The sequence below is a fragment of the Rufibacter glacialis genome, from assembly GCF_008271745.1.
In the GTDB taxonomy this organism is placed as follows: Bacteria; Bacteroidota; Bacteroidia; order Cytophagales; family Hymenobacteraceae; genus Nibribacter; species Nibribacter glacialis.
This window is the reverse complement of the sequence record NZ_VKKZ01000010.1, coordinates 690,034-747,704: the sequence shown is the minus strand read 5'-3', so window position 1 is coordinate 747,704 and position 57,671 is coordinate 690,034. Positions and strand designations below refer to the sequence as shown.

The window sequence follows — 57,671 nt, the reverse complement described above, 5'->3', positions numbered from 1 at the left end:
GAACATGGACGTGCTCAACCCCTTCGGTGCCACCAAAGACATTGTGCTCATTGGCATGGGACAGTCTGACCTGGAGGAGATGTTAGCTGAGGAAGCCCAGAAAGCCGGCCGCTACATTGCCCGTGAACCAAAACCCGAATCCGGCTTATACTACCGCTCAGACCACTTTAACTTCGCCAAAACGGGTATTCCGGCATTGTTCACCGGTATGGGCACCGACCATATCCAACTCGGCAAAGCCGAAGGCAAGAAATTACGGGAAAATTACTCCGCCAAAATTTACCACACACCCAATGACCAGGTGAACGAGGCGTTCAAGATGGACGGCGCCGTGGCAGATTTACAGCTCTTGTACCAATTGGGCAGACGCCTGGCCTTCTCCAATGAATGGCCGCAGTGGAAAGCCGGTTCTGAGTTCAAGGCGGTTCGGGACCAATCCATGCCGAAGCCATAATTTCCATTTGTTTTCGGCCTCTTTTGCCGGAAACAGGATCTAAACGGCAGTGGCTGGCTCTAGGGTAGAGCCAGCCACTGCCGTTTTAAGAAAACAGCCTGGAAACAGCGTTTCCTGTAAGCCAGCTTTCACCAAGGCCCGAGCACCAGAAACTTTACAGGCCATGCCTAAAGGTTGCGGTCTGCTTGAAACCTTTCTGCTTATTGATGAAAAGCGACGGGTTTTACTTGTCTTGGTACCGGTTTCTGTAATACAGGCAACCCTTCCTCCAACTTTCCACCAAGTGAAGAGAATAGCCACTTCTTCCAAGAATCTTCCTTCTCCGATTTTGGCGTCTTTCTTAGAAAACTGGCCTTGAATGAAAGAGAGCGACACCGGAAGTTGTCGCTCTCTTTTGTTTTGAAGAAGGATGAAAGGTTAGATGGCCTTTGCTTTTTCCTTCAGCCAGACCAGTTCATCTGCCGTTAAATGCGGGCCGAGCTTCTCTACCACCAATTGGTGATAGTTGTTCAGCCATTGGATATGGTGCGGTTCCAGCAGGTTCTTGTTGATCGGGGCGGTATCAATGAAACACAGGGTGAGGGTCTCAAAGGTGTAGAACTCCGCAAACTCATTCACTTCATCAGGCACCGTCAGCACCAGGTTCTCAATCCTGATGCCGTACCGGCCGGGGCGGTAAATACCGGGCTCTATGGAGGTGATCATGCCCAATTCGATGTCAATAGGCGTAGGGGTAGCGTTGAAGACTTGAGGGCCTTCGTGCACGTTCAGGAAGAAACCCACCCCGTGCCCGGTGCCGTGGCCGTATTGGCGGGCATGGTCCCAGAGGGGTTTGCGGGTGATGGCGTCAATCTGGTAGCCGCGCGTGCCTTTGGGAAAGCGGGCGGTAGAGCCGTCAATGGTGCCTTTCAAGACCAGGGTATAGTCGGTTTTCTCTTCTTCCGTGGGATTGCCCAGGGTGACCACGCGGGTGATATCGGTGGTACCGGTTTGGTATTGCCCCCCGGAATCTACCAGGAACAGGCCTTCCGGCTGAAGGGCAGAATTGCTCTCTGGGGTGGCTTTGTAATGCGGCAGCGCTCCGTGGGCCCGGTAGCCGGCAATCGTGTCAAAGCTCTCGCCCACGAATCCTTCCTGCTCGGCTCGGAACTCCCGCAGCTTATCCGCCACCGACATTTCGGTGATCTCTGTTTTCCCCAGGTTTTCTTCGAGCCATTTGAAGAATCGCGTCAAAGCCACGCCATCTTTCACCATGGTGATGCGCGTGTTGGCTGCCTCCACGTCGTTCTTCACGGCCTTCAGCACCGTGGTGGGATTGGTATCCTGCACTACTCCTATCTGGCTAGGCAACTGCTCATACATGGCTTGGCAGGTGCGCTTAGGATCCAGGAAGATAGTGTCATTGGCCGGCAGCTGGGACAAGGCCTGGGCCACTGCCTCATAGGCTTGGAGGGTGACACCCGCCTTGGCTAGACGGTCTTTGCTCTCCTGGCTCAGCTTCTGGGCGTCAATGAACAATACCGCCTGTTCCTGGCTAACCAGGGCAAAACTCAAAACCACCGGGTTGGCTTTCACGTCGCTTCCCCGCACGTTGAACAACCATGCAATGTCATCCAGGGAAGAAATTAAATGATAGTCTGCTCCTGCCTGTTGTAAGGCTGACCGCACTTCTGCCAATTTATCCTCTAGGGTTTTGCCCGTAATCTTCTCATCCAATAAAAAAGCGGGTTCGGTGGGTAGGGCTGGTCTATCTGCCCAAACCGCATTCAGGAAATCATGTTGGGAGGCCAATTGTATGCCGCGGGTGCCTAATTGCTGTTGCAGCAACTGCGCCAGTTGCAGGGAAAGAAGCCGTCCGTCAAAGGCAATCGTATCGCCTTTCTTCAACCTTGCGCCCAGCCAGGCAATGTATTCTGGCATGTGCTGCACTTTCAGTTTAACCAACTCAAACCCGGTACCGGCCAGCTGCTCCTGGGCCTGCTCAAAGTAGCGGGCATCGGTCCAGAGGCCGGCAAAGTCTGGGGTGATCACCAACGTTCCCGCGGAGCCGGTGAAGCCCGAGGCGAACGAAATGCCTTTGTAATACTCTGGCAGGTACTCGCTCATGTGGGGGTCTGCCGAAGGGATAATATAGGCGCTTACCCCTTGTTCCTGCATCTGCTGCCGTATACCGGCCAATATGTTCTGGTGGTTCATAGGATGAAATCTAGTCAAAGCTTTATAGCCCGTTCAAAATTAATGACGGGTAAATTTCACTTTTTCTGTTCAAAGAACAGCTACGTAAGGTTCTTTTCATCCAAAAAAACAACTATCCGCTTTGCTAAAGGCTAACATGCAAGATGGCATTTACATGGCCAAGAAGCACCTCAGCAGGGGCCTGACTCTGACCTTAGAATAAGACGTTCCCCTTCTCTCCTTACCCCCATTTGAGTCTGTTCTTCCTAAATAAAAAACAGAAGAAGAGGTAGTTGATTCTAACAGGAGATTAATCTTAAATCCCTTGTGCTAAGCTATTTCTATACCGTCCAAGATTCTGATGTCTAAAATTCCACTTTACTTAACATTAAATTATCACATTCTTTTAATATTAAGAATCTTATCCCATCTTTATAGGATTTTTATAACATAACTAAACACATCCAAACGCTATACTATCCAATTAACCTACCCTTTATGCCAAAACCTTTACTCCCTTTCCCATCTGGTCTCAGGTGGAAGCTCCTGCTGGTATTTTGTCTCTTCTTCGGCGGAGCCCAGGCAGCCTTCTCACAGCCTGACTATGCCATTCAAAGAGCCGCTGTGGCCCCTACTTCGGTAGTGGCTGGCAGTTCTGTTTCGACCTCCTGCTCCATCTATAACCTTGGGAATACCATGGGCAATAGCAGCAATATCGGCTATTACCTATCCACCAACAGTGTATTAGATGCCCAGGACATTTTTATAGGTTCTTCTGCCGGGTCTGCCCTTGCCGCCAGTGGAACTTCCAGCAGGTCTGTCACCCTTACCATTCCTTCCAATACCTCCACGGGGTCTTATTATCTACTGTTTGTGGCAGATTATCTGAAAAACGTCTCAGAATCCAATGAAGACAACAATGTGAGCAGTGTTGCTTTTTCGGTGGTGCCTCCAATGGTAGACTTTACCATCTCCAGTCTGTATTTGTATGCTTCATCGCTCACAGCTGGCTCAAGCCTTACCGTTGAAGGGTATATTTATAACCAAGGTAATACTGCTTCCAATTCCAGTACAGTGGGGTATTACCTATCCACCAACAGTACCTTAGATGCCGCAGATGTGTTTATTGGGTCTTTTTCTGGAAACGCGGTAAGTGCCAGTTCCTCCCATTACTTCTACTCTACGGTGACAGTTCCAGCCAACACCACTGCTGGGTCCTATTATTTAATCTCTGCGGCAGATTACTTAAATAGTGTGGCTGAAGAAAATGAGACTAATAACACTGCTTCCCGCCAGATTACGGTTGTCTCCCCTTCTATAGACCTGGTGGTGCAGAGCCCCAGTTTGTCTCCTACTTCCGCTATCCCAGGTTCTGCTGTCACCTCCTATTTCACCTTGTCCAACCAAGGAAACAGCACTGCAAGCTCCAGCAATGTAGGCTTCTACTTATCTTCTAATGCCACATTTGATGCTACAGACGTTTTTATTGGTTCCTCCACCGGAACCAGCATTGAGGGCAACCGGGCTTATTACCGGTCTGCTACTGTCACCATCCCTAGTAATGCCTCTACCGGGGCTTATTATATCTTGTTCAGGGCAGATTACCTGAACAGCGTGTCAGAGACCAATGAAGACAATAACGTAGCGGCGGTTGCTTTTTCTGTAGTAACGCCCAATGTTGACCTGAACCTTCAATCGCCTGGCATCTCCTCCTCCTCTATTCCGGCAGGAAGCCAGATTACCGTTACCTCCACTGCGTATAATCTTGGAAACATGACGGCGTCTTCCAGCAACATGGGCTATTATTTGTCCGCGAACAGTACCTTGGACGCAAATGACATCTTAGTAGGCTTTGCCAATGGTTCCAGCATTTCACCGGGCACCTATAATTACGCTTCAAAGAGCTCTGTTGTCACCATCCCCTCTAACACCACCCCTGGTAACTATTACCTGATTCAGGCCATAGATTACCTAAACTCCATTACGGAAAGCAATGAGAACAACAATACAGTAAGCAGTTACTTCAGTGTGACCGACCAAGGAACCAACTTCTTAGTTCCCGTCAGCGGGTCCACCAGTTTCACCACCTGCACCGGAAAGGTGTATGATAATGGCGGCACGGGCAACTATTCGCAATATTCTAACGGCAGCCTTACCATTAATCCCGCCACCCCCGGGAATAAGGTCCAGTTGTCTTTTGTTTCTTTCTCTATATACAACTACTATGACTATCTAGAGATATATGACGGCACCAGTACCTCTGCCCCATTGATTGGAAGATATAATTATAACTCCCCCAATGTGGTGACGGCCTCTAACACATCCGGTGCGTTAACCCTCCGGTTTTACAGTAGCGGGTACTATACCTATCCGGGGTTTGAGGCAAACATTTCTTGTGTGACCCCCGCCATTGACTTATCCATCTTCTCTGGCTACCCATCTTCTAATACCCTGAGTTCTGGGACATCCTTTTCTACTACTGGTTTCATTGTCAATACAGGTACTACTTCCTCCGCTAGCAGTAACATTGGGTATTACCTGTCTCCCAATAGCACCTTAGAAGCCACTGATCTTTACCTGGGCAGAAGTACTGGCGGTTTGTTGACCAGCCAAAGCTCTTCTAAACACGATTTCACTCTGTCCCTGCCTTCTACCGTTACAGCAGGAAGCTACCAGCTTCTGTTTGTGGCAGACCCCACCAATGATGTTCAGGAAACAGATGAAACGAATAACGTGCGGGCCGCTGCCATTACAGTGACCTCAGCCAATACAATAGATTTATCTGTCACTGCCAGAACCTTGTCCGCTACCTCAGTGGTGACTGGTGCATCAGTGAATGCCACGGCAACCCTCAGCAACACCGGAAATACGGCCTCACCTAAAAGCGCCGTGGGCTTTTACCTCTCCACTAATACTACGTGGGAGCCTACAGATGTTCTTTTAGTTTCCAAACAGACGGCCAGCACCTTGGCGGCTTCGGGTTCAGAGGTACTGGATGCTTCCCTTACCATACCCTCCTCCACCGTGGCCGGCAATTACTACATTCTCTTTGTCCCTGACCCAGAGAACCATATTGCTGAAACCAATGAGACCAATGGGGTGATGTCACTTGCCCTTACCGTGACAAATAACATTGTAGATTTGATTGTGCAGGATGCCGCCCTATCTCCTACTTCACTTTTGGCAGGGGCTACCACAACGGCTACCTCTAAGATCAGCAACCAAGGTTCCGTCTCTGCCGCTTCCAGCACTATGGGCTACTACCTTTCTGCCAATACAACGCTAGAGGCCTCTGATGTGGCTTTAACCACTACCACAGGAGGCGCTCTGGCTGGTTCGGCATCTGCGGATAAATCCGTAACCCTCACCATCCCGGCAGGAACAACCGCCGGAAACTATTATGTTCTATTTGTGGCCGATCCTGCGAATGAAGTGACGGAAGGCACAGAGAATAATAACGTTTCCAGTGTAGCCTTAACCGTTTTGCCCCAGACGGTGGACCTGGTGCTTCAAACGCCAACCTTGTCGGTTACTTCTTTGGTTACCGGCGGCTCTGTTACCGCTACCACCATTATCCGTAACGCTGGCACCGTATCATCCAGCGCCAGCAACGTAGGGTATTACCTTTCTACCAATACCACCTTTGATGCCACTGATGTAGCTTTAGGAACTTCTACCGGAGGAGCACTTGCTGCCGGTGCCACGGCTGAAAAAACAGCTAGTCTCACTATTCCGGCCACCACGGCACCTGGTAACTACTATGTCTTGTTTGTGGCAGACCCGGCCGGAGAGGTGACAGAGAGCAATGAGACGAACAATACCTCGTCCATCGCTTTGACAGTAACTGCACCACCTAGCCCAGATTTGGTAGTGGAGACATTCTATATTACACCTTCCACTTCCTTCATCAAAGGAACAGCATATACCGTTGCCACCATCATCAAAAACCAAGGCAATGCCACCAGTTCAGCTTCTTCAGTGGGGGTTTACCTTTCTTCTGACCTCACCTTAGATGCTGCAGATATTTTGTTGGCTGAAGCGACTGGCTCTAGCCTAACCCAGAATGCGACAGCTACCCTCTCTAGGACAGTAACCATTCCTGCTTCCACTGCAACCGGCTCCTATTATTTACTAATCAAAGCTGATCACAAAGACGCAGTTACAGAGAGTAATGAAACCAATAACCTCAAGTACTCCTCAATCATTGTTCTTAACCCAACGGTTGATTTATTCATTAATAACGTAACCGCTTCTATCAATACACTGAGTGCTGGATATCCCATAACTGTTTCCGCAAGAATAAACAATGATGGAAATTCTACAGCAATTAGTAGTAACGTAGGGTTTTATCTATCTACGGATAATACGTTTGACTCAAATGATATTGTATTAGGAACGATATCAGGCAATGAATTAGCTTCAGGAACTAACGCTACCAAATCTGGCACCTTCGTCGTTCCAACCGGCACACCTGATGGAAATTACTATCTGCTTACAGTTGCAGATCCTTCCAATGCTGTACCTGAAACCAATGAAGCCAATAACGTGGCGGTTTACGTAGGATTCTCAGTATATCCAGCAAGTGTTGACCTGGTTTTACGAAGTTCCATGATTTCTTCTGCAACAGCAGCCAAGGGATCTACCCTTAACGTGAGTACTTCTATCATGAACAGCAGAACTTTAGCAGCCTCGTCCAGCAATGTTGGATACTATCTGTCAACAAATAATACCTATGAAAGCAGTGATGTACTACTAGGAACTTCCACCGGGGGGGCGTTAGCGGCAGGTGCAACTGGTAATAAAAATGCAACTCTCACTATTCCTGCCAATACAGCCGCCGGAAACTATTACATACTGTTCCTTGCTGACCCAGGCAATGAAGTAACGGAGAGCGATGAGAAAAATAACCTATCAGCTATTTCCCTTACAGTTACTGAACCGAACGCAGTTATTCACAGACCTGATTTGATTGTTAAACCAACCACTAGAGCGTTAGGAATTGTCCCTGCAGGATCAAGTGTTAAACTTTCTGGTTGGGTAACAAACCAAGGGAAGGCCGTTGCTGCGGCTACTAAAGTTAGTTTCTACATTTCACAATTCGAATTTGGCGGGGATGCGCCCCTTCCACTTGGGTCTATCGACGCCCCTTCTTTAGCTCCAGGAGAAAATTACCAGTTTTCAACTAGCGTAGTAATACCTCCTTCCCTTGCCCATAAAAATTACTTTTTAATAATTTATGTGAATGCAGGCGCTTTTGTGTCCGAAGAAGATACTAATAATAACATGGATCACTTTACAATTACGGTGAGTGCTCCTACCGGCATCAAGGAACTTTCACCAGAGCATGAGCTTACCTTATGGCCAAACCCAACTACTGACAAGCTCGCCATTGAGGCCAAAGGCTTTAAGAACAATGAGAAGTCCGTAGAGATTACCATGTACTCAGCTTCTGGTCAGAAGGTAATCAGCCAGAAAGCCGCCATTGTAAACCAAGGCTTAAAAGCTTCTTTAGACGTGGCTCACCTGAACCATGGCTTATACCTGGTGCACATCCAAGTGGGGGATACGCTCACGATCCGAAGAATTGTTATTCGGAAGTAGGCCCTCACATGATACTTTAAAAGAGCCTCCCCGCATGGGGAGGCTCTTTTTGTTTTAGGCAAGCAACTACTTCGCCGCACTTTTAATATTGTAAGGAACTGGGCAAGGCAAATTTTATGTAGTTTCTTTGGAACTGTGCCAAAACAGCAGCTATTTTAAATCCTCTGCCAAAGCCGTAATTTTGAAAAGCAGGGAGAAAACAGTCCATCGTTGCCCCTCCTTCATAAACCAGATCCTTAACTTCGTCCCCATGCCCGTTCCCTCCGCTGACTTCAAGCAGGCGTTGAAAAAATTAAGTGAGAAAGAGAAGGAAGCCCTAGTCCTGCGCTTGGTGCGGAAAGATGCCGAAGCGTATGATGCCCTGGCCTTTGAACTGCTGGAAGACGTCACCCTGGAAACCCTTTTTGACCGGAGCACCACCACCATCCATGACATCATGTTCTCCGTGTCGGGGAGGTCTTTGAGCAAAGCGTTGAGCCGGGGCCTGAAGAAAGCCACCCAAGAAATTGCCCGGTACCAGCGCATCACCAAAGACCGCAAGGGCGAAGTGGAGCTTCACCTGTACCTGCTCCACCTGCTCTTCGAGAACTTCACGGGCCAGTTTGAGAGCATCTACAAAGGGTTCTATGTGGCCACGGCCCGGCTGGTGCTGCGCACCATGATGCTCATCAAAAAGCACCTCCATGAAGATTACCACCTGGAGTACCAGGACCAACTCAACACCTTTCTCACAGACCTGAACGGCCGGAGCAAACGCCGCCAACTCCCTTTTAACCTGCCTATGCAATTTGAGGTGGAGTAATCCATTTACTGCCTGTTTTGGGAAAAGGACGGCTAAACAACCTAAGCCAGCTGAGAATGCGATTGCTATTTAAGGGCTATTTCAGGAAAAACCGGGCAGAAACAGCCCCAACAAGCTGCCATTTGCCGCAATAAATGGTAGTGCGTATTTTTTCCTAAACCTGTCTCGTTGGTTCACGTTCATAAAAGCTCATAAACCAACACCGAACCTATGTCAACTAACGAGAAACAAAGAGTCGTAGAGGTTCTGAAGGAACTGAACGAATTTGTCCATGATGGCCTGGAAGGCTATGAGCGCGCGGCCCAGGAAAGCAAAGATACCCTTCGGCAAGATGCCTACCGGCGCTTTTCGCAACAACGCCTGGCGTTCGCGAATGAACTGAACCAAATTATCCAACAGCACGGCGGCAGCCCTGAGCGCGACACCACCGCCAAAGGCAAACTGTACCGCCAGTGGATGGACCTCAAAGCCACCCTCTCTGGCCGGAATGAAGAAGGCATTCTGGGGTCTTGCATCTACGGCGAGGAATGGGCGCAGAAAGCCTACCGTGACGCACTGGACCACAATCTTCCAGCCGAGGTACGGGGCACCCTTTTACGCCAGCGGGAAGCCTCTACCGATGTGCTGACCTACCTGCATCAACTGTGGGAAGCAGCCGGGTATGATGAAGCTGCCCCTACAGGCTTGTCCGCCGCCACTACCGTTTCTGCGGGCCAAAACAAGTCTCTCACCACTGCCCTCTGGATCGCCGCTGGTGCCGCCGGGGCCGCCCTGGTTTATGGCTTGGTGACCAAGAGAATCCCCACCGATAGGCTGATGTCTTCGGTTTCTGGGTTAACCAGAAAACTGAACGGATCTTCTGCCCAAAGCAACGGCCAGGGGAAAAAGAAAAAAAAGAAGAAGAATAGAGCTAACCAATAAATAAAAAAACGGCGGACAATGTCCGCCGTTTTTCTCATCCTATAACACATTCACTACAACTTAAACTCTTTAGAATCTGAAACCAACAGAGGCTTTGAACCCGTGGTTGTAAGATTTATAACTGGCATTATCATCTAGGGTGGTGAGGCCCATGTCATAGCTGCCTCCTAGGTTGAGTCCGTTCTGGAACTGATAGCCTGCCCCCGCTGACATACCCAAATCCACCTTGCGCTGGCTGTTCTGCCACTCAAAGTCATTGTTGTAAGCCGAGAACCCAAAGGCGCCCGCATTCACGTTCACCTTGTTGGAAAGCAGAAATGACACCTGCGGACCGGCAAACAGATTGAAGCCCTCCCCTATGTACACTTTGGCTAATAAAGGCACGTCTATGTATTCTGCCTTGTTGGTGAGGGTGACTTTGGCATTGGCAAACTGAGCCGCATCACCGGGTACCCGGCCTTCCAGCACCATGCCCTTTTGCGAGTATTGAACCCCGGGCTCCAACTCAAAACCGTTGGCTAATGGAATGCTCAGGTAGCCACCTACGTGAAACCCTTGCCGCATTCTGGTCTCCGCGTTTCCGTTGGTGTACTCTAACAGGTTGCCGAAGCTTTTCACGGTTTCCCCTTGCCACCCAAAAACGTTGTAACCGCCTTTGATGCCTACTTTAACCCCGTCATTGGTTTGGGCAAAACTTTCTTGCAGGAAGCCTGCCATAAGAACTGCTACTACTAGTATGATCTTTTTCATGTCACTGTTCTTTTCATCAGCACCCTACCACCGGGTCTGTATCTGCCTAAATGGAAAAACCGTGCCAAAACCCTTTCCAGATTAGTCTCTGGTTGAGACAAAACATTTTACTTAAATCATACCAGCTTGATTTACAGGAAAATAAATATTTGAAAGTAAATTATCTAGGCTATAAAACAAGCAGGCCCCCTCACTTTCATGAGGGGGCCTGCTTGTTTAAATACGTTTACGCTTTACAATTTGATCAGTTTTACGTCTTCCCAGTAGCCCATGATGTTGTCATTGGGACCCACCAGGATATCTACCCGGTTCCGGATGCGGCGGTGCATGGCATCTCGCACCACATACACGCCATCCAGCTTGTCTGAGATACCTACCACCTTCACAGAATCACCGTATTCAATCTGACCTCCCCAACGGGACAGGAGATTCCTGGACAAGGCTAACCAGCGGTGACCACTAGGGTTCTTCTCATTTATCTGGGAGCCGTCGGCGGTGATCAGGGGATCTTCATCGGTCTGTTCCTCCACCGGGAAATACACAGAGGCATCTACCTTGATATGGATTGGCTCAGCGGGTACGGCGGGAGCTTGGGCAGGAACTGTCATTGCCGCTGACTGGCGTTCTAAGACCGGCATTGCGGGGGCCGGCGTAGTGGACCCCGAAATTTCTTTCAAGAATGGGAGAATAATTAAAAGTAATAGACCATACGTTTGATTCTTGACCATGCTTTCGTTGTTGGTGAAACATCGGTTTAGGGTATGGTCTTAAACGGTTTATATTTTACAGGGTTTTATTTCTTTAAATTGTGCAATTTTAACAAAAACAGGGGCCTCAGCAGATGACATGCCAAAGTAGGTCCCTTCTCCAAGGAAAGAGCGTTCCAGGTCTTCAGCAGAAATGTCTTGGCAAACGAAAGTTCATCAAATGAGTCAAATCCATTTTCTTATGTTAACCTGAGAAACCCCTCAGCGCAAAGCAGTTACAAAGGCAATTGCTTGTCCAGCACCTGCACCGCCTGCAAAATGGTCTCCACGGCTTTCAGATAGAAAGCCTGGTGAATATTTTTGAACTCATCGGTCTCCTGGTGGTAATGCGGATGGTCTTCTACCCCGAAGTAGAGGAACGGGATCTGGGCTTTGTGGAAGCTGCCGTGGTCTGATTGCAGGGTCCAGTCATTGGGCCCCTGTTCTGGCCGATCATGACCCAAACGCAGGTGCAGCCCCTGAGGCACTTTTACCTGCTCCAGCAAAGGCTTGAGGTAAGGGTAATGGTAGGTACCTGCCGCATACAGCTCGTTTTTCTCTGAGATGCTTACCATGTCCAGGTTCACGTTGAGCAAAATCCGGTCTTTGGCCAGGGGCAGGTTCGCGACAAAGGCTTTTGAACCCGCCAAGCCCTGCTCCTCGGCGTCAAACGCCACAAACACCAGGGTATGCTGCGGCTTCTGTTTCTGGAAATGGGTAGCCAGCGCCAGAATGGCCCCTATACCGGAGGCATCATCATCTGCCCCGTTGTAGATCTTGCCGTTGCGGGTGCCTACGTGGTCATAATGGGCCGTGATCACCAACACCTTGTCTGACGTACCGGGGATCATGCCTACCAGGTTCACGCCCGGTTGCGGCGTGGCATTGTTTCTGGTGGTGAAGGTGAAAGCGTGCTGGTACTCTGGGCCAATAGGCGTCAAGCCAATGCGCTGGAAACGCTGCACAAGATACTGCTGAGCCTTGGCATGGCCGGGGGTATTGGGTAACCTCCCTCCCATAGAATCGGCGGCCAAGATTTCCACGTCTTTCAGGACCTGGTTGGATTGGTAGACTTCCTGCGCGCAGGAAGTCAGGCTTAAGGTGCAGAAGCTGATGGAGGCCAGCAACAGGCCCTTTACAAGGTGGCAACGGTTCATGGCCAAAAGGTACGGCAAAAAACTGAATTTCATTCCGGCGGCCACCTGGCTCCGTTTAGATCTTTTTTTCTGAAAAAGACGGTCAAAAGCACAGAAAGTAGCTGGTTATTCCTTCTGCGCCTCCCGCCCTGGTCATAAAACAAGAACGCCACCCTAAGGAAGAGGGTGGCGTTTCTGCTAGTAGGGCAAGAAGGGATTAAGTGGTGGTCAAGACCCCAACCTTGCGGCCTTCTTCATTGAGCAAGATCCCTTCTGTGCTTACGAAGAGCGCGTTGAAGTAACGGCTTTCCAGCATATAGGGGAAGTTGCGGTTATTTGTTTTCTGCAGCTTGCCAATCACTTCCATCCCTTGGTCGGTTTCGCGCACCAGGCTGAAAGAGGTAGTCACGAAGATTCGCTCATTAGGCAAACTCTGCAGCTTCACCTGGCGCATGATGTACTGCGCCGGCATTTTGCGGGAGGAAGTAGAGGTTGAGCGTTTGGTGTTGGCCACGGTAGCCACGGCCGGCTCTGAGGCAACGGGCCGGTTAATGCCCGCCACGGTACGGTTAGGCGTACCGGCTTTGGCGCTGGCCAGGATCTGGTCATGGGCATTGCGCCAGCCTTTGCTGATAGCCGTGAGCCGCGAGCTCTTGCCCGGGTGGGTATAGGAATCCTCATCATCGGCGAGCACCTTGATGGCGGCCTGGGCCTCGCTTAAGCTGGCGCCCATCTTGCGCAGCACAAACCCAGAGAACTCATCGGCCTCCAGTTCGTCTTGCTGGTTGCTGCCGCCTTTAGAAAGCGTGTGCCCGTTCAGGTGATGCCCGATCTCGTGCGCCAGAATACTAATACCAGCCCAGTCTGTTCTGAGGGCGGTGTTCAGAGAATTCACAAAGTTCTCATTGTAGAGGATATAGCGCTGCCCGTTCATGATGACGGCCGCCGCGTTGGGCACATTGGCCGCCCGCACCTCAAAGCGGGGCTTCAGGCCCACCACATCAATGATCTCATTGATGACATCCCTAGCCCCAAGTTTGGAAGGCGCGCCATAGGCGGTGGCCGCTCCTCCCTTCGGCTCAGCAACTGCCGGCGTTACCGCCGAGGCACCGGTGATGAACAAGCCGGTTAGTACAGATAAAAGAACCCTTCTCATATGTTTTTCCATGTAGTTTTAGAACCCTTGAAGACGCCGTATGATTCAACGGTATTTCTGCCAAATCATTGCGTAGGTTGGTAATAGCAAGTTTTCTGCCAGTTTTAGAAAAACACCCCCAGAACATCTCTGAGTAAGGCCTGGGCAAAAAATATTTTTTTAGTTCCGGCCAAGGCTAAAAAAAGCCCTTAAAGTGGATTTTAAGGGCTTTTGATAATTGGTTAAAAGTTGTTCTCTGTGTTGGCGTCGCCGTCATTGGTGTCGCGTTCATCAATGGAGTTGCCGCCGCCGGTCTTCTCAGTTCCCATGAAGTTCTCGTCCTGTTTAGAGGAGTCATATCCGGTCATGGAGCGCTTGTAGCTGTCATTGTCGCTCATGCCTTCGCGCTGTTGCTCTGACTGCTTTCCTTGGTCCATTTCGGTGGCTGATTTATTTGGTTTGTCTGGCATATCCGTGTGCTTTAGTAAAACATTTGTTTCCCCTTTTCTTCTGGGGGCTTTCTTCTTTACTAGACCTGGGGCAAAAGGTTCTTGGTCTTGCCTTCATGATGGGCTGCTGACCAGGCAGCAGGTCTGGTGTTTCTGCCCAAATCAGTTAACTAGCAGCTTTGCGTTCAATCACCTCCAGCAGGTGCAGCAGTTTATGGGCAATGGCATCTATCTGGTTTAAGCCTTTCAAGGCCGTCTCTTAGTGGCCTTGCTGGTATTTCTGCCAAAGATCGCGGGCCAGGGCATGCATGTCATTATGCACCGTTTCCAGTTCCTTCACCTCTGCCATATGGCCAACACGAGGCATGGCAACCTCATAGATCCATTTCCCCAAAGAGCAGCCTGTGGTAGAAACCACGGGGGTAGGGTCTATGTCGGCCCCAAACAGCATGGCCCGCAGCTTTGACTTGAACAGAACATGCTTGATGCGGGCTTGCTCAAAATCTAACCGTCCTATGCTCTCAAAATAACTTTTCTGCTCTCTGGTGTCCATATTCTCTTTTATGGGAAGGCCCTTGGCCGACAAAAGTAGATTATGCTTCTGCCAAAAGGTCACTTTAATAGTATTATGCTAGTAGTATTATGCTAGAAAATCCCGCTAAAAAGGAGTGCACCCACCAACTCTAAAGATGGCCCGCGCTCCTTTTTTCCCGCCTGTTTTCAGAAAAGAGGCTTTAAACCTGACCTGGCACTCAAGAGAAACCTGTGCCTGCCATCTCTCCTTCTCCGTAGGAGGCCCTTCCGTTACAGTTCATTGTTCTCTTGGGCCGCTTTCTGGTTGGGGGCGTTCAGAGGAGACTGGGTGAGTGCGGTTTCGCTTTCATACCCGCGCACGGCCTCTTTGCCCACGCCTCCGGGCCCGGGTAGGAACATGTTCACCAGGCCCATCAGGTCGGCGGTGGCGCCCGGGAACAGGCCATGCAGGGTGCTGATGAACTTGGCGTTGAGGCCCAGCGTGACCTCGGCTTTGCCGAACCGGCAGGCGTCTATGATCTTACGGGCAGCCACGGTGGCGGCCAGGGAAATAATAGGATTGGCATCCAGCAGGGCGAAGGCGGTGTATTCTTTCTCGTTCTGGCCTTTCAGGAAGGCGTTTCGGGCGCTGCCCGTGCGCATAAGGCCGGGGTTGATGGTGGTCACGTAAATGCCGTCTTTGAGCAATTCAGACCGGAAACCCTCTGACATGCCCACCAACGCGAACTTGCTGCCGCTGTAGGGCACCAGGTGCGGCACGCTCACTTTGCCGCCAATAGAGGCAATGTTCACAATGCGGCCTTCGCCCCGGGCCCTCATCTCCGGAATGACTTCCAGCATGGTGTACAAGGAGGCCCAGTAATGCACGTTCATGGCCACCTCAAAATCCTCTACCTGCATTTCTTCCAGCGGACCGGCGGCAATGATGCCGGCGTTGTTGATGAGCACCTCCACCGGCCCCAGGCGCTCTTTTATCTCGGCTACCATGGCCTTGACCTGGGTGCGGTCGGTTACGTCACAGTTGAAGGCCAATACGGTAGCGCCGCCGGCTTCCAGCTCTTCGCGGGCAGCCTCTAATTGGTGCTGGGTGCGGGAACAGATGGCCAGTTTGGCTCCTTGTTCCGCAAACATGCGGGCCAGCACCAGACCCAGGCCCCGGCTACCGCCCGTGATCAGGACGGTGCGGTCTGTAAAGGAGAATTCGCGCTTGTTTTTGGAAAAGGAGCGCAAGGCCAGCCAAGCACCCAAACCGGCTCCGGCCCATAAAAGGTTCTTCTTTGTTTTCTTTTTCATGGTCTTATTTTTTCAGTTTTTGGAGGAGTTTGGCCACGTCCACGCCTTTGCCCAGCACCGGCAGAAAGAGGTCGCCCAGCTTTTCCACGCGCTGGGGCACATTCTGGATGGTGAACTGAGACGGGTGCAGCCCAGGCTTTATTTCTTCCCACCGCAAAGGCGTGGAAACGGTGGCTCCGGCGCGGGGCCGCACGCAATAAGGGGCGGCAATGGTCTGCGCAATGGCGTTCTGCAGGAAATCAAGGTAAATCTGGTGTCGGCGTTCTTTGGGGCTGCGCTCCAGGCTGGTGAGGGTAGGTAATTTCTCATGTACCCGCTTGGCCAGGGCAAAGGCCAGTTCTTTCACCTGCTCAAAGGGCCATTTAGCCGCCAAGGGCACATATAGGTGCATGCCCGTAGCCCCAGACGTTTTAGCATAGACCTGGATTTCCAGCTCCTCCAGTACCTGCTTGGCCACCAGGGCCGTTTCCACTACCTGGTCATAGGTGTTCTCGCCGGGGTCCAGGTCCAGCACCAGGTAATCCGGTTTCTCCAGGTGGGCCAGCCGGGAGTTCCAGGGGTTCAGCTGAATACAGCCCAGGTTGTTGAGGTACGCCAACGTGGCTTTGTTCTGGCAGACGATGTATTCCACCTCCCGGCCCGTGGACTCCGCTTTGATAGAAGTCGTCTGCACCCATTCCGGCGCATGGTCACCGGCGTCTTTCTGGAAGAACCCGGGTTTAGCAATGCCGTTGGGGTGGCGCAGCAAGGACTCGGGGCGGTCTTGCAGGTAAGGCAGCAGCACGTGGGCCATGGTCTGATAATACAGCACCAGGTCTTTCTTGGTGATGCCCTCCTCTGGCCAGTACAGTTTCTCCGGGTTTGAAATGGGGACCTGGTGGCCGTCTAGTTCCAGCACCAAGGCCTCTGCCTCCTTTTCAGCGGATTTTTGTTTAGGGGCTGATTTGGTTTTTTTGGCCGGTTTTGAGACGGACTTCTCCTGTTGAGGGGGCGGAGCCGTTACGGCTTGTTCGTGCACCACGTCTTTGGCTTTCTTGTCTTCGCGCAAGCCTTTGAAGATGGCCTGGCGCATCTGACCGTCAGAAGTCCACTCTGCGAAGGAGAGTTCACAGACCAGCTCCGGCTTGACCCAGGTTACGTCACGGGTAAGCGGCACCTTTTCTGAGAAGGGTGACTTTTCCTGCGCCAGTGGTTCCAGCTTCTGGATAAGCTCTGTCAGGCTTTTCTTGTTGAAGCCACTGCCGCTCTGGCCCACGTATTTGAGCTTCTTTCCTTCATACACGCCCAGCACCAGGGCACCCAGGTGCACGCGGCTGCCCTGCGGGGCGGTATAGCCGGCAATCACGGCTTCCTGCCGCAGATGGGTTTTGATTTTAAGCCATTCCGCGGATCGTTTGCCTACCTGGTAGGTGCTGCTCGCGGCTTTGGCCATGATGCCTTCCCACTGGTTTTCCTGCGCCTCCTTGAAAAAGGCGGTGCCCTCCCCTACCCGGTGTTCACTGTAGCGCAGCGGGTCTTTGGCCTGGGCCAACACGTCTTGCAGTTTCTCTTTGCGTTGGATAAGGGGCAGGTGGCGCAGGTCTTCCCCGTTGAGGTACAGCAGATCAAAAATGTAGTAGTAAAGATGCTCCGAAGGCGTGTTCTGGTAATTCTGCAGGGCCTGGAAATTGGCTTTGCCTTCTTTATCCAGCACCACCAGCTCGCCGTCAAACACGGCCTGGTGCGGCAGGGCTTCCAGGGCATTTACCACGGGGGCATATTTCGCTTTGAAGGATTTCCCGTTGCGCGAGTACAGTTTCACGGCTCCTTCTTCCACCTCGGCCACTGCCCGGTACCCGTCCCATTTCACCTCAAAAAGCCAGGCGTCATCATCAAAGGGACCATCAGTGAGTTTGGCGGTCATGGGCACTACCTCATGCGGCATTTCTGCCAAGGTTCCTTTACCGCCAGGCTTGGGGTTGCTGGCGGTTTTGGACGTTCCAGAGGCTTTGGCGGCAGTTTTGGCGGCTGGTTTCTTTTTGCTTTTAGCAGAGGCTCCCTCTACATGGTCTTCGGCATCATAAGGTTCTTGGGTGGCGGCCTCGTCCTGCTTTTTGAGCAGCAACCAGGCATCTTCCTGGCGGCCCTTCATCTTAACCAGGGTGAACTCGCCTTTTAGTTTTTTGCCCTCCAGCACAAAGTGGAGACTGCCTTCGGCCAGTTCCTGCAGCAGCTGTTTCTCCTCCTGCGCGCGGGAGGTGGGGTTTACAGCATGGAAAGTGCCCTCGTCCCAGATGTCTACGTGGCCGGCGCCGTAGTTGCCTTCGGGTATGTCGCCTTCAAAGGTGCGGTAACTGAACGGATGGTCTTCCACAGCCACGGCCAGCCGCTTGTCAGCGGGATTGAGCGAGGGACCTTTGGGAACGGCCCAGCTTTTGAGGACGCCGTCCAGTTCCAGCCGGAAATCATAGTGCAGGTTAGATGCCTGGTGCCGATGCACCACAAAACGTAACGCTCCCTTGCCTTTGGCTTCTTTGCCCTGAGGTTCAGGAGTCTGGTTGAAATGGCGTTTCTGGTTATATTCTTCTAGACCCATAGAGCTGCATTTATTGTCTTCACGTAGTTCCTGACACGCGCTGGCTCTGGCCTTGCCTGACAGCGCGCGTGTCTTCTCCTCTTACGGATGTTTCCTTTTTTCGCTGTTCTCTGGCAGGTGGTTTGGCGGCTACTTTTGAGGGAATGGCCATAAAACAAAAAAGGCCTACCTCTTTCAGAGATAGGCCTTTCCGTTCTGTAAACTATACCTTAGTTGTTTCTGGCTCCGCGGCCAGCTACGTCTGGGTCATTGTTCTGGTCTTTGCCGCCTTTGTTGGGTGAATACTTCTCATCATCCGGGTCTCCGCCGTGCCCTGCGTGTCCGCTGCTGCGTCCGCCGCCGGTACCGTCATTGCCGTTGTGGTTGCCTTTGAAGCCGCTGTGGCTGTCGCCTAAGCCGCCGGCGTGGGTGCCGTAGCCGGTGTCTTTGTCGCTCTCGGCATCATGCTTGGCCTGGTTCTTATCCCCGGAAGGGACTTTACCCATGCCTTGGGCTTCGCCGTAGCCTCCGCCCTGGCGGCCCAGTACATCCTGGCCGCCGTTTTTGTCATCATGCGCCTGGCCCTTGTCAAGGTTTCCCCCGGCATCATTTATGTCTAAGTCCCCGTCGGCGTCATAGTTGGCGGTGTTGCCGCCTTCGGCCTTGGTTCCGTAATTATGGTCCGCGAAAGTGCCTCCGCCCTGGTTTCCGTCCTGGCTGTTGTTGGTGCCAGTTCCTTCTTGCTGCGGCGTGCCTTGGTTCTTATTTTGCTCTTCCATAGTATGGTCAGGTTATAGGTTAGTGAACTAAAACGTGAGTACTTGTTTACGGGAGTAGGGCGGCAGAGTTAATTCACCCTCCATTTTTAGGGTTCTGCCGGCCCTGTTCCGCGTTATTTGGCGGACTTCTTTTCCTTTAGTTTTGGCAGCAGGTTGGCCTTTGCCCACTCAACAGCCAAAATGGTTTTCCCGTCTGAGAGCGGTTGTTTCACCAGTTCCTCGGCGGTGAGTTCCAGCGTGGAGATGTCTTCGTTCTCATCATCTTTGCCACCGCCTTCGCCCGTTTTCTTGCTTACCTCGGCATAGAACAGGTAGATCTTCTCTGAGAAGGCCCCAGGCGAAGGATAGAATTCATACAGGCGCTCCAGTTTGTCTACCGCGTAGCCTATCTCTTCCTCTATTTCCCGGGTAATGGCGGCCTCAGGTTTTTCATCGGCGCTGTCCAGCATACCGGCTACGGCTTCTACCATTTCCTGCTCTACGGCCGGCCGGAACTGCCTGGCCAGAATGAATTTTTTCTTTTTGGTGTCATACACCAGGGCTGCTGCTGCCTGTCCGGTCTGGAAAACCTCGCGCTCAAACTCGTTTCCTTTGTCTTGCACGGTGAATACCTGCAACCGGTAATACCCTTGGTAGGCGGTTTCTTTCTTGGTTATTTTCATAGAAGGAGGTTAAAAACGGAATGGGTTTGCTCTCTTTTCCTGTGTGGTACGCAGCCTGTCCCTGGTGGTTGACTCATGCCCATATGCCAAAATAAATTCCGAGGCCTGCTGGTTATTCTGCGGCTCATTACGTAATTAGAAGTCTACTTAATCTTCTAAAATGAAAAAAGTCCTTTCTCTTTGGGTGTTTCTGCTGGTGGTTTCAGCAGGCAGTGCCATGGCACAGGCCCAGAGCAGCCATTACAAAGCCGCCGAAACACTGCTCCTGACCATGGGCAGCCCCAAAACCATTGATGACAACCTGCAACAGATGCTCACCATGCAGATGGAACAGGTACCGGCCATGAAAGCGGCCGAAGTGGAGGTGCGGTCCTTCTTCTCTAAATACATGAACTGGGATGCCGTGAAAGGGGATCTCATCAAGCTGTACATGGACGAGTTCACCGAGAAAGAGCTCAAGGACATGAACGCTTTCTATTTAACGCCCACCGGTAAGAAACTGGCCCAGAAACAGTCTATCATCACCATGAAGAGCGCCCAGATTGGGCAGTCAAAGGTAGAACCCCACATGATGGAACTGCAACAGGCCATCCAGAAGAAAATGCAAGGGGACAACTAACCATACCTTCTCTTGTTGACGCACAGCGGGCTCCTCTCAGAAAGAGGAGCCCGCTGTGTTTTAACTGAAACCATTTCTATTCTATCTACCAACAACTTACTCCTTCCAGCACCCTATGAACCAGCCACACTCCTGCTTCAGACTTTTTTCAGGTTTGCTGAAACTTTTAAAAGCAAAATGGGATTACCAAGTCTCCTATCCACCTGATTGACAACCTCGTATGCGTGCAACACTGCTCTCTGTGGTATTGTTTTATATGATCACCCTCCCTGGGTCTCCGGCCAAGGCAAATCCAGACACATTATCTGTGTCACAAGACACCTCTTTCCAGTTCACGCCCCCGGCTCCCTCTTGGATCAAGAAGCACCAGAGAGTCATTTTGAAATCTTCGGGGGTGCTGCTGGCAACCGGCTTGTTTATCACGGCTTACAATAGGTATGACCGGCCAGTACATTTTTTATCTCAGCAGAATAGGAGCCCTTTTACTGATAACTCTGCCAAAGTGCTGCAACCATTGGGTACGGCCGTTCCCATCCATGCCACCTTTGCTACCCTTTTTGCGGTAGGTGCGTTTGCCAAACGCCCTAAAATGAAGGAAGCGGCTGTGGTGGGCCTGAGCAGCTTTTACCTGAACGCCCTGCTCACCGACAAGCTGAAGAAAAGCTTCCAGCGGCACCGTCCCTCCAACACCAATGACAGCCACCTGTTTGAGGGCGCCAACGGCGACGGCAAAAACACCTCCTTCCCCTCTTCGCACACCTCTAACGCCTTTGCTGCCGCCACGGCCATTGCCTCGGTGTACCATGACCACCGCTGGATTCCGCAGGCCGCGTATGGGGTAGCCACGCTGGTGGGCCTTTCCCGCATCAATGACAACAAGCACTGGGCTTCTGATGTGTTGGCCGGCGCCGCGGTAGGGTACCTGACGGGCAAGGCTACTTATTGGGGATACCATCGCATCAAAAAAGGAATCACCCGAAAGAGCTGGATCGTGACTCCTGTCTGGCAGAACGGGCAAACCGGCGTGGCTGCCGCCCTTCAATTTTAAAGAAGAGCCTGCTGAGGCTTTTTCCTACCTGTATTTCCAAAAAACAGGCGCAACCCTTAGAACAATCCCGCACCGGATGGGTTTTAGCCCTGGCTTGCCTCCGGCGGATTGGCCCTTGCCGGATGCTTGGGCTTCTCTTTCCTTTCGGTTTTCAATACAGAGCATGCCTGCCTCACCTTAACCCCTAGTGTCCTATGAAAAAGCTTTCCTTCACCATAGTCTTCCTGCTGGCCATGATGGCGCTGGCGGCTTCGGCCCAACAGATCAAAACCCAGGTGGTAGAATACAAAGAAGGCAATACTACCTTAGAAGGCTATATGGCCTATGACCCTTCCCGCAAAGGCAAACTACCGGCGGTTCTGGTGGTACATGAATGGAACGGCCTCAGCGACTACACCAGAAAACGCTGTGACCAACTAGCCAGAATGGGATACGTGGCCTTCGCGGCAGATATTTACGGCAAAGGAGTAAGACCCAAAACCGCGCAGGAATCTGGGGCCGAAGCCGGAAAATACAAGAACAACGTGCCTTTGCTGCGCCAGCGCGTGAACGCTGCCCTAGCCCAGGTGAAAAAGCAACCCAACGTAGACGCAGCCAGGGTGGCGGCCATTGGGTACTGCTTTGGCGGAACCACGGTGCTGGAACTGGCCCGCAGCGGTGCGGAGGTAGCGGGCGTGGTGAGTTTCCACGGAGGCCTGGCCACCCCTTCCCCCGCCGATGCCCAGAAAATCAAAGCCAAAGTATTGGTGGCCCACGGCGCCATTGACCCTTTTGTGCCCCAAACCGAGGTAGACGCGTTTTTCAAGGAGATGAACGAGGCGCAGGTAGATTACCAGTTCATTGCCTACAGCGGGGCCGTTCATGCCTTCACCAACCCAGAAGCCGGGGAAGACCCCAAACAAGGGGCAGCCTACCACGCCGCCGCCGACCGCCGCTCCTGGGAAGCCATGAAACTGTTTTTCGCGGAGATTTTCAAAAAATAGCTTGAAAACGGGCCAAGGCAACAGCCAACTTTGCACTTTGGATTGGCACCCATTGCCCCTCTGGTTTGACTCCACGCCCGGCAGGCAAAAGACTTCCCTTTTTAACTGGTACCGGAGCTTTTCAGACCCCTTTTCAAAGCTCCGTTTGCTTTACGGGCGCAGCCACCTATCCTTTAAGAGAACCATTTATTCATTACATCACACCACCGTCGCCAGAGCAATACCTGGTCACGGTGGTTTCTTTTTTCTGGCTGTTTTGGCGAAAACCCGCCTAAAACGGAAGCAGGAAATAGGAAAGTGTATGGATGTACCCTGCGATCAACCGCTTTTACCCGGTAGTTGCCGCTTCCTCAAATACTGCGCAGCCGCAGGATTAACCCTCGCGCTTTTTCCGCCGTAAGGTAAAGGCTTTCCAAGGGCTCTTCTGCGGAGGAGATTCCTCCCCTATGGGTGTAGTATCTTGCTTGCTTCTTATGGTATCAACTTCCTCAATAAAACCTGCGCTTTTCCTTTGTCTGCTCACGGGGCTTCTGGCCTGTCTCACGTTTTCGGCGTGTAAAAAGAAAAACCCGCACGAAGAAGACACGGTGGTTTTCAAGCCCCAGCCCATTGCCCCCGAAGACACCATCAAATACCCCAATGCCCTTATCACCGCCCTCAACCGCAAAAACAAATGGGTAGACTCCGTTTTCCGGCGCATGACCCCAGATGAGCGCATCACGCAACTCATGATGATTGAGGTGTTCTCTAATCAGGGACCGCAACACGAGGAAGATGTGAAGCTGCTCATCAAGCGCTACAAGGTGGGCGGACTTATTTTCTTCCAGGGCGGGCCGGTGCGCCAGGCCAAGATGACGAACCGGCTGCAGGCGGCCTCCAAGATCCCGCTCTGGATTGGCATGGACGCCGAGAACGGCATTGGCATGCGCATGGACAGCGCCATGCAATACCCCTTGCCCATGCTGTTGGGCGCCATCAATAATGACAGCCTCATTTACCAGATGGGCGCCGAAATGGCCTTTGAGTTCAGAAGGCTGGGCATGCACGTGAACTTCGCGCCGGTGGTAGACGTGAACAACAACCCCAAGAACCCCATCATCAGTTACCGCGCCTTCGGGGAGAACAAGGATGATGTCAGCTCCAAGAGCCTGGCCCAGATGATGGGCATGCAAGACAACGGCATCATTGCCGTGGCCAAACACTTTCCCGGCCACGGTGACACTGAGGTAGACTCGCATTATGACCTGCCGGTGATCCCGTATGGCCGCGAACGACTGGATTCGCTGGAACTGCACCCTTTTCGGCACTTGATCCAAAGCGGCGTGGGCGGCATCATGGTAGGGCACATCCACCTGCCCAAACTGGATTCCACGGCCAACCTACCCGCCACCTTGTCCAAACCCATTGTCACGGGCATCCTGAAAAACGAGTTCCGGTATTCTGGCCTCATCTTCACCGATGCCATGGTCATGAAAGGCGTGACCAAGTACTTCGCCCCCGGCGAGGCCGAAGTCATGGCCCTGGAGGCAGGCAATGATGTGCTGGAGCGTCTGGTCAGCGTCCCCAAAGCCCTGGAGGCCATCAAAGCCGCCATCAGGCAGGGCCGGTTAAGCCAGAAAGAGATTGACCGCCGGTGCAGGAAAGTGCTGGCCGCCAAATACTGGGTAGGTCTGAACAAGTACCAGCCCATCAAAATAGACAGCCTCTACCAGGACCTGCACGCCCCGCACGCCCATGAGATGCTGCGCCGCCTGGCCGAAGGTTCCCTGACCCTGCTCCAGAACAAGCGCAAGCTTCTTCCCCTGGAAAACAAAAAGCGCCGTAAGATCGCCAGCCTGGCCGTGGGTAGCCAGAGAAGCACGTTCTTCCAGCAGAAGATCAAAGCGCACCTGACCACCACTGATTTCTTTCTGCCCCGCAGAACCACCAAGAAAGACCTGGAGAAGCTCCGCAAGGAATTGCTGGACTATGACCTACTCTTGATCAGCATTTACGGGCCCAGCATCAGGCCCAGCAACAACCTGGGCTTCTCACCTGAGGAACGGGCGCTGGTAAATGAGCTCATCCGGAAGAAACGGAGTGTGGTGGTGCTGTTTGACAACCCCTACACCCTGAACCGGCTAGTAGATGTGCACGAGGCCAGTGCCTTGCTGGTGGGCTACCAACAGCTTCCGGCTGTTCAGGCCGCCGCAGCCAACCTGCTGGTGGGTCGCCTCACGCCGCAGGGCAAGTTGCCCGTCACCGTCAACTCCCATTTCCAGTACGGCGACGGGTTGTAAGGAAGCAGGGCATTTACCCCTTGTTTTTGGAAAGGTACCCGGTAAACACGCTTTAGCGAACGTAGCCTTCTTTTACTATCTTGGCCCCATGAAGACCACCATTCCCCTGCTCCTATTTCTGCTGTGTTTTTTTCTTTTCCTGGCCCAAACGCCTGCTTTTTCCCAGGCCAAGAAAGCGGCCTCCCCAACTGACCAGGTCATTATCGGCATTGAGCGCCTGGTTTCCCCCGAGTTCCTGCCCTTTATCCAGAACCGCCGCGTGGCCATTCTCACGAACCACACGGGCATCATGCCAGACCGAAGCCACCTGGTGGACATGCTGCATGCTCGTTCAGATGTGAAAGTGGTGAAGCTGTTCAGCCCGGAGCACGGCATCAGGGGCGAGGCCGACACCCATGTAGCCAACGAGGTAGACAAGAAAACGGGCCTGAAGGTGATCTCGCTCTACGGCAACGTGCGCAAACCCACCCCTGAGATGCTGAAGGATGTGGACGCGCTTATCTTTGATATACAGGACGTGGGCGCCCGCTACTATACTTACATTGCCACCATGACGGCGGTGATGGAAGCGGCGGCCGAAAACAAGAAACTGATGATTGTGCTGGACCGGCCCAACCCCATTACCGGCCTGTACGTGGACGGCGGCGTGGGCAAAAACGCGAAACAGCCCGTAACCGGACCCAATTACCTGCCCATTACCCATGGCATGACCGTTGGGGAACTGGCCAAGATGTTCAATGGCGAGCGGGCCGCTAAAAAATTACCCCAGGCCGAACTCATGGTGGTGCCCATGCGCCATTATTCTCGGGGCCAGTGGTTTGACCAGACCGGCTTACCCTGGATCAAGCCGTCGCCCAACATGATCAACCTCACCACCGCCACCCTGTACCCGGCCACCTGCGTGCTGGAAGGCACCAATGTCTCGGAGGGCCGCGGCACCATGCAGCCTTTTGAGTTTATAGGCGCGCCCTGGATAGACGGCGAGAAGCTGGCCAAGCAACTCAACAGCTACAAACTGGCGGGCATCACCTTCAAAGCGGCCTCCTTCAAACCAGACAGCGTGGTAGACGGCATCCGCATCTATCCGCCTAAGTTTGTGGGGCAGACCTGCTACGGAGCCCAGGCCATTGTCACAGATAGAAAGGCCTTTGAATCGGCGAAAGCCACGGTCTATATCATGCACGCCCTGAAAACCCTCTACCCTACCCAATTGGAATGGAAGCACAGCCGCCTGGATGGTCTCTGGAAAACTGATGCCACCCGGCTCCAGTTGCAGGCTGGCAAATCACCCCAGGAAATTATAGCCCCATGGGCCGAGGAATTGACTTATTTTAAAAGAGTTAGAGCCAAATACCTCTTATATCCGTAGTAGGCAGACTACCAATTGTCCTACTCTATGGTTCTTCGGTTTTCTGCGGGTATGGTCTTCACTTTCTTCCTTGTATTGTTGGGTGCCTGCCAGTCCTCCACCCCCCAACATTCAATTTCTACAAGCCAAATACAGGAGCCTACCCGCACCTATGCCACCCAACACGTGATCCTGGTGGTGATAGACGGGGTACGGTACCAGGATTCCTGGGGCGATTCAACCCTCGCCAATGTACCGCGCATGGCCCGGGAACTGGTCCCGCAAGGGGCTTTTCACCCGCAGTTCTTTAACCAGGGAGAAACCCTAACCACGGCGGGCCATGTGGCCCTGACCACCGGGCACCACCAGAAAATTGAGAACGACGGCACTGAGATTCCGGACTTTCCCTCGGTCTTCCATTATTACCGGCAGTTCACCGGTGCCCCCGCCTCCAAGGCCTGGATCATTACCAGCAAAGACAAACTAGAGGTATTGGCCCGTACCAGCAGTACAGAAGCCGCCGCCGCCTTCGCCCCTTCCGTCAACTGCGGAGTCAATGGCCTGAACACCGGCTACCGCCCAGACACCACCACCCTGCGCGTAGCCAAACAGGTGTTGGCCCGTCACCAGCCTAAGCTGATGCTCATTAACCTGCGCGAACCGGACACAGAAGCCCACGAAGGGGATTGGAACGGCTACCTCAAAGCCATTCAGCAAAGCGACCGTTTAGTGGCTGATTTCTGGAAATGGCTGCAAAAACAACCTCGGTTCCAGCGCAACACCACTCTTCTGGTCACCAATGACCACGGGCGCCACACCGGCAGGCGATTCAAAAACCACGGAGATAATTGTGAGGGCTGCCGCCACATCAGCCTTTTGGCCCTGGGGCCCGATGTGAAACCTGGAACGGTGGCTACCAGGGCCCGGTCACAGGCAGACGTGGCCGCCACCATGGCAGAGCTGCTGGGCTTCCCCATTCCCCAGCGCGACGGGGAACCCATGACCGAGCTGTTCCAGCAACACGCCCTCACCGGGGAATAGAAAAAGCGTTTGGGGACTGTTTCTGTTAAAACAGGCCCCAAACGCTATGTATTAAGTAACATGCGGTGCTAAGAACAGGGACAAAACAGGCATTGCTTGTTTCATAGTACCCCTGGTAAGATCTTGGTAGTGAACGGTAAGGGTGGTTCAGAAAAGGTTTTCTAGTTCGCCCACAAGATCCTTTCAGGATGACAAAAGGTGTATCTTTCAGGGTGACAAAAGGTATACCTAAAGATATATTTAGTTTCTCCAGCCTTGGTACGCAATTTCTGAAGATGGTTTACGGAAGAACTGTGGTTTACCCCTTCAGGGCCTGGTTTCTTTCTTTCATTTCCAGGGCTTTGCGGGCTTCGGTTAGGCGCGTGAAGGCGGTGACGTTGGTGAAGATAGCCAGAATGGTGATGGGAATGGTGAAAACCGACATGGTCTCAAAGATATGGAACGGGATGCCGGGCACATACAGCTTGTAATCTCCGCCTATCAAAGAGGCGGTAAGGCCACAGAACATACCGGCCAGGGCAATGAGTACCACCCGCTCGGGCCGCTGGAAGAAGCCGCCCTTGCATTCCACGCCCAGCCCTTCCGCGCGGGCGCGGGTGTAGCTCACCATCATTGACCCGATCATGGCAATAAAGGCAAACAGTGAACTTAGGAAGTAGTTGTGCGCCATGAGGTAATAGCAGATGCCCAGGAACATGACTAACTCACTATAGCGGTCCAGCACCGAGTCATACAAAGCCCCGAAGGTAGAACCCATGTTGCCCATGCGGGCTACCTGCCCGTCCAGCATGTCAAACAGGCCTGCGATCATAATGAGTAAGCCGGCCCAGCCCACGTAAGAGAGGTCGTTCCGGTTCTCGCTCTCGCCGCCCACCACAAAGATGACGGCCACGCCAATGTTCAAGATGAACCCGGTGGTGGTCACAGCGTTGGGGGTAAAGCCCAGCTTGATCAGGAGCCGCACAAACGGGTTCACGATCTTGTAGATGCCCTGCTGCAAAAACGCTTTCCAGGCTTTCTCATCGGGCGCTTTTTGCTTTGCCAGGGTGAGGTCTACGTCTATTTTTTCTCTTGTTTCCATGTGCCCAAAGGCTGAGGGTTTGGTATAGGTCTGAAAACGAACTTCTTGTGCATGGGGTAATTAAATCCAACGCCTACCATGACAGAGGCGATCACTTTGGAAATCACGTAACTGACTCCCGCGTAATGGGTGATCACGAAAACGCCGGAGGCGTTCAGCAGCAGGCTTCCGTTCCAGATGAGGAAATACCTGGCAGCCTGGTTCAGCACCTGGGGATCATCTGAATGGAAAACCCAGCCCCGGCCCAACGAAAAATGCGTGAGTCCGCCAGAGATGGTGCCCATCACCGTGCCCAACATGTACCACCGCCCAAAGTATTCTACGGAAAAAATGGTCACCAGGAAATCAACGGCCGTGGCGCTTACAGAGGCGGTCTGGGCCTTTAAGAAAGTGAGCATCTATTAATTTTATACCATGAACAGGAAGTGTCAATAAAAGCTGGCAAAAACAATAACTGGATTTTGGCTACCTCCCCGCCAAGCAGTTCAGGAGAAAACTACCCGTACACCGCCAGTAAGGACAAGGCACTGAGGTTACCAGCCTTATCCAATACCCTATCAGGCTCAGAAAAGCCTCCTCCACTGCCAGACAGGAGGCCCGGGAACAAGGCGGCCAGCCGATAAGGCCCTACTTCGCCTTGTTCCCAAGAAGGTCATCCTTGCGGACCTTTCACCTCGCGGTTACAGGGTATCTACCAGATCTTGGTAATAGTCCAGGCCTAGGTGCGTGATGAGGTCTTCGCCCATCATGTGGCGCAGGGTGTTCTGCAGTTTCATGAGCTGCTTGAAGATGTCGTGCTCCGGAGGAAGGCCCTCGGCGGTTTGGGGCGACTTATAGTAGAAGCTCAGCCACTCCTGGATGCCGCTCATGCCCGCCCGCTGGGCCAGATCCGTGAACAGAGCCAGGTCCAGGGCCAGCGGAGCAGCTAAAATGGAGTCGCGGCACAGGAAGTTGATCTTGATCTGCATGGGGTAACCCAGCCACCCGAAGATGTCGATGTTGTCCCAGCTTTCCTTGTTGTCGCCATGGGGCGGATAGTAGTTGATGCGCACCTTGTGGTACATGTCGCCGTAAAGCTCGGGGTTGGCCTCAGGCTTGAAGATCTCGTCCAGCACGCTCAGCTTACTCACCTCCTTGGTCTTGAAATTCTCGGGCGCGTCCAGCACGTAGCCGTCGCGGTTACCCAGGATGTTAGAGGAGAACCAGCCCTTCACCCCCAACGCCCGCGCGTGCAGGCCCGGAGCCAGGATGGTCTTCATCAGGGTCTGTCCCGTCTTGAAGTCCTTGCCTGAGATGGCCACGCCCTGCTCGTGGGCCAGTTCCACCAGCGCCGGAATGTCCACGGTCAGGTTAGGCGCCCCATTCGCAAAGGGCACGCCTGATCTTAACGCCGCATAGGCGTACACCATGCTGGGGGCTATCTGCGGGTCGTTGTTCAGGAGGCCTTTCTCAAAGGCGGCGAGCGTCTGGTGCACGGCTCCCTCCTCAATGTAGATCTCTGTGGAGCCGCACCACACCATCACCAAGCGGGCGCAGCCGTGGGTTTCCCTGAACTCCCGGATGTCATCCATGAGTTGCTCGGCCAGGGCCATTTTGTTGGCGCCTTCTTTCACGTGGGTGCCTTCCAGGTTACGGGCGAAGGATTGGTCAAAGACGGCTTTCATGGGTTTGATGGCTTCCAGCTCGGGCTTGAGGGAGTGCAGCAGCATGGGTTCCAGCACCTTGGCGTGGGCGGCCGCCTCAAACACGTTGTCAGCGTACACATCCCAACCCCCGAAGACGATGTCCTCCAGCCCGGCCAAAGGCACGAATTCCTTGATGAGCGGGAAACGCCCTTCGGTGCGCTTGCCCAACCTAATGCGGCCCATCTGGGTGAGCGAGCCCACCGGTTGGGAGAACCCTTTCTTCACCGCCTCCACCCCCGCAATCAGCGTGGTGGCCACCGCGCCCAGGCCCGGGATCAGAATGCCTAGTTTCCCCTCCGCTCCTTTCACTTGATATTCCATGGTGTCGTATTTTAGCTTTATGAATAGATGGTCACTTTCATTTCTGTTCCAGAAGGGTAAGTTATCTAAATTCCCTTCAACCTCAATTCAGTATTTTCCCTATAACTTACTGCATTTATCGCATATAGCCAATAGAAGCTGGCGCAATATTGGCCAACTCCCTGGTTTAGGCGGATTTTCTGAAAAAGAGGCTCAAAAAAGATGTGAAATCCAGGCTTGGCTAACGGTTATCTGCTTCAGGGGCAGGCGGTTCTTCTGCCTGGGCAGGGGGTTTGGGCGGGGGTAGACGGCCGGCTTTTTTCAGCGCCTCCTGAATGATCCATTCCATCTGGCCATTGGTGCTCCTGAACTCGTCGGCCGCCCATTTCTCTACTGCTTTCATCATCTCTGCGTTCATGCGCAGGGCAAACGATTTTTTCTCGGCCATTGGCTAGTGGTGTAAGGTTCCGGCATTGACCACGGGTGACACGCTTCGGTCTGAGCACAGCACCACCATGAGGTTGCTTATCATGGCGGCTTTTCGCTCCTCGTCAAAGTCTACCAACCGCTTGTCGCTTAACTGGGCCAGGGCCATCTCTACCATGCCTACGGCGCCTTCCACAATTTTGGCGCGGGCGGCTACTATGGCAGTGGCTTGCTGCCGTTGCAGCATGGCACTGGCTATTTCCTGCGCGTAGGCCAGGTAACTGATGCGGGCTTCCAGCACGTGGATTCCGGCAATGGTCAGGCGCTCCATGAGTTCCCGCTCCAGTTCATCGTTCACCTCCTGGCTGCTGCCCCGCAGCGAGATCTCGCTTTCATCCTCGAAATTGTCATAGGGGTAGGCGCCGGCTAGTTTACGCATGGCAGACTCACTCTGCACCTTCACAAACTGCTCATAGTTGTCTACCTCAAAAGCGGCCCTGAAGGTTTCTTCCACCCGCCACACCAGCACCACGCCAATCATGATGGGGTTGCCCAGCTTGTCGTTCACCTTAATGGGGTTGGTGTCCAGGTTACGGGCCCGCAGCGAGATGTCTTTGGAGGTGAAGAATGGGTTGACCCAGAAGAAGCCGTTCTGCTTGATGGTGCCTTTGTAATCCCCGAACAAGGTAAGCACCCGGGCCTCATTGGGGTTCACGATCTTGAAGCCTTTGCAAATGAGCACGAACACCGCTGCGAACGGCACCAGCGTTTCGGGCCCAAAATAATAAACCGATGCCCCGGCCATCAACAGGACCAGCAGTAACAAGATGAGGAAAGTGTACCCAGAGGCGGGATGATGGGGTTTTTCTGCTTTCATAGTGGTATAAATTAATTTGATATCATTTTGATATCACAATATAATAAATTACCGGAACAGAAGAAAGCGATCCCTCAAAACGATTACTCTTTATTCAATTCGTTGAAAATCAGTATTTAAACTAGCAGCCCGCGCTAAGGAGACACGTATAAAAAAGGGTCTTACTATGAAAAAAGGAGGTTGATATGCGCATTATTCCTACCAGTGTCCATGGGGTCATGGACTATATCATTGCGGTTCTGTTGATAGCCGCCCCCTGGGCCTTCGGTTTTTACCGGGGCGGGATTGAAAGCTACCTGCCCATAGGCGTGGGAGTGGTTATTCTTCTGCAGGCCCTCCTGACCAAGAATGAAACCGGGGCCTTCAAAATGATTCCCATGCCCGCCCACATCATCAGCGACTTAGCCATTGGTTTCCTGCTGGCCCTGTCTCCCTGGTTGTTTTTCTTCCATGATTACATTTGGGAGCCCCATTTCATTGTAGGCCTGCTGATTGTGGGGCAAGCTGCCTTAACCCGCATGACCCCCGGCACCGTTTCCGGGAAACTTTCCTGAAAATAAGCTAAAAACGGAAGGCTCCTTTGCGGGGGGACAAAGAAACCTTCCGTTTTCAGCCTCATTTCCGTAAAACACGGGATAAACCAGGCAGGTCTAATTTGAAAAGGCGCGGGTCATTGATACCCTTTACCTCCCTGGCCGCAAGGGGCCCCAGAGAGTCCCAGGTCTATTCTCACCCCCTTTTATCCAAGGGCTGGAAAATGATACCTAGGCGATCCTCTATTTCCCCTCCTGAAGCTGCACCTGCAGGATATTGCCGGCCTTTTTCTTCCCTTCGTTGGAGATATACAATTCCCCTTCCGGACTGAAAGCAATGCCCTCTGGTTTGTAGAAAGCCGCGTCACTTAGTTTGTGCCGGGCCTTGATGCTCCCGTCGGGGTTCAGAATGAACAGCTGCGGATTGGCCCCTTCAGTCAGGTAAATCTCCCCGGTCACCGGATGCACGGCGATCTCAGACGGCTGCCAGACTTTGCTCAGGTCTTTCTTCTCGGTCTGCGGAAGCAGCGGATCGTTCAGGTTCAGCTTGAACACCGGTTGGTCAGACAGCTTCTTGGAGGCCAGGTCAAACGCGTACACGCCTTTGTAGGCAGGGGCTCCGGCTTCCTCGCCTTTGATGGCTACCAGCAAACGGTTGTTCTTGGCGTCATAGCCCAGGCCTTCCACGTTGTGGGCTTCGGTCAGGGGCGTGGCGTATTCCTTGATCTCGTTCTTAGGCGAGTGGATGTTGGTCACCTCAAACAGTTTTCCGTCGCTGCGCATGATGTAGGCCGTGTTGCCCACCAGCGCGATCCCTTCATAGTCTCCGGCGGCGCCGAAGGTGATCTGCCGTTCTATCTGCTGCTTCTGGGTGTCATAGAGGAAGATCACGCCGGCTTCGTCTTGCACGCAGGCAAATTTACCGTTGTCCAGGTAGGCAATGCCAGAGACTTCACGCAGGATCTCGGGCACGTCCCATTTCTGGTTCACCTGCACGGCCGCCGATGCCATTTCCACGGTCTTCTTCTTTTTGTTTTTCTTGGGTTTTCCGTCGCCCATGGCGTGGGCGCTGCCGTTGTCACAGGCCAGTACAGAGAAAGTCAATAGAAAACCAGTCAACATTATTTGAAAGCGTTTCATAGCTGTATTTTTAAAATTAGGGTTAGAGAAAAGTGTCGTTTTTTAGTAAAAGAGCGGCTCCTACGCAGAGTGACAGGACGCTCTTACCCTCCGGTTACAGGGTAATGACCTGCGGGCCACAGAGGCACCCGCCGAAGGGCTAATCCCAATAGGCGATTTCTGCCAGGGCCCCGGTGGCGGCGTATACTTTCTTCAGGTCTTCGTTCTGGTTCTCCAGTTCCACCTGATAATAGACCTGCCCCTCTCGTTCCACCTTTTCCAAGTCGTCAATCAGGTAGGCCTGGTAATCTTTCTGTAAAGCAACCGTGATAGCCTGGGGCAGTTGCGCCGACGTGATGTCTTGCTTCTGCATGAGGATCTGTCCGGTAGTATCAACCAAGACGGTATGGTCTATTCCGGCAATGTCAAACTCGGCCTCAAAATGAGCCCCTGTCCTCTCCCATTCAATGATCTTGGCCTGCGGGAATTTCACGTGCACTGAGTTTTGCACCAGTGAGGGCAATTGGCCAGGGGTAAGGTGTTGGCTGCACCCCAACAAGGTACCAGCGGCCATGCTCAAGGATAATAAGATCGTTTTCATAGGTCCGTTCTTTGGTTTTCAACTTAACTACACCAAAGGTCGGCCTCAAAACAGGAAAGAATTGGGAATCAGGGGAAAGGCTGAAAAAATTCTGTTTCACCGGTATTTTCTGAAAACAAACCTTGAAACAGGGCTGTCCGGGCCTTGCCGGGAGAAGGCAGTTAAGGAAAAGGGATCTAGCGGAACCTCACCGTGAAGGTGTGCCCTTCTTGGTAGGAATAGTGGATCTGGAAACCGTACAGGTCGCAGATGGCTTTTACAATGGGCAAGCCCAGGCCCGTGGAGGCCGAAGACGAGGCCTCTTTGAAAAAACGCGTGAAGACCTTCTCTTCTTCCAGGGGTTGTTCGCGGCCGGAGTTCTCAAAGCTGAGCGTAGTCTGGGTGAGCTGAATGCGCAGGAAACCGCCTTTCACGTTGTGCACCAGGGCATTCTTAAGCAGGTTCAACACCAGCATGGCGGCCAAGTCTGCGTTCATGGTGAGCGTCACCTCTTCCTCGGCCTGCTGGCTGACAGTGATTTCCTTGAAGGCCAGCTGGTCTGAGAAGTCCTGCAGGGACTTTTGCAGGAGCGGCGCCAGCGGCACTTCCTCTTCCTGCAGAAACTGGCGGTTCTCAATCTTGGAAAGCAGCAGCAGGGACTTGTTCAGGCGGGTGAGGCGCTCCAGGTTTTCCATCACGGCGCCAATCTGCTCTAACTGCGCCTCCTGCAAGGGTTGGCTTTCGGCGAGCAGTTCCAGTTTATTCAGGCTGATGGCCAGCGGCGTCTGCAGTTCATGCGAGGCATTCTCAATAAACGCTTTCTGGTTCTGGTAGGCGGCTACGTTCTGCTGCAGCAGCTTCTCTACGGTTTGGTTCAGGAGCTGGAATTCATCAATGTTGGTAGGCTGCACCGGAACGGGGGTAGGGTTCTCCAACCGGAAGTGCTGCAAGCGGTGCAGTAGGCGGTAAAAAGGCTGCCAGATCTTTTTCAGCAACAGGTTGTTGAGGATCAGGATACTGGCCAGCAGCCCCAAATACAGCCAAAGCAGCGAATACAGCAGGTCCTCAATCAGATCATCTTCCTCTACCATAGAGGTAATGAGCCGCAACTCATAATACCGCGCGTCCCGCTCAAATACCGTGGTGAGCATGCGTACCGGCTCGTAGTCCTGCTCGTTCTGCATGTACATGAGCGTATCCTGGTAGCGGTCTTTGGCGTGGAGGGCCACGTTGAACGGAATCTCCCTGATCCGGAAATACCCGGCCTCAAACTCCCTTTGCTGCAGCACGGTGCTGTCTTGGTTGGCTTTCTGCACCACCAGTATCTTCTGGTTTTCCAGGCCGTCATCCATGCTGTCATAGATTTCATCCAGCATGTTTACGTAGAAAAGGCCCGCCCACACAGAGAGCACCGCCAAGAGCAGCCCCGCAAAGTACGTGGTAGCGTGGTTCAGCAGCTTCATGCCGTGACCAGTTTGTACCCTATGCCGTAAATGGCCTGGATCTCCACCTCGGCGCCGTGGTCTTTCAGTTTCTTGCGCAGGTTCTTGATCTGTGAATAGATGAACTCATAGTTGTCGGCCTGGTCTATGTAATCGCCCCAGACGTGCTCGGCCAGGGCAGTCTTGCTCACCAGCCGGTCTTTGTTCGTAGTCAGGTAGAGCAGAATGTCAAACTCCTTCCGGTTCAAAACCAGTTCCTGCCCTCCTACCCATACCTGGTGTTTGTCTGGGTCAATCTGCAGGTTCTGGAGCTGGTGCAGGTGCTGGCCGTCAAACTTCCTTCGGCGTAGCACAGACTTCACGCGGGCGTGCAGCTCCGCCATGTGGAAAGGCTTGGGGAGGTAATCATCGGCACCTAATTCCAGGCCCTGTATCTTATCATCCACTGAATTACGGGCCGACACGATGATGACTCCTTCGGTTTTCTGCTGCTTTTTCAGTTCTTCCAGCAGCGTGAGCCCGCTGCCCCCGGGCAGGTTGATGTCCAGCAGAATACAGTCATAGGTATAGAGTGAGACTTTCTCCAGGGCACTCTCATATTCTGAGGCGGTTTCTACCAGGTACTTTTCCTGTTCCAAGGAACGTACCAGAGTGTCCAGCATTTGGGGTTCGTCTTCTATGACCAGTATTTTCATAAAGAAAGTTTTGGGGCAAGAACGCAGGAGAATCTGGAAAGACTTGGGAAAAGCCTGCCGCCTGTGCACAAGGAACAGATCGCTCCTGAAGGAAAAGGCACGTTTAGGGCCTGTTTATGCCAAAACGCGCCTGAATCAGGAACGGGTTACTTTGCCCTTGTTTTCCCAGTGGCTTGATTTGATGGTGACGCCGTCTGCCTCTACCTGAAGCCGCCGTACGTAGCGTTCCCCGTTGATGCTGCCATCTGGCCGTCTCTTCCCAATGAACAGCGTAATGGCGTGGCCTTGCCGGTCGGTGATGAAGGTGATGTCCTTTCCCGAGAACGTATCATCTAGGCGGCTGTCCGGGGCGAAGGGCTTGCTAAGTTTGGCTTCCAGCTTGGGGCTTAACGGCATAGCGGTCTGCTTAGGTGGTGGTGTAGGATTGCAGAATGGAAAGAGCCTCTGATTCACCGGCTTCCACCACCTCATCTATCACGGCCTGTATCTCATTATCTGACCAGTGGGCCTGCTCAGCGGCTTTCACAAAGACGCCCAAGGCCACAAAGCGGCCGCCTTCCAGGGGAAGGATGGTTTTTACTTTCTTACGGATGTTCATGCGGAATGAAATGTGATTTGCGGCTATTTTACGGAAAACAGACTGAAATCGCTAAGGCCGCCGGTGTTTTCCTGCGCCCACCGCAGCGCGGTAGTAGACTCCTGGAAATACTCTACCTCGGCGTGGAACTTGGGTCGCAGGGCAGCCACCATGCTACTGACGGCCATTTGGTTGAAGATATCATCTGAGACCACAAAGGCTAACCGCTTCACGCCCAGCAACTGGAACTGCGGAAACCAGGTGGAAAGAGTCCACTCCTGGTCGGCTTGCCGGATCACCTTCATGTGCTTCATGTCCATGACCCAGCTCAGCAGGTGTTCTTTGCGGGAAACCTGGATGGCTTCCAAAAGCCCTTCGCGGTATACTTCACTGGGCACAAAGTCCTGCCAGTGCAGCACAATCATGCGGTGCAGCCGGTCAGTTTCCAGTTGTAAGTAATGCAGGGACTCCATAGTTGTCTGTCTGTTTTGCGTTCCCGGGTAGCTGTTACCGCAGAAAGAACCCTTAGCGGGTAGATTGTTCTCCCCAAACACTGTATGTACCTTGTTTGATTGGCTGGGGTTTTGGAAAGAAACAATAAAAGGATTGCACCCTGCTAATACAGCCCCCTACTCCACTTGCCTCCACCAAAAAGGCCAATGTTTCCATTGGCCTTTTTGAGGATTGAACGTAAAGTTCAGGTTAAAATCTGGCATTGGCCGGCATTTTCGCCACCATCTGCAGGCGTTCATTCTTAGGGTCATAGGTGAGGCCTTTTTTGGCGATCTCCTTCATGGAAGTCGCGTTCTTAGCCCGGTAGTAAGATTGGCAGGCTCCCACAAATAACTCACCCATCATTCTTTCAGTGAAATCCCCTTTGTCCTTTTTGTAGAGGGTTTCCAGAGAGAGCAGCAATTTCCTGCCTTCGGTACGGCTGTCATCATTGAACGCATTCTGGATGGCCCGGGCGTAGGCTAACATGGAATTGCTATGGAAATGCGGGTCTTCCTGAAGGAAGGAGAACGTCTTCTGATAATTCTCCAGCGTTTTGGAAAGATCACCCGGGAAACGGTTCCTGTTCAGTTGCTCATAGAAAACGGACTTGAGCACCCCGCGTAACTCGGCGCTTGCCTGGTTGTACCCGTACGCCTTGGTCAGGTATTCCAGGGCTTGGTCATGCTGGTTGTTCAGCGCCTTTACCCTACCGTTGTGGAAATGATAGACATACGCGATGTCTTTATAAGAGACGCTATCCCGCGCTGCGCTCTTGAAAGCCGCAAAGATCTTGTTGTAGAAGACCGTGTCAGGCTTGTCCAACAAATGCTTCTGGGTCATCACCTTGAAATCATTGGTAAACTCATCGCGGTGTGCGTCGCCGGGTTGCATGGCGTAGAAACTAGTCAGCAGTTCAACCTGCTCCATTTTATCATAGTTCAGCCCTTCCATCTGCAAGGCAAGGGCAGAGGTGAGCAGGTAGCGGGTTTCATGCGACGGGTGTAGATGGTAGGCTTTCTGGAACGCTTTCCCAGCTTTGTCATACGCCTGTTCTTCATACTGCTTGATGCCCTCGTTGTAATACTGCAAAGACACCAATTGCTGGAAATTGATGGCTTTGTCGGCTTTGAAATTCTCGTTGAAGATGGCTTCCACTCCTTTGGTCCGCACCTCTTCTTCGCTCACCAGTTTGCCTTTCTGCAGATATTCTACATAGCTCTTCTTGAACTTAGGGTCTGGGGCGAAGTACCCGCCCAAGGGGTTGGTGGATTCCATCATGATCTTGCTTCCTTTGGGGTCGGCTACCAGATAGACGTGGGTGGGCAACTGCTTTATTTCATAGCCAATGCCGTAATGCTCCAGCACCAGCGCATACAAGGCGGTGGCACTCACACAATTGTACGTGCCGGTTTTCATGATTTGATCAAACGAGGCGATCTCCTCGTATTTCTTCAGGAATTGCCGGTGCGCCATGTCAAAGATCAGTTTTACCTGCTTGGGTAAGGTCTTCTCCCTTATTTTGCTGGCTTCCAAGGCCGTGTAAAGCTGCTGCATGGATTGCCCGGCCCACTCCAGTTCTTTCTCGGTGACCGTTGGGTTCACGGTCAGCAGCAAGGCCAGCTTGTTTTGTTCTCCCTTCTCTAAAGCTTTAAAGTGCTTTTCTTCAAAGCTGGAAGAGTACGAAAGGTTTTTGATGCGCAGCGTGTCTTTCTGTGCCTGGGCAGACAAGGCATAGCATAGCACTAGTAAAAGAAGTAAAGGTTTAGGCATAAGGTGGATTGGAAAAAATATAGCCTTTAAAAGTAACCATAAAATTGAAAATCACCCAAAGCAGACCCAAAATTATACCATTCATCTACCCCCTGATTTTCAAACCTCACAGTCCTGTATTATTACCAGAACCTGTTTTTTCTGATCTCTTAGAAGGAGAAGGAAGAAAAGGCCATTGACCACAAGGGTTGGAGACAACTATCTGCGCCTAAGATGCCATCCCCCCTTTCTGTAGCGGTGTTTGAATTAGACCTTGTTAAAGAAAAAAGCAGCAAAAACAGGACGCACCTTGTTCTCACTGCTTCTATTAGTACTATCTAACTCTGCTGTAAAAGGCTTTATTTCCTACGTGAGGAAAAACGCAGAAGCCTCCGCAGGTTTTGATAGCGCTTTTAGAAAAAAGGCCACAAAACGCGCGAAGGCTTCTACAAAAATCAATCAATCAGCCTACCGGAACATGTTCTTCAACTTGTTCAGTTTGGTTGCCATGTCTTCTTCCTCTACCGGGGCGTCACGTCTGCTGCCGCCTCCGGGGTTCCCGGATTTGCGGTCATTGCCGCGGCTTGGCCGGGCGGTAGCGGCCTGCGGATCGCCTTTCATGGAGAGGGCAATGCGTTTGCGGCCCACTTCCACCTCCAGCACGGTTACCTCTACCTTCTGCCCTACTTTCACCACCTCATGCGGATTACTCACGAAACGGTCCGACAAATGACTCACGTGGACCAGCCCGTCCTGGTGCACCCCAATGTCTACGAACGCCCCGAAGGCGGTGATGTTGGTGATGATACCCGGTAATTTCATGCCCTGGCGCAGGTCTTTGATCTCGTTCACGCCTTCGGTGAAACTAAAGGCCTCGTAGCTTTCGCGTGGGTCACGGCCGGGTTTGGCTAATTCACTCAGAATATCTTGCAGTGTGGGCAGACCAACGGTATCAGACACATATTTTTTCAAGTCGATCTTCTTGCGGAGCTCGGCGTTTTTGAGCAGGTCTTCTACGGTAGCGTCTACGTCTTTGGCCATTTGCTCTACTAAGGCATAGCGCTCGGGGTGAACGGCACTGGCATCAAGCGGGTGCTTTCCGCCCCGGATGCGCAGGAACCCGGCGGCTTGTTCAAAGGCTTTATCACCCAGGCGGGCTACTTTGCGCAGCTCGTTGCGGGTTTTGAACGGTCCGTTCTGATTGCGGTAGTCCACGATGTTCTGGGCTAGTTGTGGTCCCAAGCCAGATACGTAGGTCAGCAACTGCTTGCTGGCGGTGTTCACCTCCACGCCCACGGCGTTCACGCAGCTCATCACCACGTCATCCAGGCTGTGCTTGAGGGCGTTCTGGTCCACGTCGTGCTGGTACTGGCCTACCCCAATGGATTTAGGGTCTAGTTTCACCAATTCGGCCAGCGGGTCCATCAGACGGCGACCGATGGAAACGGCGCCACGCACGGTGATGTCCTGATCCGGGAATTCCTCACGGGCCACGTCTGAGGCCGAGTAGATAGACGCGCCGCTTTCGTTCACCATGACCACGGCAATCTCTTTGGGCAAGCCTAAGGCACGTACAAAGGTCTCGGTCTCGCGGCTGGCGGTTCCGTTGCCTATGGCGATGGCTTCAATCTGGTATTTATGGCACATGGCCATGACCTGGTGCCCAGCGGTGGTAGCCTGTCCGGCGCCGTTGTGCGGGAAAATAGCCTCGTAATGCAGCAGCTTGCCCTGCTCATCCAGGGCCACCACTTTACAACCAGTCCTGAAACCCGGGTCAATGGCCAGCACGCGTTTCTGGCCCAGCGGCGCAGACAAGAGCATGGGCCGCAGGTTATCGGCGAATACCCGGATGGCTTCCTCGTCGGCGCGTTTCTTGGAGGAAAGACGCACCTCGGTCTCCATGTTCAGGCGCAGCATGCGTTTGTAGCTTTCTTTGATGGCCAGTTTCACCTGCTCGGCGGCGGCGTTGTGGCCGGTCACGAACTGGCGTTCCAGAATGGCCAGGGCCGCTTCTTCCTCGGGCTGGGCGTCCAGCATCAAAACCATCTCTTTTTCGCCGCGACGCATGGCCAGAATACGGTGGCTGGGGGCTTTCTCAATGGGCTCGTCCCACTCAAAGTAATCTTTGTATTTCTGGCCTTCCTCCTCCTTGCCCGGGATCACGCGCGCTTTGAACACGCCTTTCTTCTCAAACAGGTTCCGGATGTTGGCGCGGGCCTCAGGGTTCTCGTTCACCCATTCGGCTATGATGTCACGGGCGCCGGCCAGGGCTTCCTCAGGGGTTTTGACTTCTTTCTCTTCGCTCACAAACTCGGCAGCGGTAGTGGCCAGATCTACATTGGCTTGCTCAAACAGCGTCTGGGCCAAGGGCTCCAGGCCTTTCTCGCGGGCAATGGTGGCTTTAGTCCGGCGTTTTGGTTTGTAGGGCAGGTAGATATCCTCCAGTACAGCCATGGTTTCGGCGGCCAGTACCTGGGCTTCCAGCTCGGGGGTGAGTTTTTCCTGGTCTTTTAAAGATTTCAGGATGCTTTCACGGCGTTTGTCCAGTTCGCGGAGTTGTTCTACCCGGTCCCGGATGGCAGCAATGGCCACCTCATCTAAACTGCCGGTTACTTCTTTGCGGTACCGGGCAATGAATGGCACGGTAGCTCCTTCATCCAACAGCGCTACGGTGGCTTCCACTTGTTTCTGGTTTACCTGTAGCTCGTCCGCAATCTTCTTGAAATGGTTCTCTGGCATGCTAAATAATCGTTCTGAAAAGACGTTAAACCCCTGAAGGCGGGCAATGACGTGAGCCCCCAGGATTTCAAAGATACAGGGAAATTAGCGGAAACCCCGCACGGTGCGCCCTGCTTTTCTGCGCAACGGCGGGGCTGCAAGCTGGCCCGGTATTTGTACCTTTGCCCCCCATAGGCCGGAACTATATTGGAGAACCCCGGCTTTGTAGAACCATGGCCGCAAGGCTTCACCTGTACGCACCCATAGTACCACGTTTATGAAAAGGACAATCTTATTGCTGGCCCTGGCCTTTACTACGTTCACCGGCCAGGCCCAAACCGCAGCGGTGACTCCTGAGGCGCGCGCCCAGTCCATGACCACCACCATGACGCAGCACCTGAAACTGAACCCAACCCAGGCCACCAAGGTAAAGCAGATCAACCTGGCCAGCATTCAGCAACTGGAGAAAGCCAAAAAAGACCACAAGAACGACCCGCGCCAGCTCAAGGCTACCATGGACTTGATCAGTTCCACCCGCCTGGAGTCCCTGAAAAACGTGCTCTCGGTGACCCAATTCCAGCAATACCAGCAACAGCGCGAGCGGAAACTAGGCATTCCTTCCCAAGCAGGCTCGGGCGGCGGCGTACCGCAGGAATACAACAACTAAAAACATCTCCGGCGAGGTTTCATCCAAGCCAGGGGAACGAAATATCTGGAAAGGCACCGTTTAAGGCCTGTTTTCATAAAACAGGCTTTAAACGATGCCTTTCTTCGGTTAGGCCCAAGTTGCTTTTTGGTGGGAATTTTATGGAATAGGGCAATGGGCTGCATCTATGGGTTTTCCTTTTTTCCTTCCTAAGCAAACCTCGTCTCGACTATGAAATTCATTGGTTTACTTCTCTTCCTGGTGGGGCTGGTCTCCCAGTTGTTGGCCTTCTTTGGCGCAAATCACTTGCTCCTCCTCTTGGTAGATAACTGGGAAGGTCGGTTGGCTGGGCCATTCGGGTAGCCGTTACCCTTTTGGGCTTTGTGCTCTATTACGTGAACCGGCATGACGTACTAATCTATAATTGCAATCTGCTTTACGGACGGCGTTCTAGAGGCATTTTCTCAAAAATTGCCCTAAAGCAAAGCGGCACCGCCTATATAGACGGTGCCGCTTTGCTTTAGGGCTAGGTGCTACTGATTGATTACATTTCCAGCAAGCCCAACAGGATAAAGACCAGACCTACAATGGCGGCCACGGCTCCTACCAGACCTAAACCAGGAATCAAGCTCAGCAATGCTCCGGCTACGAGCAGGATCAAACCAATTTTCACGTATTGGTTCAGGGCGTTGGCTTTCTTGGTGGCTTTGGCTTCACGCATGATTTTTTTGGTGGCCACTTTCACGTCTTTGTTTGTTTTGGCTGAGGCTAGTTCGCCCGCCATTGCGTTCACGCTGGGGTTGGCGGCCAAGGCCGAGGCTACCGCTGTGGAGGTAAGGGGCGCAGTGCGGGCCACTTCTCTGGACGCTACTGGCGCGGCTGCATTGGCTTCCAAGGCCGGGGCTGGCTGGGCTGGGGTGGCGGCAACCGGGGCTATCTCATGCGTGGCCGGGGCCACAACGGCGGCTTCTACCGCTGGGGCAGCCTGAGCAGGTGCGGCTTTATGGTAGGTGGTGGCAGGTGCACTGAAGTCAAAATACTGGTTTGAAGAAGAGCAACTTACCATAAACTGGCTAGCCACTCCACACACGAACAGAGAGAGTAAAGATTTGATTTTCATAGAATGGATGATTAAGTGGATTTGGTTTTACACACAAAAATAAAGAACCAACGTTCTTTTTTAGCCTATGCGACCCGCATAGATTAACTTCGCAGTACGTTTTGTAACGCCGCAAGTTCACGAATCATTTGACAAAAACAGCCCCTAAATGGTTTTTGCTTGTAAATCAGGACGAAAATTTCACGTACCCCCTGGCGGTACCCCAAAAACAAGGTCTAAAAGCCCTGTCTTCTCCCCGCTCCTTCCCTAACCAAGCCCCTTTGTCGTGCGCAAAATCATTCACATAGACATGGACGCTTTCTTCGCCTCTGTGGAGCAGCGCGACAACCCGGCCCTGCGCGGGAAACCCGTGGCGGTGGGCGGTACCAAGGCCCGGGGCGTGGTGGCGGCGGCCAGCTATGAGGCGCGGCAATACGGGGTTTTCTCGGCCATGCCGGCTCAACTGGCCCTGCGCAAATGCCCGCACCTGATCATGGTGCCCACCCGCTTTGAGGTGTACCAGCAGGTCTCACGGCAGATCAGGGAAATCTTCCTGCGTTATACTGATCTGGTGGAACCACTTTCTCTAGACGAGGCCTATCTGGATGTCACCCAGAACAAGTTCGGGCTGAAATCCGCGATGCTCATCGCGCAGCGCATCAAAAACGAGATCCTGCAGGAAACCCGGCTCACGGCTTCGGCGGGCGTATCATATAATAAGTTTCTGGCTAAGGTGGCCTCGGGAAAGAACAAACCCGACGGCCTGACGGTGGTGTTGCCAGACGAGGCCGAGGCCTTTGTGGAAGCCCTGCCCATTGAGAAGTTCTACGGAATCGGTGATGTGACCGCGGCCAAGATGAAACAGTTGGGCATCCATTCGGGAGCGGATCTGAAAAACCGCTCTGAGATGGATTTGCGCCGGCACTTCGGTAAATCAGGTTCTTACTTTTACCAGATTGCCCGCGCCCAGGACGAGCGGGAGGTGGAACCCAACCGCATCAGGAAAAGCATTGGCTCAGAGCGCACGTTTGGGCAAGACCTGGAGACCGAGGAAGAGATGCTACCAGAATTGCAGCGCTTGGCCGAAGAGGTGGCTTATGACCTGCATCGGCTGGAAGCCTCGGGCAAAACCGTCACCCTCAAGCTCAAATACCATGATTTCACCCTCAACACCCGCAGCAAAACCTTTTTCTCCAACGTTCGGGCCGAGGAAGTTCTGTTGGACATTGTCCTTGATTTGCTGCGTTCGCCCGCTTTTCCCGCCAAACCAGTCAGGTTGCTGGGCATCACCGTCTCTAACCTGAATTACGGCAAACACCAGGGTGGGCAACTGGCTTTCCCCTTTTAGGTGGCCGGGGGCTGAGGTGGTCTTTTCACTTTCCTCCACCCTTGTCCAGATTACCTATTAGGCCGTTTTTGCCCGTTCTCGTTTTTTGGCTACTTTAGGTAAAACAACCCTAAAAGGCATGGATTCTCCACTAGACTATATTGAGGTAAACCGCCACGCCTGGAATCTTCGCACCGGCGTGCACAAAGACTCGGCCTTTTATGACCTGAAATCCTTTAAAGAGGGCAAAAACAGCTTAAACGCGCTGGAGTTGGAGGCGCTGGGCGAGGTACGCGGCAAGAAACTGCTGCATTTGCAGTGCCATTTTGGGCAAGATACCCTTTCCTGGGCCCGGCTGGGCGCCAAAGTCACGGGAGTAGACCTGTCAGACGAGGCCATCGCGCTGGCGCGGCAACTCAACCAGGAACTCGGGCTGGACGCCGAATTCGTGTGCTGCAACGTCTATGACCTGCCCCAGCACCTGGAAGGTCAGTTTGATGTGGTCTTCACCTCTTACGGAGTCATAGGCTGGTTGCCCGACCTGGAGCGGTGGGCGCAGGTGGTAACGCACTTCCTCAAACCCGGCGGCACGTTTTTCCTGGCGGAGTTCCACCCTGTTGTCTGGATGTTTACCCCTGATTTCTCCCGGGTGGCCTATTCCTATTTCAACAACGGCGGTCCCATCATAGAAGGATCCTCCGGCACCTATACCGACCGGGAGGCTCCTATCAAGTATACTGAATACTCGTGGAACCACGGCTTGAGTGAGGTATTGGGTGCCTTGCTGCGCCAGAACCTGCAACTGCAGGCGTTCCAGGAACTGCCCTACTCCTATTATAACTGCTTTGAGAACCTGCAGCAGGGTGCAGACGGCCACTGGCGCATCATAGGCCTGGAAGAAAAACTCCCCCTGATGTACAGTCTGCTAATGGTGAAACCCCTGTCGTAGGAACCAAGGCCGGGGGTTTTAGAAAATCTCGTGCAGCTCCCGCTTCAGGAACTGGATGGCATGGGCCGTGGGGTCTACCTCGGTGTGCAGCACGTTTTCCAGTACCCGCTTGGCTAACTCAGTGCCCCGGTTCTTGTCGGCGAGGTTCTGGTAGTTCTGGTTGATCATGGAGACCACGTCTTCCTTCGCCTTTTTCACCTGCTGCCAGGCGGCTTCGCTCATGTACAGTTGTTGGGAGAGGTTGTGCGTGTATTCGGCCCTGATCTCCTGGAGCAACTGGGCCTGGAAGTCCACGGCAGTCAACCCGGAGGGGCTCACCCGCAGCAGCAGGTTGCTGGGCGTGATGCGCTCCAGGAACAGGATGATGCGCTCATAGGCCTGCAGCCGGATGGGCAGAATGGTCTCGCTGTTCTTCAGCCTGATGTCCAGCACCCTTTTCCGGTAATCGCGCTCCAGGTATTTTTGGGTAAGCAGGTACATGGCTCCCCCAATGATCAAGGCGGGAATGGCGCTCAGCAGGACTAAAAGGATAATAGAAGAGGTGTCTGTGGTCATAAAGAATTAGATTGTACCACTGCGCCAGCCTGGCTTGGTAGGCAAGGTTGTTCCAAAAAGGCGCTCGTTGGCCGAGTAAATATCGGAAAAAAACTGAGGTGGTACCCGCTGAATCATTTTCGGGCTTTTTCGGTTACCCATAGTATAGCACATACGGTTACAATCAGTCTGTATTTTAGTATCTTTGCTAGGCAAAAACCACTTACTATGGAAAGCACAACTCTAAAAAAAGCCCCTATATCCCTTACGCCCCTTGCCCTGCAAGAGGTAAAGGCGATCATGAAAGATAAAAACGTACCGGAAGAATACGGTTTACGCATTGGTGTGCAAGGCGGCGGGTGCTCTGGCATGTCGTACTTGCTTGGTTTTGACAAACCGAAGGACTCTGACGAGATCTATGAACTGGAAGGCGTCCAGCTGATCATGGACAAGAAACACGGCATGTACGTGATGGGCATGGAAGTGGACTTCCAGGATGGCCTGAACGCCCGCGGGTTCGTTTTCAACAACCCCCAGGCGAAGAGCACCTGCGGCTGCGGCAGCTCTTTCTCTGCGTAACGGTTTCCCGCTTCTTTTTGGAAAAGACCTGCTTTTTGGCAGGTCTTTTTTTGTGGGTGGGTATTGGCGAGGCCTTGGGAATGACTGTTCACATTAACACTTTTCTCGCATAAGGCTGTTCAGTGCATGCAGTATGTTAATTCCTTGGCTGTTCTGCTTCTAGTGTTTAGTCCATGATGGCTAATTTATGTGCATGCCTTTTGATATTCCCTTGGCATTTCCGCTTCCAGCGTTGATCCATATACAGCTTTTTGCATAGTTACCGGTAAGCGCTCACGGCCGCGGGGCCCCGACTTCCGCCCTCGCGCTGTGCCCTCTACTCCGCCCACTTCGCTGCCGCTCAGGGGCGGTCGAGGCCTAGGCGCTCAAGCGAAAGGCTGGAAACGGGTTATGCGAAGGGAATGCTGTGTAGACCTCACAGGTTTTTAAAACCTGTGAGGTCTACCGCCATTCCCTATGCTGCAAAGCTCCCTTCCTATGACGCTGATTTAATTTCTTAATTATAGGATGAAGCTAAAGAGAGAGGCTTAAGACTAAGAAGGATCTCAGGGAAAAGCGGGATAAGGGGAATCACCTCTCCCCGCGGGAGAGGGCTAGGGTGAGGGGCAGCGGCTCTCCAAGGCAAAGGCTTCCCAAGCTGGAAATGCATTTCCCTTAACATGCCCAGCAGTTGCATAGCAAAGGCCCTTCAAACTGGAAACCTCTTCTCCCTCATCCTAACCTTCTCCCTGAGGGAGAAGGAACCCCGGCAAGGCGTTTTGGGCCTGGTTTACTGAAGAGAACGGGAAAACGCAGGTACGTATAAAAAAGCAGACTCCTACCATGACGGGAAGTCTGTGACTTCCCTTGCTGCCCCGCAGCAAAACCGGGGTGGTCTACCGGATTGCAGATAAGAAAAGGTGACGTGTTTACTAGACTATGGCCAGCTCTACCAAATCACAACTTAATAAGTTCTGGTCATGTTTTCTGGAACTGCCAATACAAAATCAGCGCGGTTCTCGTGGTCTTTGTTTAGTTTATCCAGGTGCGGTTGGAGAACGGTGGAGATGGTTAGGACTTTCAGCTCTGGCCTGAGGCGACGGAGGTACCAGATAATGCCTTCGTGGTGGTCTGAGTGGTAGGCGCCGTTGAGGTGTAGCATGCGCTGCCCCTTCTGCAGGTTCTTGCTAATGAAGTGGGCCATGGTGGCATCTTTCAAGGCTTGGGCTTCCACTATCTGCGAAGAGGCGGCAGAGGTACCATGGGTGTCACCGAACATACTGAGCATGCGTTTGTAGCCGGGCAGTTCCAGGTCTACAGTGAGTGGTAACAGGGCCAGCCATTGTTTCTCTTCCGCCGGCAGGGCCTCTAACGCTTTCAATCCTTGGCGGGCCACAACCCGGGCCAATGGCCTCGGGGCATTGGTGGCGATGACCTTGAGGCCGTTGGCCTTGGCGAAGTGCAGCAGGGGTTTGTAGTCGGTGGCATAGTTGGGCCAGGCCCGGGAAGACTGCAGAAACCGAGGCTCCTCCAGTTGCCCCCGCAGAAACGAGTCCAAGGCAGCTTGGGTATCGGTTTCCCACATCTCGGCACCCGCCACCAACTGTTTGCCATGATTCCTGAACAAATCCTGGGTAAGCTCCAACTGTAGCCAATGGGCGATGGGGTCATTGTGTTGCTCCCCAAAAAATACCACATCGGCGGCAGCCAGCTCTTTCAACATTTTCTCATAGGCCAGCGGCTTCCCGTTGCCCTGGAACAAACGATACGCCGGTTTATCTAGGGTGAAAGAACTGAGCATTAAGAAAGACAATAACAGCAAGGGTATGCTTTTCATGTATTTGGGCAGTTTTTCAGAAAACGGGCTTGAAAGCTGACGGTAGTGATTAGTTGTTAGTTGAAAGTGATTAGGGTTTAGTAGTTAGTTTTTAGCGGCGAATGCTTTAGTGAAACGGCTGTTTTAAGTCCGTTTTTTTTAAATGGCGTTAAAATAGACATCCCGGAACTCGGCCCTAATCACTAACAACTAAACACTAAAAACTAGTCACTAACAACTAATCACCAACGTCAGCCTTTGTAGAAAAGCCATTTAGACAGCTCGCGGTAGTTCACTTTTTTGCCGTACATCAGAATGCCTACCCGGTAGATACGGGCGCCCACCCAAATGGTGCCAATGAACCCTAGCATGAGCAGAAACATAGACAGCAACAGCTCCCAGGTGGGCACGCCAAAGGGCATGCGCAGCATCATGACTACGGGGGAAGTGAACGGGATCATGGACATCCAGAAGGCCACCGGGCCGTTGGGGTTCTTGATGATGATGGTTTGGGCCACAATAAAGGACAATATGAGCGGCACCGTGATGGGTAACATGAACTGCTGGCTGTCGGTTTCAGAGTCTACGGCGGCACCCACGGCCCCGAACAAGGCCCCATACAACAGGTAGCCCCCTAAGAAATAGAATAGGAACGTACCAATGAGCAAGGGCACGTTGAGGTTCTGGGTGGCGCTGAAGAGTTCGTTGATTTCCTGCGCCTGTTGCACCTCCCGCTCGGTTTCCATGCCCTGCACCGTCTGACCGATCTGTGCATCTGAGAAGCGCTTCAAGTCAAACTGGGAGGAGACGCCGGTAGAAATGGCCGAGGTAAGGATGATCCACAGCAGGAACTGGGTGAGCCCTACCGCCGCAATGCCCAGGATTTTACCGGCCATGAGCTGGAACGGCTTCACCGACGATACCATCACTTCCAGGATACGGCTGGTTTTCTCTTCTATCACGCCCCGCATGATCTGGGCGCCGTAGATGAAAATGAACAGATACACCAGAAACGCGCCGGCAAACCCCACGCCCGTGGTCACGCCCACGTCACTGCTTTTCTCCCCTTCTTCGCTCAGGTTCACTGTTCTAATACTCACCGGAGTCTTGATCTTGTCCAGCACTTGTTGGTCAATGCCTGAGTTCACAAACTTGACTTCCTCCAATTCCTGCCGCACCTGTTTTTCCAGGGAGCTTTTCATGGCCAGGCTGGTGCTTTTCTGGGAGAACAGCTGAATGCCCTGCGGTTTTTCCAGGTCTATTTTAGGAATATACAGCAAAGCGGCATCCTCTGTAGTAAGATACTCCTGCTTGGCCCGCTCCACCGGACCGGGCACGTTGACAAACTTCAGTTCTTCCGTGGAAGTGAGTTTTCCTTTCAGGTACCCGCTTTCATCCAGCACCTGCACCACCTTGGTGTCATCTGACATGGTGGCCAGCCAGATGGGCACAATCATGACCAACGCCATGAGCAAAGGGCCCAAGATGGTCATGATGATAAAGCTTTTCTTGCGCACGCGCACCAGGTACTCGCGCTGAAACACTAACCAGATCTTCTCCATTTTTATTTCTGGTTGACGGTTTGAATGAAAATATCATGTATGCTGGGCAATTTCTCCAGGAACCCATGCACCTCTACCCGCTCGGTGAGGTAGCGCAGCAGTTGGCTGGGGCCTACTTCCGGCTCCAGCTGTACCTCCGCCTCAAAGCGATCGCCGTGCTGGGTCTGCGTCAGTACCTTGAAGTCAGGCGACATGACCAGCAGCTTGCCCGTTCCTTCCACGTGGAAAGTCTGGGTCCGGTACCTGGACTTTACTTCTTTCAGGCTTCCTTCCAGCACTTTCTGTGAGTTATGGATCATGGCAATGTCATCGCACATCTGCTCCACCGACTCCATGCGGTGCGTGGAGAAAATGACGGTGCAGCCCTGGTCCCGCAGCTTCATAATCTCGTCTCTGATGAGGTTGGCGTTCACCGGGTCAAAACCCGAGAAAGGCTCATCCAGGATCAGCAGCTTGGGTTCATGGAGCACCGTGGCAATGAACTGCACTTTCTGCTGCATGCCTTTGGAAAGATCTTCCACGTTCTTGTTGAGCCAGGTTTTCAGGTCCAGCCGGTCGGCCCAGACTTTGATGCGTTGGGTGGCGTCTGCTTTCTCCAAGCCCCGCAGCCGCGCCAGATACAACAGCTGCTCCCCTACCTTCATTTTCTTGTACAATCCCCGTTCCTCAGGTAGATACCCAATCTGCTGCACGTGGTGCGGCCGCAGAGGCTGACCTTCAAACAGCACCTGCCCTTCATCTGGCGCCGTGATCTGGGTAATGATTCTGATGAGCGAGGTTTTACCGGCCCCATTTGGGCCTAACAGCCCGAAAATGCTGCCCGTAGGCACTTCAAACGAGACCTTATCCAAGGCTTGGTGCGCTTCATAGCGCTTGCTCACGCCTTGTATCTGAAGAATGGGTTGCAAGAGTTTAGCGGTTGGTGAAGGGTTAAAGCTAAGGGAAAGGGATTCGGTTTGCAACTGGAGGGTAAAAGAGAGTTTCTCGGTTGTTTTTAATAATTCAGGCCAAAAACCCCGTAGCGGTGTTACACGGTAACGCCGGGGTTGTACGCAGCAGACCAATTTCAAACCTACAGGAACGGCCCTTGCCACATTTTCAACCTGTAGTATAGAAAGGTCTGTTTAGGTGGAGGCGTTTTTGTTTCATAGGACCACGGCGTTACGGTGTAACGCCGCTACAAACAAGGCCTCCTTTTCAAAAAAGTTCTTTAAAACAGCAACGCCCGCTTCCTGTGAAAGGAAGCGGGCGTTGCTAAAATCTATTTCCCGACTCAGGACTCTGAACTCAAGACTCAGAACTCCTTACTGAAAATACTCCTTCATCTTCTCGAAGAAGCCTTTCTCGTTTTTGCCGGGGTTGGGCACGAAGTTCTGGGACTCGCGCAGGCGTTCCAGGATCTGGCGCTCCTCTGGGTTCACGTTCTTGGGCGTCCAGACGTTGATATGGATGAGTTGGTCACCCCTTCCGTAGCCGTTGATGTCTGGGATACCCTTGCCGCGCAGGCGCAGGATCTTGCCAGACTGGGTACCTGGGTCTATCTTGATCTTCACCTTGCCCTCAATAGTGGGAACCTCTACGCTGGCGCCTAAGGTAGCGTCTACAAAGCTCACGTACTGCTCATACATGACATTGTTGCCGTCGCGGCGCAGGGTAGGATGGTGCTCTTCCTCAATCTGGATCAACAGGTCGCCGGGAATACCGCCGCGCTCCGGCACGTTGCCTTTGCCGCCCATGGAGAGCTGCATGCCATCGGCCACGCCGGCGGGTACGTTGATGGAGATCACCTCTTCGCGGAGCTGACGGCCTTCGCCGTGGCAGACATCACACTTCTGGCTCACCATCTTGCCTTCCCCGGAACAGGTGGGGCAGGTGCTGGCAGACACCATCTGGCCCAGCATGGTGTTTACCACACGTTTTACCTGACCAGATCCCTGACAGGTTCCGCAGGTTTGCAGCGCCGTTCCGTTTTTGGAACCGTTGCCGTCACAGGTGTTGCAGGCCTCGTAGCGTTTTACCTTTATTTTCTTCTCAACGCCTTTGGCTACTTCCTCCAGGTTGAGTTTGAGTTTGATGCGTAGGTTGCTGCCTTTGCGCATGCGTTTGCCGCCGCGCTGTCCGCCACCGAAGAAGCTTTCAAAACCGCCGCCACCGCCGCCGCCGAAGATGTCACCGAACTGGGAGAAGATGTCTTCCATGTTCATGCCACCGCCGCCGCCGAAGCCGCCGTTCACCCCCTGGTGCCCGAACTGATCATAGCGCTGCCGCTTCTGCTCGTCGCTCAGGACCTCATAGGCCTCTGCCGCCTCTTTGAATTTATCCTCGGCGGTAGGGTCATCGGGGTTCTTGTCAGGGTGGAACTTGATGGCGATCTTGCGGTACGCCTTCTTGATCTCATCCGCTGAAGCCCCTTTGGCTACGCCCAGTACTTCATAATAATCTCTTTTGGTTGCCATGGCTTGTTATGCTCCAATCACCACCTTGGCAAAGCGAACCACTTTGTCATTGAGGTAATATCCTTTCTCTACTTGGTCAATCACTTTCCCTTTCATTTCCTCATTTGGGGCCGGAATCTGCGTGATGGCTTCATGCACATCTGCGTCAAACGGCTGACCGATCGCTTCCATGGGCTTCAAGCCTTTCTGTTGCAGAACGCCTAAAAACTTACCGAAGATCAACTCTACGCCTTCCCGCACCGCGGTCACGTCCTGAGCGTCTTGCATGGCAGCCTGAGCGCGCTCCAGATCATCCAGCACCGGAATAAGGGCGACCATCAAATCCTGGTTAGCCGTCTTGAACAGTTCCAGCCGCTCTTTTGACGTGCGGCGTCTGAAGTTGTCAAACTCAGCGTGCAGGCGCAGGTATTTGTCGCGCAGCTCATCGGCTTCTGACGTGCCCCCCTCAGTAGCGGCAGTCCCGGCTTCTGGGTTCTGCTGTTCTGTCTGCTCAGCAGCGGTTGTTTCAGTGGCCTCTGTTTGCTCTGGCTGTAGGTTTTCTTGTTCCTGAGGATTCTGTTCAGCTGTAGTACTCATATATCCTTTAAAGATTTATTCTTGATCTATGGTTGTCTCTGGGTGCCTGACCAGCGGCAACTTCTTTGCCAAACCTGTTTTTATGTCATTCTGGCATTTCCAGGCTTAAAACACCGGCTCTTGGCCGCTCTTTATGGCAGCATCTGGCAAAGCCGCACCTTTAGGTGGCAGCCCCAAAGTGGTCTTCTGTTTAGGCGCCTTTTTTCTAAAACCGCCCCTAAACAGCTATGCCAACTCCGTTTAGGCGGTGTTCAGCGCTTTCCAGATCATGTCTTTGAGCGGCGTGATGTTTTTCTGGGTAAGGCTGGAGATGAAGATAGTGGGAAGGTCCTGGGGCAGAGTGGCCCGCATCTCCGCCTCCAGCTCATCGTCAATGAGGTCGGTTTTAGTGATGGCCAGCAGGCGCTGTTTGTGCAGCAACTCAGGGTTGTAGGTCCTGAGCTCGTTCACCAGGATCTCGTACTCCTCGGCAATGTCTGGGCTTTCCACCGAGATCATGAAAAGCAAAATGGAGTTCCGCTCAATGTGCTTCAGGAACCGGATTCCCAACCCTTTGCCTTCTGAGGCGCCCTCAATGATCCCGGGAATATCGGCCATCACAAAGGATTTGTAGTCACGGTACGCCACCACGCCCAGGTTGGGCACCAGGGTGGTGAAAGGGTAATTGGCAATCTTGGGCTTGGCCGCCGACACCACAGATAAGAGCGTGGATTTACCGGCGTTCGGGAAACCTACCAGACCTACGTCGGCCAGCAGTTTCAGCTCCAGCACCGTCCACTCCTCGCGTCCTTCTTCGCCGGGCTGGGCGTAGGTAGGCGTCTGGTTCGTGGGCGACTTGAAGTGGGAGTTGCCCAGGCCACCGCGGCCACCGGGCGTGATGATGGCGGTCTGGCCTTCCTCGGTGATTTCGGCTTTGATCTCGCCCGTTTCGGCATCTCTGGCGATGGTGCCAATGGGCACTTCCAGCACAATGTCTTTCCCGTAGGCGCCGCTGGAGTGGCTGGGTCCGCCGCTTCCGCCGTTCTCCGCGATCACGTGTTTCTGGTACTGCAAGTGCAGCAAAGTCCAGAGTTGGGAGTTGCCTTTCAGGATGATGTGCCCTCCGCGGCCCCCGTCACCGCCGTCTGGCCCGCCGTGGGCCGTTTTCTTGTCACGGTGCAGGTGGGCTGAACCGGCTCCTCCGTGCCCGGAACGGCAGCAGATTTTGACGTAGTCTATAAAGTTGGATGATGACAATGTGGTATTGGTAAAGTAAAGGCTATGTTAACAAGGAAGCATTCCCACGAGGAGAATGCTTCCGGAATATTCTATCAGAAATAAACGTCTCAGTTGAACAGAGGAACAGACCAGAATCGTTCCTTCCCCGCCGCAGATACGTCTCTTTTACTTGTTCAAAGCTACCTGGCAAGCATCCACGATCTCGCAGGTTTTGGTGAAGATCTCCTCAATTTCGCCAATGCCGTCTACTGCATAGAACTTGTTCTGCTGGGCGTAATAGTTGGCGACAGGGGTGGTTTTGGTATTGTACTCCTGCACCCGTTTCTGGATAAGCGTCTCATCTGCGTCATCTGGCCGGCCAGAGGTCTGTCCGCGGAGCAACAGGCGTTTCACCAGTTCCTCTTCGTTCACCTGCAAGGCGATCATGCAGCTAATGCCCTGGTCGTATCTCACCAACAGTTGGTCCAGCGCCTCTGCCTGGGGCACCGTGCGCGGGAAACCGTCAAAGATGAACCCGGCGGCAGAGCGGTTGTCAGCGATCTTGGATTCAATCATGCCAATCACCACTTCATCCGGCACCAGAAGGCCTTCGTCCATGAGTTTCTTCGCCTTGAGCCCTAACTGAGTTCCCTGAGAAATCTCAGAGCGCAGCAGATCACCGGTTGAAAGGTGGATGAGCCCGTATTTTTCAATAAGTTTCTGGCTCTGCGTGCCTTTGCCTGCCCCTGGAGGACCGAAGAGTACGATATTCAGCATGAGTATGGAAATTGTGAGAAAACAAAAGTAGCAATAAAATCTTGGAAATGACAGCATTTACGGGAACGGCCAGATTAACCCATCGGGTTTAGCCGCCCTTTCCTGAAAACAGCCTACAAACAGCCTTTGCCCCTGCCCTACATCACTTTGTAGATATCCCGCAGGTTGCGGCCCAGTCCATTGTAATCCAGGCCGTAGCCCACCACAAAATCATTGGCGATAGACAAGGCCGGGTACTTGATGGAAAGGTTGTGCTGCAGGCTGTCTGGCTTGATGAGCAGGGTGGCTACCTCCACAGACGCCGGCCCTTTGGCCTGCAACTGCGGCAACAACCCGGCAATGGTATGCCCGGTGTCCACGATGTCTTCCACCACCACCACATGGCGCCCTTTGATCTCTTCTTTCAGCCCGATGATCTCTTTCACCTTGCCTGTGCTCTGCATTTCCTCATAGGAAGAAAGGCGGATAAAGGAAATCTCGCAAGGAATGCTCATCTCTTTCATGAGGTCAGAGGCAAACATGAACGAACCGTTCAGCACCGAGAGGAACAAAGGCTGTTTGCCGCGGTAATCATGGCTTATCCTAGCCGCCACAATCTCCACGCTGTGAAGGATTTTCCGCTCTGGGAGGTAGATACTGAACTGCTTGTCTTGAATGGTTACCGGCGGATGATGCATCTTTTTAAATTCTAGGGAACATCAAATTTGGGGAAAACTGCCTTAAATTAAAAGAAAAAAGCCCTTTTCTGCAGAAAAGGGCTTTTCAGGCAGTACCCCTTGCACCTGCCTCCCGCCCACCGTCAAGCCTTAGCGGCTTGGATAATGCTCGGTACTACCGACCCCGGTATTAGTAGTGGTAAGGTTGGTGGTTTCTACGTTGAGGCGGTTCTCCGGGGCCGGTGGCGTTGTTTCCCGTACCGCAATGTGCGGCGCGATCACCAAGGAGACGATGGACATGAGCTTGATCAAAATGTTCATGGATGGACCGGAGGTATCTTTAAAAGGATCACCCACGGTATCTCCGGTCACGGAGGCCTTGTGCGGGTCTGAGCCTTTGTATTCCATTACGCCGTTGATCAGCACCCCTTTCTCAAAGGATTTCTTGGCGTTATCCCAGGCGCCGCCGGCATTGGATTGGAAAATGGCCATCAATACGCCCGACACGGTCACCCCGGCCAGAACGCCCCCTAATATCTCGGCACTGGACACTTCCTCAAAAACACCCCGTAAACCGAACCCTATGATGAGCGGCACGATCAGGGCAATAGCCCCCGGCAGCATCATCTCCCGGAGGGCCGCCTCAGTGGAGATGGCCACGCACTTGTCGTACTCGGGTTTGCCCGTGCCTTCCATGATACCCGGGATCTCGCGGAACTGGCGGCGCACCTCCTGCACCATGGCCATGGCCGCCCGGCCCACCGCGCTAATGGCCAGGGCCGAGAACACAAACGGAATCATACCGCCAATAAACAAACCGGCCAAGACCGGAGCTTTGTACAAGTCAATGGTGCTGATGCCGGAGATACCCACAAAGGCGGCAAACAAAGCCAGTGAGGTCAATGCCGCCGAGGCTATAGCGAATCCTTTTCCGGTGGCGGCGGTGGTATTGCCCACGGCATCCAGAATATCGGTGCGTTCGCGCACTTCCTTGGGCAGCTCGCTCATCTCAGCGATGCCTCCGGCGTTGTCGGCAATGGGCCCGAAGGCGTCAATGGCCAGCTGCATGGCGGTGGTGGCCATCATACCGGCGGCGGCAATGGCTACCCCGTAAAGACCGGCCACGGCATAGGAAAAGACGATACCGGCTGCCAGCACAATGATCGGCATGGCCGTGCTCATCATGCCCACGCTCAACCCGGCAATGATATTAGTGGCGGCCCCCGTAGAAGATTGCTGCACAATGGAGTTCACCGGTTTCTTGCCCATGGCCGTGTAGTACTCGGTGATGATGGAGATGAGGGTTCCTACCACCAAACCAATGATTACGGCCCAGAAGATACCCATAGAAGTAAACTCATAGCCCCGCAGGTTCAGGGTGGCGGGCATCAACCAGTCAATGATAAAGTAAGAGGCAATGGCCGTTAACGCCACCGAAGACCAATTGCCCATGTTCAGGGCCGCCTGCACGCTGCCGCCCTCCTTCACCCGCACAAACAGCGTCCCGATCATGGAGAAGATGATGCCTACCCCCGCAATGAGCATGGGCAGGATGATGGGCGATAAGCCTCCGAAGTTGTCCTGAACGGTGATCTCGCGGCCCAAAACCATGGTAGCCAGAATAGTAGCCACGTAAGATCCGAACAAGTCGGCGCCCATTCCGGCCACGTCTCCTACGTTGTCGCCCACGTTATCCGCAATGGTGGCGGGGTTCCGGGGGTCATCTTCCGGAATACCGGCCTCTACTTTCCCTACCAGGTCTGCCCCAACATCAGCGGCTTTGGTGTAGATACCACCGCCCACGCGGGCAAACAGGGCAATGCTTTCCGCGCCCAAGGAGAAACCCGTCAACACCTCCAGTGCCACTTCCATCTCCTCACTGCTGGCCGCCGCCCCGGTCCGCTGCACAAACCAATAGTAGAAAGCTATGAA

The 57,671-nt window shown here is 53.1% G+C and carries 51 protein-coding genes (2 of these 51 only partly in view); 15 read left to right on the top strand and 36 right to left on the bottom strand.

The window, feature by feature from the left end:
* Positions 1–454 carry the 3' portion of a M28 family metallopeptidase gene (locus FOE74_RS03980; protein WP_149097291.1) on the top strand. Its footprint begins 1,229 nt before the window's first position, so only the last 454 of its 1,683 coding nucleotides appear in the window; its start codon lies off the left edge, out of view; its stop codon occupies positions 452–454.
* A 417-nt stretch (positions 455–871) separates the two neighbouring features.
* On the opposite strand, the gene FOE74_RS03975 is transcribed toward FOE74_RS03980, so the two are convergent.
* The gene (locus FOE74_RS03975; protein WP_225840624.1) at positions 872–2,668 is read right to left on the bottom strand and encodes an aminopeptidase P family protein; all 1,797 of its coding nucleotides are present in this window, start codon (positions 2,666–2,668) and stop codon (positions 872–874) included.
* A 459-nt stretch (positions 2,669–3,127) separates the two neighbouring features.
* Here FOE74_RS03975 and FOE74_RS03970 point away from each other — a divergent pair, with 459 nt between their 5' ends.
* The 3 genes from FOE74_RS03970 (at position 3,128) to FOE74_RS03960 (ending at position 9,953) form a co-directional block, all read left to right on the top strand.
* Positions 3,128–8,230 carry a CARDB domain-containing protein gene (locus FOE74_RS03970; protein ID WP_149097289.1) on the top strand — a complete coding sequence of 1,701 codons (5,103 nt, stop codon included), beginning with the start codon at positions 3,128–3,130 and terminating at the stop codon, positions 8,228–8,230.
* A gap of 250 nt (positions 8,231–8,480) precedes the next feature.
* Positions 8,481–9,032: a hypothetical protein gene (locus FOE74_RS03965; RefSeq protein ID WP_149097288.1), complete on the top strand. Its 552-nt coding sequence runs from the start codon at positions 8,481–8,483 to the stop codon at positions 9,030–9,032.
* 210 nt (positions 9,033–9,242) lie between these two features.
* Positions 9,243–9,953: a ferritin-like domain-containing protein gene (locus FOE74_RS03960; protein WP_149097287.1), complete on the top strand. Its 711-nt coding sequence runs from the start codon at positions 9,243–9,245 to the stop codon at positions 9,951–9,953.
* A 69-nt stretch (positions 9,954–10,022) separates the two neighbouring features.
* Here FOE74_RS03960 and FOE74_RS03955 read toward each other — a convergent pair whose 3' ends face one another.
* The 10 genes from FOE74_RS03955 to FOE74_RS03910 all read right to left on the bottom strand — a co-directional run bounded on the left by FOE74_RS03955 (position 10,023) and on the right by FOE74_RS03910 (position 19,991).
* The gene (locus tag FOE74_RS03955; RefSeq protein WP_225840622.1) at positions 10,023–10,703 is read right to left on the bottom strand and encodes a porin family protein; all 681 of its coding nucleotides are present in this window, start codon (positions 10,701–10,703) and stop codon (positions 10,023–10,025) included.
* A 233-nt stretch (positions 10,704–10,936) separates the two neighbouring features.
* Positions 10,937–11,311 (bottom strand): RlpA-like double-psi beta-barrel domain-containing protein, encoded by a 375-nt coding sequence (locus FOE74_RS03950; protein ID WP_188686281.1) that lies wholly within the window; start codon positions 11,309–11,311, stop codon positions 10,937–10,939.
* A gap of 374 nt (positions 11,312–11,685) precedes the next feature.
* Positions 11,686–12,639 (bottom strand): M20/M25/M40 family metallo-hydrolase, encoded by a 954-nt coding sequence (locus FOE74_RS03945; RefSeq protein ID WP_225840620.1) that lies wholly within the window; start codon positions 12,637–12,639, stop codon positions 11,686–11,688.
* 163 nt (positions 12,640–12,802) lie between these two features.
* Positions 12,803–13,741, bottom strand: coding sequence for a M48 family metalloprotease (locus FOE74_RS03940; RefSeq protein ID WP_149097284.1), 939 nt, complete (start codon positions 13,739–13,741; stop codon positions 12,803–12,805).
* A gap of 221 nt (positions 13,742–13,962) precedes the next feature.
* Positions 13,963–14,190, bottom strand: coding sequence for a hypothetical protein (locus tag FOE74_RS03935; protein ID WP_149097283.1), 228 nt, complete (start codon positions 14,188–14,190; stop codon positions 13,963–13,965).
* 238 nt (positions 14,191–14,428) lie between these two features.
* Complete coding sequence (locus FOE74_RS03930; protein WP_149097282.1) at positions 14,429–14,722, bottom strand: CZB domain-containing protein; 294 nt, start codon at positions 14,720–14,722, stop codon at positions 14,429–14,431.
* A 251-nt stretch (positions 14,723–14,973) separates the two neighbouring features.
* Complete coding sequence (locus FOE74_RS03925; protein ID WP_149097281.1) at positions 14,974–15,996, bottom strand: SDR family NAD(P)-dependent oxidoreductase; 1,023 nt, start codon at positions 15,994–15,996, stop codon at positions 14,974–14,976.
* 4 nt (positions 15,997–16,000) lie between these two features.
* Positions 16,001–18,571, bottom strand: a complete 2,571-nt coding sequence (gene ligD, locus FOE74_RS03920) for a DNA ligase D (protein ID WP_149097280.1) — start codon at positions 18,569–18,571, stop codon at positions 16,001–16,003.
* 209 nt (positions 18,572–18,780) lie between these two features.
* Positions 18,781–19,329, bottom strand: a complete 549-nt coding sequence (locus tag FOE74_RS03915) for a hypothetical protein (protein WP_149097279.1) — start codon at positions 19,327–19,329, stop codon at positions 18,781–18,783.
* A 113-nt stretch (positions 19,330–19,442) separates the two neighbouring features.
* Positions 19,443–19,991 (bottom strand): NUDIX domain-containing protein, encoded by a 549-nt coding sequence (locus FOE74_RS03910; RefSeq protein ID WP_149097278.1) that lies wholly within the window; start codon positions 19,989–19,991, stop codon positions 19,443–19,445.
* 160 nt (positions 19,992–20,151) lie between these two features.
* Here FOE74_RS03910 and FOE74_RS03905 point away from each other — a divergent pair, with 160 nt between their 5' ends.
* From FOE74_RS03905 to FOE74_RS03880, 6 genes are all read left to right on the top strand, one after another.
* Positions 20,152–20,610 carry a DUF2059 domain-containing protein gene (locus FOE74_RS03905; protein WP_149097277.1) on the top strand — a complete coding sequence of 153 codons (459 nt, stop codon included), beginning with the start codon at positions 20,152–20,154 and terminating at the stop codon, positions 20,608–20,610.
* A gap of 220 nt (positions 20,611–20,830) precedes the next feature.
* Entirely contained in the window at positions 20,831–21,658 is an 828-nt protein-coding gene (locus tag FOE74_RS03900; protein WP_149097276.1) for a phosphatase PAP2 family protein, read from the top strand.
* A 194-nt stretch (positions 21,659–21,852) separates the two neighbouring features.
* Positions 21,853–22,641: a dienelactone hydrolase family protein gene (locus FOE74_RS03895; RefSeq protein ID WP_149097275.1), complete on the top strand. Its 789-nt coding sequence runs from the start codon at positions 21,853–21,855 to the stop codon at positions 22,639–22,641.
* Positions 22,642–23,114: 473 nt separating this feature from the next.
* Positions 23,115–24,920 carry a glycoside hydrolase family 3 protein gene (locus FOE74_RS03890; RefSeq protein WP_225840618.1) on the top strand — a complete coding sequence of 602 codons (1,806 nt, stop codon included), beginning with the start codon at positions 23,115–23,117 and terminating at the stop codon, positions 24,918–24,920.
* 88 nt (positions 24,921–25,008) lie between these two features.
* On the top strand, positions 25,009–26,289 hold the full coding sequence (locus FOE74_RS03885) for an exo-beta-N-acetylmuramidase NamZ family protein (RefSeq protein ID WP_149097273.1): 1,281 nt from the start codon (positions 25,009–25,011) through the stop codon (positions 26,287–26,289).
* Between the two features lie 51 nt (positions 26,290–26,340).
* Complete coding sequence (locus tag FOE74_RS03880) at positions 26,341–27,309, top strand: sulfatase-like hydrolase/transferase (protein WP_192576586.1); 969 nt, start codon at positions 26,341–26,343, stop codon at positions 27,307–27,309.
* 298 nt (positions 27,310–27,607) lie between these two features.
* On the opposite strand, the gene FOE74_RS03875 is transcribed toward FOE74_RS03880, so the two are convergent.
* The 5 genes from FOE74_RS03875 to FOE74_RS03855 form a co-directional block, all read right to left on the bottom strand.
* Positions 27,608–28,390 (bottom strand): CDP-alcohol phosphatidyltransferase family protein, encoded by a 783-nt coding sequence (locus FOE74_RS03875; RefSeq protein ID WP_149097271.1) that lies wholly within the window; start codon positions 28,388–28,390, stop codon positions 27,608–27,610.
* The gene (locus FOE74_RS03870; protein WP_149097270.1) at positions 28,369–28,788 is read right to left on the bottom strand and encodes a GtrA family protein; all 420 of its coding nucleotides are present in this window, start codon (positions 28,786–28,788) and stop codon (positions 28,369–28,371) included. The genes FOE74_RS03875 and FOE74_RS03870 overlap by 22 nt, the downstream gene beginning before the upstream one ends.
* Before the next feature lie 282 nt (positions 28,789–29,070).
* Complete coding sequence (locus tag FOE74_RS03865) at positions 29,071–30,396, bottom strand: inositol-3-phosphate synthase (protein WP_149097269.1); 1,326 nt, start codon at positions 30,394–30,396, stop codon at positions 29,071–29,073.
* A gap of 220 nt (positions 30,397–30,616) precedes the next feature.
* Positions 30,617–30,823, bottom strand: coding sequence for an Arc family DNA-binding protein (locus tag FOE74_RS03860; RefSeq protein WP_149097268.1), 207 nt, complete (start codon positions 30,821–30,823; stop codon positions 30,617–30,619).
* A gap of 3 nt (positions 30,824–30,826) precedes the next feature.
* A complete protein-coding gene (locus FOE74_RS03855; RefSeq protein WP_149097267.1) occupies positions 30,827–31,678 on the bottom strand; it encodes an SPFH domain-containing protein in 852 nt (283 codons plus the stop codon).
* A 185-nt stretch (positions 31,679–31,863) separates the two neighbouring features.
* Here FOE74_RS03855 and FOE74_RS03850 point away from each other — a divergent pair, with 185 nt between their 5' ends.
* A complete protein-coding gene (locus FOE74_RS03850) occupies positions 31,864–32,232 on the top strand; it encodes an SPW repeat domain-containing protein (protein ID WP_149097266.1) in 369 nt (122 codons plus the stop codon).
* 222 nt (positions 32,233–32,454) lie between these two features.
* Here FOE74_RS03850 and FOE74_RS03845 read toward each other — a convergent pair whose 3' ends face one another.
* From FOE74_RS03845 to FOE74_RS03805, 9 genes are all read right to left on the bottom strand, one after another.
* A complete protein-coding gene (locus FOE74_RS03845) occupies positions 32,455–33,351 on the bottom strand; it encodes an SdiA-regulated domain-containing protein (RefSeq protein WP_149097265.1) in 897 nt (298 codons plus the stop codon).
* A gap of 139 nt (positions 33,352–33,490) precedes the next feature.
* A complete protein-coding gene (locus FOE74_RS03840) occupies positions 33,491–33,931 on the bottom strand; it encodes a PepSY-like domain-containing protein (RefSeq protein ID WP_149097264.1) in 441 nt (146 codons plus the stop codon).
* A 176-nt stretch (positions 33,932–34,107) separates the two neighbouring features.
* Complete coding sequence (locus FOE74_RS03835; RefSeq protein WP_149097263.1) at positions 34,108–35,373, bottom strand: sensor histidine kinase; 1,266 nt, start codon at positions 35,371–35,373, stop codon at positions 34,108–34,110.
* Positions 35,370–36,047: a response regulator transcription factor gene (locus FOE74_RS03830; protein WP_149097262.1), complete on the bottom strand. Its 678-nt coding sequence runs from the start codon at positions 36,045–36,047 to the stop codon at positions 35,370–35,372. Before FOE74_RS03830 ends, FOE74_RS03835 begins: the two co-directional genes overlap by 4 nt.
* A 135-nt stretch (positions 36,048–36,182) precedes the next feature.
* Positions 36,183–36,443, bottom strand: a complete 261-nt coding sequence (locus tag FOE74_RS03825; protein WP_149097261.1) for a hypothetical protein — start codon at positions 36,441–36,443, stop codon at positions 36,183–36,185.
* 10 nt (positions 36,444–36,453) lie between these two features.
* Positions 36,454–36,645 (bottom strand): hypothetical protein, encoded by a 192-nt coding sequence (locus FOE74_RS03820; protein ID WP_149097260.1) that lies wholly within the window; start codon positions 36,643–36,645, stop codon positions 36,454–36,456.
* A gap of 23 nt (positions 36,646–36,668) precedes the next feature.
* Positions 36,669–37,097 (bottom strand): hypothetical protein, encoded by a 429-nt coding sequence (locus FOE74_RS03815; RefSeq protein ID WP_149097259.1) that lies wholly within the window; start codon positions 37,095–37,097, stop codon positions 36,669–36,671.
* A gap of 229 nt (positions 37,098–37,326) precedes the next feature.
* On the bottom strand, positions 37,327–38,889 hold the full coding sequence (locus FOE74_RS03810) for a hypothetical protein (protein ID WP_149097258.1): 1,563 nt from the start codon (positions 38,887–38,889) through the stop codon (positions 37,327–37,329).
* A 447-nt stretch (positions 38,890–39,336) separates the two neighbouring features.
* Positions 39,337–41,607, bottom strand: a complete 2,271-nt coding sequence (locus FOE74_RS03805) for a Tex family protein (RefSeq protein WP_149097257.1) — start codon at positions 41,605–41,607, stop codon at positions 39,337–39,339.
* Between the two features lie 256 nt (positions 41,608–41,863).
* Here FOE74_RS03805 and FOE74_RS03800 point away from each other — a divergent pair, with 256 nt between their 5' ends.
* On the top strand, positions 41,864–42,253 hold the full coding sequence (locus tag FOE74_RS03800; protein WP_149097256.1) for a hypothetical protein: 390 nt from the start codon (positions 41,864–41,866) through the stop codon (positions 42,251–42,253).
* Between the two features lie 523 nt (positions 42,254–42,776).
* Here FOE74_RS03800 and FOE74_RS03795 read toward each other — a convergent pair.
* The gene (locus FOE74_RS03795) at positions 42,777–43,352 is read right to left on the bottom strand and encodes a hypothetical protein (RefSeq protein WP_149097255.1); all 576 of its coding nucleotides are present in this window, start codon (positions 43,350–43,352) and stop codon (positions 42,777–42,779) included.
* 265 nt (positions 43,353–43,617) lie between these two features.
* On the opposite strand from FOE74_RS03795, the gene dinB reads away from it, so the two are divergent.
* Both dinB and FOE74_RS03785 read left to right on the top strand, forming a co-directional pair.
* Positions 43,618–44,679 carry a DNA polymerase IV gene (dinB, locus tag FOE74_RS03790; RefSeq protein ID WP_149097254.1) on the top strand — a complete coding sequence of 354 codons (1,062 nt, stop codon included), beginning with the start codon at positions 43,618–43,620 and terminating at the stop codon, positions 44,677–44,679.
* 118 nt (positions 44,680–44,797) lie between these two features.
* Entirely contained in the window at positions 44,798–45,607 is an 810-nt protein-coding gene (locus tag FOE74_RS03785) for a class I SAM-dependent methyltransferase (RefSeq protein ID WP_149097253.1), read from the top strand.
* A gap of 18 nt (positions 45,608–45,625) precedes the next feature.
* On the opposite strand, the gene FOE74_RS03780 is transcribed toward FOE74_RS03785, so the two are convergent.
* A complete protein-coding gene (locus FOE74_RS03780) occupies positions 45,626–46,162 on the bottom strand; it encodes a DUF7935 family protein (RefSeq protein WP_149097252.1) in 537 nt (178 codons plus the stop codon).
* A gap of 207 nt (positions 46,163–46,369) precedes the next feature.
* On the opposite strand from FOE74_RS03780, the gene FOE74_RS03775 reads away from it, so the two are divergent.
* Positions 46,370–46,720: a HesB/IscA family protein gene (locus FOE74_RS03775; protein ID WP_149097251.1), complete on the top strand. Its 351-nt coding sequence runs from the start codon at positions 46,370–46,372 to the stop codon at positions 46,718–46,720.
* 943 nt (positions 46,721–47,663) lie between these two features.
* Here the strand turns inward: FOE74_RS03775 and FOE74_RS03770 are convergent.
* The 9 genes from FOE74_RS03770 to FOE74_RS03730 all read right to left on the bottom strand — a co-directional run.
* Positions 47,664–48,536, bottom strand: a complete 873-nt coding sequence (locus FOE74_RS03770) for a ChaN family lipoprotein (protein WP_149097250.1) — start codon at positions 48,534–48,536, stop codon at positions 47,664–47,666.
* A 230-nt stretch (positions 48,537–48,766) separates the two neighbouring features.
* Entirely contained in the window at positions 48,767–50,077 is a 1,311-nt protein-coding gene (locus FOE74_RS03765) for an ABC transporter permease (protein WP_149097249.1), read from the bottom strand.
* 2 nt (positions 50,078–50,079) lie between these two features.
* A complete protein-coding gene (locus FOE74_RS03760) occupies positions 50,080–50,985 on the bottom strand; it encodes an ABC transporter ATP-binding protein (protein WP_149097248.1) in 906 nt (301 codons plus the stop codon).
* A 396-nt stretch (positions 50,986–51,381) separates the two neighbouring features.
* Positions 51,382–52,533 (bottom strand): molecular chaperone DnaJ, encoded by a 1,152-nt coding sequence (dnaJ, locus tag FOE74_RS03755; protein WP_149097247.1) that lies wholly within the window; start codon positions 52,531–52,533, stop codon positions 51,382–51,384.
* A 6-nt stretch (positions 52,534–52,539) separates the two neighbouring features.
* On the bottom strand, positions 52,540–53,109 hold the full coding sequence (locus FOE74_RS03750) for a nucleotide exchange factor GrpE (RefSeq protein ID WP_149097246.1): 570 nt from the start codon (positions 53,107–53,109) through the stop codon (positions 52,540–52,542).
* 240 nt (positions 53,110–53,349) lie between these two features.
* Entirely contained in the window at positions 53,350–54,345 is a 996-nt protein-coding gene (gene obgE, locus FOE74_RS03745) for a GTPase ObgE (RefSeq protein WP_149097245.1), read from the bottom strand.
* Between the two features lie 147 nt (positions 54,346–54,492).
* Positions 54,493–55,083, bottom strand: a complete 591-nt coding sequence (locus FOE74_RS03740) for an adenylate kinase (protein WP_149097244.1) — start codon at positions 55,081–55,083, stop codon at positions 54,493–54,495.
* Positions 55,084–55,220: 137 nt separating this feature from the next.
* Positions 55,221–55,760 (bottom strand): hypoxanthine phosphoribosyltransferase, encoded by a 540-nt coding sequence (hpt, locus tag FOE74_RS03735; protein WP_149097243.1) that lies wholly within the window; start codon positions 55,758–55,760, stop codon positions 55,221–55,223.
* Between the two features lie 129 nt (positions 55,761–55,889).
* Positions 55,890–57,671 carry the 3' portion of a sodium-translocating pyrophosphatase gene (locus tag FOE74_RS03730; RefSeq protein WP_149097242.1) on the bottom strand. Its footprint extends 447 nt past the window's final position, so only the last 1,782 of its 2,229 coding nucleotides appear in the window; the start codon falls outside the window, past its right edge — the gene reads right to left on this strand; it ends in the stop codon at positions 55,890–55,892.

Bases quoted from the DNA above. Each gene is read 5' to 3' on its own strand.
- FOE74_RS03970 (WP_149097289.1), top strand. From the start codon at position 3,128: ATGCCAAAACCTTTACTCCCTTTCCCATCTGGTCTCAGGTGGAAGCTC.
- FOE74_RS03965 (WP_149097288.1), top strand. From the start codon at position 8,481: ATGCCCGTTCCCTCCGCTGACTTCAAGCAGGCGTTGAAAAAATTAAGT.
- FOE74_RS03960 (WP_149097287.1), top strand. From the start codon at position 9,243: ATGTCAACTAACGAGAAACAAAGAGTCGTAGAGGTTCTGAAGGAACTG.
- FOE74_RS03955 (WP_225840622.1), bottom strand. From the start codon at position 10,703: ATGAAAAAGATCATACTAGTAGTAGCAGTTCTTATGGCAGGCTTCCTG.
- FOE74_RS03950 (WP_188686281.1), bottom strand. From the start codon at position 11,311: ATGACAGTTCCTGCCCAAGCTCCCGCCGTACCCGCTGAGCCAATCCAT.
- FOE74_RS03945 (WP_225840620.1), bottom strand. From the start codon at position 12,639: ATGAAATTCAGTTTTTTGCCGTACCTTTTGGCCATGAACCGTTGCCAC.
- FOE74_RS03940 (WP_149097284.1), bottom strand. From the start codon at position 13,741: ATGAGAAGGGTTCTTTTATCTGTACTAACCGGCTTGTTCATCACCGGT.
- FOE74_RS03935 (WP_149097283.1), bottom strand. From the start codon at position 14,190: ATGCCAGACAAACCAAATAAATCAGCCACCGAAATGGACCAAGGAAAG.
- FOE74_RS03930 (WP_149097282.1), bottom strand. From the start codon at position 14,722: ATGGACACCAGAGAGCAGAAAAGTTATTTTGAGAGCATAGGACGGTTA.
- FOE74_RS03925 (WP_149097281.1), bottom strand. From the start codon at position 15,996: ATGAAAAAGAAAACAAAGAAGAACCTTTTATGGGCCGGAGCCGGTTTG.
- ligD (WP_149097280.1), bottom strand. From the start codon at position 18,571: ATGGGTCTAGAAGAATATAACCAGAAACGCCATTTCAACCAGACTCCT.
- FOE74_RS03915 (WP_149097279.1), bottom strand. From the start codon at position 19,329: ATGGAAGAGCAAAATAAGAACCAAGGCACGCCGCAGCAAGAAGGAACT.
- FOE74_RS03910 (WP_149097278.1), bottom strand. From the start codon at position 19,991: ATGAAAATAACCAAGAAAGAAACCGCCTACCAAGGGTATTACCGGTTG.
- FOE74_RS03905 (WP_149097277.1), top strand. From the start codon at position 20,152: ATGAAAAAAGTCCTTTCTCTTTGGGTGTTTCTGCTGGTGGTTTCAGCA.
- FOE74_RS03900 (WP_149097276.1), top strand. From the start codon at position 20,831: ATGCGTGCAACACTGCTCTCTGTGGTATTGTTTTATATGATCACCCTC.
- FOE74_RS03895 (WP_149097275.1), top strand. From the start codon at position 21,853: ATGAAAAAGCTTTCCTTCACCATAGTCTTCCTGCTGGCCATGATGGCG.
- FOE74_RS03890 (WP_225840618.1), top strand. From the start codon at position 23,115: ATGGTATCAACTTCCTCAATAAAACCTGCGCTTTTCCTTTGTCTGCTC.
- FOE74_RS03885 (WP_149097273.1), top strand. From the start codon at position 25,009: ATGAAGACCACCATTCCCCTGCTCCTATTTCTGCTGTGTTTTTTTCTT.
- FOE74_RS03880 (WP_192576586.1), top strand. From the start codon at position 26,341: ATGGTCTTCACTTTCTTCCTTGTATTGTTGGGTGCCTGCCAGTCCTCC.
- FOE74_RS03875 (WP_149097271.1), bottom strand. From the start codon at position 28,390: ATGGAAACAAGAGAAAAAATAGACGTAGACCTCACCCTGGCAAAGCAA.
- FOE74_RS03870 (WP_149097270.1), bottom strand. From the start codon at position 28,788: ATGCTCACTTTCTTAAAGGCCCAGACCGCCTCTGTAAGCGCCACGGCC.
- FOE74_RS03865 (WP_149097269.1), bottom strand. From the start codon at position 30,396: ATGGAATATCAAGTGAAAGGAGCGGAGGGGAAACTAGGCATTCTGATC.
- FOE74_RS03860 (WP_149097268.1), bottom strand. From the start codon at position 30,823: ATGGCCGAGAAAAAATCGTTTGCCCTGCGCATGAACGCAGAGATGATG.
- FOE74_RS03855 (WP_149097267.1), bottom strand. From the start codon at position 31,678: ATGAAAGCAGAAAAACCCCATCATCCCGCCTCTGGGTACACTTTCCTC.
- FOE74_RS03850 (WP_149097266.1), top strand. From the start codon at position 31,864: ATGCGCATTATTCCTACCAGTGTCCATGGGGTCATGGACTATATCATT.
- FOE74_RS03845 (WP_149097265.1), bottom strand. From the start codon at position 33,351: ATGAAACGCTTTCAAATAATGTTGACTGGTTTTCTATTGACTTTCTCT.
- FOE74_RS03840 (WP_149097264.1), bottom strand. From the start codon at position 33,931: ATGAAAACGATCTTATTATCCTTGAGCATGGCCGCTGGTACCTTGTTG.
- FOE74_RS03835 (WP_149097263.1), bottom strand. From the start codon at position 35,373: ATGAAGCTGCTGAACCACGCTACCACGTACTTTGCGGGGCTGCTCTTG.
- FOE74_RS03830 (WP_149097262.1), bottom strand. From the start codon at position 36,047: ATGAAAATACTGGTCATAGAAGACGAACCCCAAATGCTGGACACTCTG.
- FOE74_RS03825 (WP_149097261.1), bottom strand. From the start codon at position 36,443: ATGCCGTTAAGCCCCAAGCTGGAAGCCAAACTTAGCAAGCCCTTCGCC.
- FOE74_RS03820 (WP_149097260.1), bottom strand. From the start codon at position 36,645: ATGAACATCCGTAAGAAAGTAAAAACCATCCTTCCCCTGGAAGGCGGC.
- FOE74_RS03815 (WP_149097259.1), bottom strand. From the start codon at position 37,097: ATGGAGTCCCTGCATTACTTACAACTGGAAACTGACCGGCTGCACCGC.
- FOE74_RS03810 (WP_149097258.1), bottom strand. From the start codon at position 38,889: ATGCCTAAACCTTTACTTCTTTTACTAGTGCTATGCTATGCCTTGTCT.
- FOE74_RS03805 (WP_149097257.1), bottom strand. From the start codon at position 41,607: ATGCCAGAGAACCATTTCAAGAAGATTGCGGACGAGCTACAGGTAAAC.
- FOE74_RS03800 (WP_149097256.1), top strand. From the start codon at position 41,864: ATGAAAAGGACAATCTTATTGCTGGCCCTGGCCTTTACTACGTTCACC.
- FOE74_RS03795 (WP_149097255.1), bottom strand. From the start codon at position 43,352: ATGAAAATCAAATCTTTACTCTCTCTGTTCGTGTGTGGAGTGGCTAGC.
- FOE74_RS03785 (WP_149097253.1), top strand. From the start codon at position 44,798: ATGGATTCTCCACTAGACTATATTGAGGTAAACCGCCACGCCTGGAAT.
- FOE74_RS03780 (WP_149097252.1), bottom strand. From the start codon at position 46,162: ATGACCACAGACACCTCTTCTATTATCCTTTTAGTCCTGCTGAGCGCC.
- FOE74_RS03775 (WP_149097251.1), top strand. From the start codon at position 46,370: ATGGAAAGCACAACTCTAAAAAAAGCCCCTATATCCCTTACGCCCCTT.
- FOE74_RS03770 (WP_149097250.1), bottom strand. From the start codon at position 48,536: ATGAAAAGCATACCCTTGCTGTTATTGTCTTTCTTAATGCTCAGTTCT.
- FOE74_RS03765 (WP_149097249.1), bottom strand. From the start codon at position 50,077: ATGGAGAAGATCTGGTTAGTGTTTCAGCGCGAGTACCTGGTGCGCGTG.
- dnaJ (WP_149097247.1), bottom strand. From the start codon at position 52,533: ATGGCAACCAAAAGAGATTATTATGAAGTACTGGGCGTAGCCAAAGGG.
- FOE74_RS03750 (WP_149097246.1), bottom strand. From the start codon at position 53,109: ATGAGTACTACAGCTGAACAGAATCCTCAGGAACAAGAAAACCTACAG.
- FOE74_RS03740 (WP_149097244.1), bottom strand. From the start codon at position 55,083: ATGCTGAATATCGTACTCTTCGGTCCTCCAGGGGCAGGCAAAGGCACG.
- hpt (WP_149097243.1), bottom strand. From the start codon at position 55,760: ATGCATCATCCGCCGGTAACCATTCAAGACAAGCAGTTCAGTATCTAC.